General features: G+C 67.9%; 52 protein-coding genes and 1 riboswitch (2 of these 53 cut by a window edge). Of the genes, 17 read left to right on the forward strand and 35 right to left on the reverse strand.

The genetic code is table 11. The annotated features are described in order from the left end of the window. Positions 1–1,621 carry the 5' portion of a fatty-acid--CoA ligase FadD8 gene (gene fadD8 / locus GAA2_RS19230; protein WP_159405221.1) on the reverse strand. Its footprint begins 26 nt before the window's first position, so the window shows 1,621 of its 1,647 coding nt (coding positions 1–1,621); the start codon lies at positions 1,619–1,621; the stop codon falls past the left edge of the window. Between the two features lie 156 nt (positions 1,622–1,777). Here fadD8 and GAA2_RS19235 point away from each other — a divergent pair, with 156 nt between their 5' ends. Beyond that, positions 1,778–2,434: a GNAT family N-acetyltransferase gene (locus GAA2_RS19235; protein WP_006437015.1), complete on the forward strand. Its 657-nt coding sequence runs from the start codon at positions 1,778–1,780 to the stop codon at positions 2,432–2,434. A gap of 108 nt (positions 2,435–2,542) precedes the next feature. Here the strand turns inward: GAA2_RS19235 and GAA2_RS19240 are convergent, their stop codons facing one another. The 6 genes from GAA2_RS19240 to GAA2_RS19265 all read right to left on the reverse strand — a co-directional run bounded on the left by GAA2_RS19240 (position 2,543) and on the right by GAA2_RS19265 (position 7,218). Continuing rightward, positions 2,543–2,917 (reverse strand): hypothetical protein, encoded by a 375-nt coding sequence (locus GAA2_RS19240; protein WP_159405222.1) that lies wholly within the window; start codon positions 2,915–2,917, stop codon positions 2,543–2,545. A 216-nt stretch (positions 2,918–3,133) separates the two neighbouring features. Next, positions 3,134–4,483: a hypothetical protein gene (locus GAA2_RS19245; protein WP_159405223.1), complete on the reverse strand. Its 1,350-nt coding sequence runs from the start codon at positions 4,481–4,483 to the stop codon at positions 3,134–3,136. 1 nt (position 4,484) lies between these two features. After that, positions 4,485–4,895 (reverse strand): hypothetical protein, encoded by a 411-nt coding sequence (locus tag GAA2_RS19250; protein ID WP_159405224.1) that lies wholly within the window; start codon positions 4,893–4,895, stop codon positions 4,485–4,487. Between the two features lie 204 nt (positions 4,896–5,099). Beyond that, positions 5,100–5,492 (reverse strand): hypothetical protein, encoded by a 393-nt coding sequence (locus tag GAA2_RS19255; RefSeq protein WP_006437735.1) that lies wholly within the window; start codon positions 5,490–5,492, stop codon positions 5,100–5,102. Continuing rightward, positions 5,489–6,385, reverse strand: coding sequence for an SDR family oxidoreductase (locus tag GAA2_RS19260; protein ID WP_006437736.1), 897 nt, complete (start codon positions 6,383–6,385; stop codon positions 5,489–5,491). Before GAA2_RS19260 ends, GAA2_RS19255 begins: the two co-directional genes overlap by 4 nt. A 44-nt stretch (positions 6,386–6,429) precedes the next feature. Continuing rightward, on the reverse strand, positions 6,430–7,218 hold the full coding sequence (locus GAA2_RS19265; RefSeq protein WP_006437737.1) for an SDR family oxidoreductase: 789 nt from the start codon (positions 7,216–7,218) through the stop codon (positions 6,430–6,432). Positions 7,219–7,308: 90 nt separating this feature from the next. On the opposite strand from GAA2_RS19265, the gene echA20 reads away from it, so the two are divergent. From echA20 to GAA2_RS19285, 4 genes are read left to right on the forward strand one after another with little or no spacing between them, the layout of a single operon-like run. Further along, positions 7,309–8,094, forward strand: a complete 786-nt coding sequence (echA20, locus tag GAA2_RS19270; protein WP_159405225.1) for a (7aS)-7a-methyl-1,5-dioxo-2,3,5,6,7,7a-hexahydro-1H-indene-carboxyl-CoA hydrolase — start codon at positions 7,309–7,311, stop codon at positions 8,092–8,094. A gap of 1 nt (position 8,095) precedes the next feature. Next, positions 8,096–8,989 (forward strand): CoA transferase subunit A, encoded by an 894-nt coding sequence (locus GAA2_RS19275; protein WP_006437739.1) that lies wholly within the window; start codon positions 8,096–8,098, stop codon positions 8,987–8,989. Then, complete coding sequence (locus GAA2_RS19280) at positions 8,986–9,798, forward strand: CoA-transferase subunit beta (protein ID WP_006437740.1); 813 nt, start codon at positions 8,986–8,988, stop codon at positions 9,796–9,798. Before GAA2_RS19275 ends, GAA2_RS19280 begins: the two co-directional genes overlap by 4 nt. Continuing rightward, the gene (locus tag GAA2_RS19285; protein WP_006437741.1) at positions 9,795–10,883 is read left to right on the forward strand and encodes an NAD(P)H-dependent flavin oxidoreductase; all 1,089 of its coding nucleotides are present in this window, start codon (positions 9,795–9,797) and stop codon (positions 10,881–10,883) included. Before GAA2_RS19280 ends, GAA2_RS19285 begins: the two co-directional genes overlap by 4 nt. Before the next feature lie 245 nt (positions 10,884–11,128). Here the strand turns inward: GAA2_RS19285 and GAA2_RS19290 are convergent, their stop codons facing one another. From GAA2_RS19290 to GAA2_RS19320, 7 genes are all read right to left on the reverse strand, one after another. Beyond that, on the reverse strand, positions 11,129–12,865 hold the full coding sequence (locus tag GAA2_RS19290; protein WP_006437742.1) for an ABC transporter ATP-binding protein: 1,737 nt from the start codon (positions 12,863–12,865) through the stop codon (positions 11,129–11,131). Further along, a complete protein-coding gene (locus GAA2_RS19295) occupies positions 12,862–14,766 on the reverse strand; it encodes an ABC transporter ATP-binding protein (protein ID WP_006437743.1) in 1,905 nt (634 codons plus the stop codon). The genes GAA2_RS19290 and GAA2_RS19295 overlap by 4 nt, the downstream gene beginning before the upstream one ends. A 58-nt stretch (positions 14,767–14,824) precedes the next feature. Continuing rightward, entirely contained in the window at positions 14,825–15,475 is a 651-nt protein-coding gene (locus tag GAA2_RS19300) for a TetR/AcrR family transcriptional regulator (protein WP_006437744.1), read from the reverse strand. 103 nt (positions 15,476–15,578) lie between these two features. Beyond that, positions 15,579–17,108, reverse strand: coding sequence for an aldehyde dehydrogenase family protein (locus tag GAA2_RS19305; RefSeq protein WP_191834516.1), 1,530 nt, complete (start codon positions 17,106–17,108; stop codon positions 15,579–15,581). A gap of 272 nt (positions 17,109–17,380) precedes the next feature. Continuing rightward, positions 17,381–18,538 (reverse strand): acetyl-CoA C-acetyltransferase, encoded by a 1,158-nt coding sequence (locus GAA2_RS19310; protein WP_024499357.1) that lies wholly within the window; start codon positions 18,536–18,538, stop codon positions 17,381–17,383. Positions 18,539–18,582: 44 nt separating this feature from the next. Next, entirely contained in the window at positions 18,583–19,416 is an 834-nt protein-coding gene (locus GAA2_RS19315; RefSeq protein WP_024499358.1) for an SDR family oxidoreductase, read from the reverse strand. A 1-nt stretch (position 19,417) separates the two neighbouring features. Next, entirely contained in the window at positions 19,418–20,677 is a 1,260-nt protein-coding gene (locus GAA2_RS19320; protein ID WP_024499359.1) for an acyl-CoA dehydrogenase family protein, read from the reverse strand. A 42-nt stretch (positions 20,678–20,719) separates the two neighbouring features. Here GAA2_RS19320 and GAA2_RS19325 point away from each other — a divergent pair, with 42 nt between their 5' ends. The 7 genes from GAA2_RS19325 to GAA2_RS19355 all read left to right on the forward strand — a co-directional run bounded on the left by GAA2_RS19325 (position 20,720) and on the right by GAA2_RS19355 (position 30,644). Next, a complete protein-coding gene (locus GAA2_RS19325; RefSeq protein ID WP_191834517.1) occupies positions 20,720–22,303 on the forward strand; it encodes a FadD3 family acyl-CoA ligase in 1,584 nt (527 codons plus the stop codon). A gap of 212 nt (positions 22,304–22,515) precedes the next feature. After that, positions 22,516–22,734 carry a hypothetical protein gene (locus GAA2_RS19330; RefSeq protein WP_191834518.1) on the forward strand — a complete coding sequence of 73 codons (219 nt, stop codon included), beginning with the start codon at positions 22,516–22,518 and terminating at the stop codon, positions 22,732–22,734. A 131-nt stretch (positions 22,735–22,865) separates the two neighbouring features. Continuing rightward, positions 22,866–24,335 carry a class I adenylate-forming enzyme family protein gene (locus GAA2_RS19335; protein WP_191834519.1) on the forward strand — a complete coding sequence of 490 codons (1,470 nt, stop codon included), beginning with the start codon at positions 22,866–22,868 and terminating at the stop codon, positions 24,333–24,335. A gap of 131 nt (positions 24,336–24,466) precedes the next feature. After that, a complete protein-coding gene (locus tag GAA2_RS19340) occupies positions 24,467–26,272 on the forward strand; it encodes a DUF3556 domain-containing protein (RefSeq protein WP_024499363.1) in 1,806 nt (601 codons plus the stop codon). Then, complete coding sequence (locus tag GAA2_RS19345) at positions 26,269–27,738, forward strand: phytoene desaturase family protein (RefSeq protein ID WP_024499364.1); 1,470 nt, start codon at positions 26,269–26,271, stop codon at positions 27,736–27,738. Before GAA2_RS19340 ends, GAA2_RS19345 begins: the two co-directional genes overlap by 4 nt. Further along, entirely contained in the window at positions 27,738–29,015 is a 1,278-nt protein-coding gene (locus GAA2_RS19350; protein ID WP_024499365.1) for a PucR family transcriptional regulator, read from the forward strand. Before GAA2_RS19345 ends, GAA2_RS19350 begins: the two co-directional genes overlap by 1 nt. A 141-nt stretch (positions 29,016–29,156) precedes the next feature. Then, complete coding sequence (locus GAA2_RS19355; RefSeq protein ID WP_024499366.1) at positions 29,157–30,644, forward strand: AAA family ATPase; 1,488 nt, start codon at positions 29,157–29,159, stop codon at positions 30,642–30,644. A 7-nt stretch (positions 30,645–30,651) separates the two neighbouring features. Here GAA2_RS19355 and lysS read toward each other — a convergent pair whose 3' ends face one another. The 7 genes from lysS to GAA2_RS19390 form a co-directional block, all read right to left on the reverse strand. Further along, positions 30,652–32,214, reverse strand: a complete 1,563-nt coding sequence (gene lysS / locus GAA2_RS19360) for a lysine--tRNA ligase (RefSeq protein ID WP_191834520.1) — start codon at positions 32,212–32,214, stop codon at positions 30,652–30,654. An 80-nt stretch (positions 32,215–32,294) separates the two neighbouring features. Next, positions 32,295–32,750 (reverse strand): hypothetical protein, encoded by a 456-nt coding sequence (locus GAA2_RS19365; RefSeq protein WP_024499368.1) that lies wholly within the window; start codon positions 32,748–32,750, stop codon positions 32,295–32,297. A 153-nt stretch (positions 32,751–32,903) separates the two neighbouring features. After that, entirely contained in the window at positions 32,904–34,025 is a 1,122-nt protein-coding gene (locus tag GAA2_RS19370) for an FAD-dependent oxidoreductase (protein ID WP_024499369.1), read from the reverse strand. A 199-nt stretch (positions 34,026–34,224) separates the two neighbouring features. Beyond that, complete coding sequence (locus tag GAA2_RS19375) at positions 34,225–35,028, reverse strand: type III pantothenate kinase (protein WP_024499370.1); 804 nt, start codon at positions 35,026–35,028, stop codon at positions 34,225–34,227. Positions 35,029–35,054: 26 nt separating this feature from the next. Next, positions 35,055–35,495, reverse strand: coding sequence for an aspartate 1-decarboxylase (panD, locus tag GAA2_RS19380; RefSeq protein WP_024499371.1), 441 nt, complete (start codon positions 35,493–35,495; stop codon positions 35,055–35,057). A 3-nt stretch (positions 35,496–35,498) separates the two neighbouring features. Next, positions 35,499–36,404, reverse strand: a complete 906-nt coding sequence (panC, locus tag GAA2_RS19385; RefSeq protein ID WP_394854776.1) for a pantoate--beta-alanine ligase — start codon at positions 36,402–36,404, stop codon at positions 35,499–35,501. A 92-nt stretch (positions 36,405–36,496) separates the two neighbouring features. Beyond that, on the reverse strand, positions 36,497–37,573 hold the full coding sequence (locus GAA2_RS19390; protein ID WP_024499373.1) for a Rossmann-like and DUF2520 domain-containing protein: 1,077 nt from the start codon (positions 37,571–37,573) through the stop codon (positions 36,497–36,499). Between the two features lie 303 nt (positions 37,574–37,876). Here GAA2_RS19390 and GAA2_RS19395 point away from each other — a divergent pair, with 303 nt between their 5' ends. Beyond that, on the forward strand, positions 37,877–39,319 hold the full coding sequence (locus tag GAA2_RS19395; protein ID WP_024499374.1) for a serine/threonine-protein kinase: 1,443 nt from the start codon (positions 37,877–37,879) through the stop codon (positions 39,317–39,319). 24 nt (positions 39,320–39,343) lie between these two features. Here GAA2_RS19395 and GAA2_RS19400 read toward each other — a convergent pair whose 3' ends face one another. The 9 genes from GAA2_RS19400 to hpt form a co-directional block, all read right to left on the reverse strand. Further along, on the reverse strand, positions 39,344–40,120 hold the full coding sequence (locus GAA2_RS19400) for a hypothetical protein (RefSeq protein WP_024499375.1): 777 nt from the start codon (positions 40,118–40,120) through the stop codon (positions 39,344–39,346). A gap of 162 nt (positions 40,121–40,282) precedes the next feature. Continuing rightward, on the reverse strand, positions 40,283–41,449 hold the full coding sequence (locus GAA2_RS19405) for a DUF6779 domain-containing protein (protein WP_024499376.1): 1,167 nt from the start codon (positions 41,447–41,449) through the stop codon (positions 40,283–40,285). A 142-nt stretch (positions 41,450–41,591) separates the two neighbouring features. Then, the gene (locus tag GAA2_RS19410) at positions 41,592–42,107 is read right to left on the reverse strand and encodes a DUF3180 domain-containing protein (RefSeq protein WP_024499377.1); all 516 of its coding nucleotides are present in this window, start codon (positions 42,105–42,107) and stop codon (positions 41,592–41,594) included. Beyond that, positions 42,104–42,637 (reverse strand): 2-amino-4-hydroxy-6-hydroxymethyldihydropteridine diphosphokinase, encoded by a 534-nt coding sequence (gene folK, locus GAA2_RS19415; protein ID WP_024499378.1) that lies wholly within the window; start codon positions 42,635–42,637, stop codon positions 42,104–42,106. Before folK ends, GAA2_RS19410 begins: the two co-directional genes overlap by 4 nt. Beyond that, on the reverse strand, positions 42,634–43,005 hold the full coding sequence (folB, locus tag GAA2_RS19420; protein ID WP_024499379.1) for a dihydroneopterin aldolase: 372 nt from the start codon (positions 43,003–43,005) through the stop codon (positions 42,634–42,636). Before folB ends, folK begins: the two co-directional genes overlap by 4 nt. Continuing rightward, on the reverse strand, positions 42,998–43,906 hold the full coding sequence (gene folP, locus GAA2_RS19425) for a dihydropteroate synthase (RefSeq protein WP_006437769.1): 909 nt from the start codon (positions 43,904–43,906) through the stop codon (positions 42,998–43,000). The genes folB and folP overlap by 8 nt, the downstream gene beginning before the upstream one ends. Positions 43,907–43,944: 38 nt before the next feature. Continuing rightward, complete coding sequence (folE, locus tag GAA2_RS19430) at positions 43,945–44,556, reverse strand: GTP cyclohydrolase I FolE (protein WP_024499381.1); 612 nt, start codon at positions 44,554–44,556, stop codon at positions 43,945–43,947. Between the two features lie 10 nt (positions 44,557–44,566). After that, positions 44,567–46,978, reverse strand: a complete 2,412-nt coding sequence (gene ftsH, locus GAA2_RS19435) for an ATP-dependent zinc metalloprotease FtsH (RefSeq protein ID WP_024499382.1) — start codon at positions 46,976–46,978, stop codon at positions 44,567–44,569. A gap of 176 nt (positions 46,979–47,154) precedes the next feature. Beyond that, complete coding sequence (hpt, locus tag GAA2_RS19440) at positions 47,155–47,718, reverse strand: hypoxanthine phosphoribosyltransferase (RefSeq protein ID WP_024499383.1); 564 nt, start codon at positions 47,716–47,718, stop codon at positions 47,155–47,157. Positions 47,719–48,039: 321 nt separating this feature from the next. On the opposite strand from hpt, the gene GAA2_RS19445 reads away from it, so the two are divergent. Then, on the forward strand, positions 48,040–48,765 hold the full coding sequence (locus GAA2_RS19445; RefSeq protein ID WP_024499384.1) for a hypothetical protein: 726 nt from the start codon (positions 48,040–48,042) through the stop codon (positions 48,763–48,765). A gap of 30 nt (positions 48,766–48,795) precedes the next feature. Here the strand turns inward: GAA2_RS19445 and tilS are convergent, their stop codons facing one another. From tilS to dacB, 3 genes are read right to left on the reverse strand one after another with little or no spacing between them, the layout of a single operon-like run. Then, entirely contained in the window at positions 48,796–49,752 is a 957-nt protein-coding gene (gene tilS / locus GAA2_RS19450; protein ID WP_248664826.1) for a tRNA lysidine(34) synthetase TilS, read from the reverse strand. Continuing rightward, positions 49,731–50,828, reverse strand: coding sequence for a zinc-dependent metalloprotease (locus tag GAA2_RS19455; RefSeq protein ID WP_024499386.1), 1,098 nt, complete (start codon positions 50,826–50,828; stop codon positions 49,731–49,733). Before GAA2_RS19455 ends, tilS begins: the two co-directional genes overlap by 22 nt. Beyond that, positions 50,825–52,150: a D-alanyl-D-alanine carboxypeptidase/D-alanyl-D-alanine-endopeptidase gene (gene dacB, locus GAA2_RS19460; protein WP_035760646.1), complete on the reverse strand. Its 1,326-nt coding sequence runs from the start codon at positions 52,148–52,150 to the stop codon at positions 50,825–50,827. Before dacB ends, GAA2_RS19455 begins: the two co-directional genes overlap by 4 nt. A 307-nt stretch (positions 52,151–52,457) precedes the next feature. Between dacB and GAA2_RS19465 the strand changes: the two genes are divergently transcribed. Further along, on the forward strand, positions 52,458–52,970 hold the full coding sequence (locus tag GAA2_RS19465) for an inorganic diphosphatase (RefSeq protein ID WP_159405231.1): 513 nt from the start codon (positions 52,458–52,460) through the stop codon (positions 52,968–52,970). Positions 52,971–53,048: 78 nt separating this feature from the next. Here GAA2_RS19465 and GAA2_RS19470 read toward each other — a convergent pair whose 3' ends face one another. Together GAA2_RS19470 and GAA2_RS19475 are read right to left on the reverse strand one after the other, a co-directional pair. Further along, positions 53,049–53,501 (reverse strand): hypothetical protein, encoded by a 453-nt coding sequence (locus GAA2_RS19470; RefSeq protein ID WP_024499389.1) that lies wholly within the window; start codon positions 53,499–53,501, stop codon positions 53,049–53,051. After that, on the reverse strand, positions 53,498–54,844 hold the full coding sequence (locus GAA2_RS19475) for an aminotransferase class V-fold PLP-dependent enzyme (RefSeq protein ID WP_159405232.1): 1,347 nt from the start codon (positions 54,842–54,844) through the stop codon (positions 53,498–53,500). The genes GAA2_RS19470 and GAA2_RS19475 overlap by 4 nt, the downstream gene beginning before the upstream one ends. A gap of 17 nt (positions 54,845–54,861) precedes the next feature. Further along, positions 54,862–54,976, reverse strand: a riboswitch (SAM riboswitch). A gap of 112 nt (positions 54,977–55,088) precedes the next feature. Here GAA2_RS19475 and GAA2_RS19480 point away from each other — a divergent pair. Next, on the forward strand, positions 55,089–56,168 hold the full coding sequence (locus GAA2_RS19480) for an isochorismate synthase MenF (protein WP_159405292.1): 1,080 nt from the start codon (positions 55,089–55,091) through the stop codon (positions 56,166–56,168). A gap of 100 nt (positions 56,169–56,268) precedes the next feature. Then, positions 56,269–57,671, forward strand: partial view of an MFS transporter gene (locus tag GAA2_RS19485; RefSeq protein WP_159405233.1) — the 5' portion only. Its footprint extends 133 nt past the window's final position; only the first 1,403 of its 1,536 coding nucleotides appear in the window; the start codon lies at positions 56,269–56,271; the stop codon falls past the right edge of the window.

The raw sequence follows: 57,671 nt of genomic DNA on the forward strand, positions 1-57,671 counted from the left end.
CCCAGTACTGCGCCCGCAGTGCCTTCTTGTCCGGCTTGCCCAGCGCGGTCAACGGCAGTGCATCGGCGAAGATCACCCGCTTCGGTGACTGCACGGCACCCTTGCGATCCTTGACGGCCTGCTGGATCTCGGCGGTGATGCGCTCCTTGGCTGCGTCGTCGGCGTCCGCGTCGGGACGAAGCACGACGATCGCGGTGACCGCCTCGCCCCACTTCTCGTCGGGCACACCGATCACGCCGACCTGGCCCACCGCAGGATGCTCTGCCACCACGTCCTCGACCTCGCGCGGGAACACGTTGAAGCCACCGGTGACGATCATGTCCTTGGTGCGGTCGACGATGAACCAGAATCCGTCCTCGTCTTCACGTGCGACATCGCCGGTACGCAGCCATCCGTCGCGGAAGGTCTCGGCGGTCTGCTCCGGGAGTCCGAGGTATCCGCCGGCGAGAAGTGGTCCGGCAACGCAGATCTCGCCCGGCTCACCCTGCGGGACGGGCTTGTCGTCGGGGCCGAGGAGTGCGGTGCGCAGGAAGGCCGACGGCCGGCCGCAACTGCTCAGGCGACGCTGGTCCTCCCCCGGCCCCGGATGATCCCCCTTGGCGAGGTAGCTGATCACCATCGGCGCCTCGGACTGGCCGTAGTACTGGGCGAAGATCGGGCCGAACCGTTCGATCGCCTCCGCGAGCCGGACCGGATTGATCGGCGACGCACCGTAATACACCGTTTCCAGCGACGACAGGTCACGCGTCCGCGAATCCGGATGGTCCATCAGCGCGTACAGCATGGACGGCACGAGCATCGTCGCGGTGATCTTCTGCTCCTCGATGGTCTTGAGGACCTCGGCCGGATCGAACTTCGACAGCACCACCATCGACCCGCCCTTCATGAGGGTGGGGATGAAGAATGCCGCACCCGCATGCGACAGCGGCGTACAGAGCAGGAACCGGGGATGCTCCGGCCACTCCCATTCGGCGAGCTGGATCTGCGTCATCGTCGCCATCGCGCGCGCGGTTCCGATGACGCCCTTGGGTTTTCCGGTGGTGCCGCCGGTGTAGGTGATCGAGACGACGTGTTCGGGCGACAGATGTTCGGCCACAAGCGGTTTCGGTTCGAAATTGTCCGCCTCGGCGATGACGTCACGAGCCTGGGCCGACAACTGCTCGGGCACCGGGCCGAGGGTCAGCACCTGCTTCAGTCCGGGGATACGTTCCAGCAGCGCCGCCGCACGCTCGACGAACATCGGCACGGGGTCGATGATGAGGGTCGAGACACCGGCGTCGGACAGGACGTAGGCGTGGTCGTCGAGCGAGCCGAGCGGGTGCAGCGCGGTCCGTCGCCACCCCTGCGTCTGGCCGGCCCCGATGACGAAGAGCACCTCGGGCCGGTTCAGTGCCAGCAGGCCGACCGCGGTGCCCGTGCCCGCGCCCAGCCCCTCGAACGCCTGGATGTAGCGGCTGATCGCGGCGGCCATCTCGCCGCCGGTCATCTCGGTGTCCCCCAGGGACAACACCGTGCGATCGGCATGGCGCCGCAGCGCGGCGACCATCAGGTCGCCCATGTGCGTGCCCCCGCGAAGGTGATCGAAGTCGGTCGGTGCGGTCGTCGTACCCTCGTTCGTCATGCCACAAGACTAGGACGTGTTACAGCTTCAGGAAAGAAGGTCCACCAAAATCGCGGTTATCGCCTATAGAACACGTTCCAGGTTGCGGTCTCCGGGGAACGCTCACCCATCCGCGACTCCCGCCACGGATCGAGCGGGTTGCCCTACGATCGAAGTATGACTGATCTCGACCTGGCCACCACTCGCCGCGACATCGCCGACGCCTTGCTGACCGCGCTGGAACGCCGCCACGAGGTTCTCGACGCCATCGTCGACGCGGAGAATCACGATGAAGCCGTCACGGCGATCGTCGAGCTGCTCGGCAAGTCGCAGCTGGGCGCCAAGGCGATCCTGGACATGAAACTCGACCAGCTGACCAAGGACGAGCGCCGCAAGAACCAAGCCGAGCTCGACGACCTCAACAACGCCCTCACCTTCACACTCGCCGAGCGTCCGGCCAGCAGCGGGGACACCCTCGACCTGCGCCCGTTCGACGCCGAGGCCGATGCCGAACTGTTCGCGGCCCGCACCGACGAACTCGGCACCGCCGGCGACGGTTCCGGGGCACCGGCCGGTGACGTCGCCGCCGAGATCAGCGCCGCCGCCGACCGCGTCGACGCCGAAGAGGCCGTGTGGCTCGTCGCCGTCGAGGGAGAATCCAAGGTGGGCTTCGTCTTCGGCGAACTGAAGGACGGCGAGGTGGACCTGCGGATCTGGATCCACCCGCAGTACCGCAAGTCCGGCTACGGCACCGCTGCCCTGCGCAAGTCGCGCTCGGAGATGGCCGCGTATTTCCCCGGAGTGCCGATGGTCGTGCGGGCGCCCGGCGCATAATCCAGCATTTCTCGCTGGACCCACTGCCAGGCTGTTGGTGGGTCCATCATTCTCGGTGGATTACGCTGCGGGTCGAGCGCGAAGGCCTGTGGCGCTGCACATGAACGCTCACGCGCCGAGCGCGAGCCTGACGGCAAGTACGACCAACACGAGCACATACGCCATCGACCCGAAAACGATGCCGGCGCCTATCTGACGACGCTTACCACCGTTGAACATCAAGAACCCACCGACAACGGCCACCAGAAGGTACAGCACGAAGCTGGCCGCCAACACCACGATCCAGGTCAACGGGGCCAGCGCCAATGTGCCGATTGCAGCGAACGGTGTCATTGGCCCGAAGAACCGATTGTCCTGGACTTCGCTCGTAATCGGGTTCACGTCGCGCTTTCGAAAATCAGTCGGGCGAGCCCCGCGGAAACCGCGGCTGTAGCAACCACGGACGCCCAGCCGCGCGTGTTTCTGAATATCGCCAGAACGCATGCTCCCACGATGATTGCGACCGGAATCGCCTTGGCGCCCTGGTAAATGGGCAAGCGCTCAGCAAAATACGAGGCAAAGAAACACAAAATCATGAGCAGGAGAGCCACGCACGTCCTCGTCGCGTAACTCCGTTGACTGGTACTGTCGCCGGGCTCGACTGTCGCAGCCTGCTCGCTGGTCATCGTGCTGCGTTGCGTGAGTCGATATCGGGCGTGCTCATGCGGCTCCTTTGACGGTAGGCGGACTGTCTGCCGATCCGAAGTCCGTTATCCCCTCGATGCCGGGCGGATGAGGACCATACACTTGCTCGGGGTTGTTCTCTCTCGGAAATCCTTGCAAGTCCCATTGATAGTCCCCGTACTCATGGCGGAACGGGAGATGCACGAGCGGCCCTAACCCGATGTGGTCGCCGGAGTCGTCTTGATGCAAGATCCTGGTCTTGCCGTCAGGTAGGTACTGGTAGGTCTCCATCGACGGGAAGTCGGTCGCAACCCCCGAGACCCGGGCACCGTCAACGCCAGGGGTCACGATCGTCTGTCCGCGCACCCTCCACCCCGCGTCACCAGCCGGCCCAGGAGCAAGTGGATCCGCGGCGTCGTAGTTGATCAACACAGTGCCGTCTGGCAGCTGAGCAGCAGACATCTTGGGCGTGCCGGTCCTGACTTGCCCCACCGTATCGGCCGACGGATTCTGCCGCGCAATCACTATGCCGTTCTCGTAGTCGATGAAGTACGAGACCCGGGTGTTCTCGGGGGCGAAGTTCGGGTCAAATTCGCGGCCGTCTCCATAGTGCCGCGATGCTCCCCCGAGTACCTTGCCGTTGGGGATGAACAGACCAGTGGCGACAACACCCTGTCCGGGTACGGGGTCAATCTTGATGACGCTGATGACCGGCGGGACCCCTTGGTTCTTGGGGTTATAACTGTGGAGGTCCAACGCTGCTGCCATTCGCCAGTCATTGAGGGTGTCGGGCTCCCGTCCATAGACTTTGCGGAAAGCCTCGATCTGATTGGCAACCAAACCGCTGTTGACAACGAGAGATTCCGGGGCCATGGCGTAGAGCTCGCCGACCGCAGCGCTGATCGCGCTACCGGCAGAGGTGACAGCCTGGTCTGCGGCATCTCCCAAGCCCTTCAATCGTCCCTGGATCTCGGCAGCCGTGGTGGCGTCGAACTCCGCGCCGTCGGGCGCCTTCTCCGGAACAAAATTCAGCATGTAGTCACGGCTCGCCGTGTCGAGGACATACCCGAGGTCCGCGGCGGCATCGGTAGCGTTTCTCAGTCCGGTCCTGGCGCTGGCGATGTCGCCTGCGCCGGTATTCAAGGTCTGCGCCAGATCGCCGTACTCATCGGCCATGCTCTGAAGCCAGCACGTGATGGACACGGCACGGTCGTCGGCAGGTCCACGTGCGTCTCCGGTCCACTCGCCGCGCATCAGATTCCGGACCGGGTTCCCGGCTTTCGGGGCTTCAAGGTCGAGGTTCGCCTTGAGTGCAAACAACCCATTCGCGATCGGGGTCAGTGCCTCCGGCTTCCACGACGCGATCTCGTCGTAGCTAGGCGTCATCTCAGCGAGATGCCTTCGCTGTGACGTCCTCAAGGATGGGAGCCGGGACAAGATGATCGGTGAGCGCCCCGACGCGTGTCGGATATCCGATGGAGTCCTCGATCCGCTTGGCACTGTCATCGTCAGCCTCAACGGTGATGTTCCGGCAGTTCATCACCAACGCGGCGAATGAGGAGACGGCGTCTGAGGTGTTCGACAACGCGGTCGCGATCTGCTTGTCCGTTTTCGACGCGATACGCGACATATCGTGCGTCGCACCGCGGAACGCATTCACGAGAGAACTGAAGGACTCTGTGGCGTAGCCGTCTTCCCCGCCTGGACCGAGCGTCAGCTCGCCGATCCGAGATGCACTCTGCTCGATCGCCTGAGCGGCCGAAATCAACGATTCAGGCTTTACGACCAGATCCGACATGTTTCTCCCCCGAGATGGCTACGCAGAACACAGTACTGCGCCTGCCACAATCTGCGCGCAGTCGCCCGGCGAAGTACCTGCTCAACCGATGCTAGGAACATATCGGCGAGCCGTCTCGTCGGCATCCACAGGTCCTCGCACCCACTACCCAACAGGCAACGCATCGCACTCGACGACCCGTCCCGAAAGTAGTAGACGCGTCGATCACTGCTGGGCGTGCGGGGCCAAGTAAGGACGCGGCAGCCCGAACCGCGCGACAATCGCGCGAATCCGGTTCTCCTCGTCGACGACGAAGGTCTCCGACACCGGAGCACCGAGTCGCAGGGTCCGGGGTCGGACATGCACCACATACCGCGTGGTGACGCTGTGACCGTCGACCGTCGCGGTGAAGTCCGAGACGCGGTGGATCAACCGGAACTGCGGACCCCGCGCGAGGCTTCGTGCGATGTGGGGGCCGTTGCGGCCGGTCCGCAGACCGAATTCCACGCGGGTGCAGTCGGGATGCAGCGACACCGCCGACGGGTCGTGGCTGACCAGGGCGTCGACATATGCGCGGGCCGCCGCGACCCGCTGCTGGTCTCTGTCCGCCGAGGTCACCGCGCGCCGTAGACCGGCATGGGGACCGGCGCCTTCGCCAGGATCTCCTCCACCACCGGACCGAGTTCGGCAACCTCCCAGCGAGACCCCTTGTCCCGCTCGACGCTTCGCTGCCAGCCGTCGGTCACCGAGATCTTGCCGCCCTCGACCTCGAAGACCCGACCGCTCACCGACGCCGACTCGGGCGAGCCGAGCCACACCACGAGCGGTGAGATGTTCGCCGGATCCATCGCGTCGAACGATCCGTCCGCGGGGGCGGCCATCTGCGCGGCCATCTCGTCACCGGCACCCATCGTCATCTGGGTCCGGGCCGCGGGCGCGATCGCGTTGACCGTGACGCCGTAGCCGCCCAGTTCGGCGGCCGCCTGGACGGTGAGCGCCGCGATACCCGCCTTGGCCGCGACATAGTTGCCCTGGCCGATCGAACCGTACAGTCCGGCACCGGAACTCGTGTTGATGATCCGCGCCTGCGGCGTACGACCCGCCTTGGCCTCGGCCCGCCAGTGGGCCGCGGCATGACGCAAGCCGACGAAGTGACCCTTGAGGTGCACGCGAATGACGGCATCCCACTCGTCCTCCGACAGCGACACCAGCATGCGGTCGCGGACGAATCCCGCGTTGTTGACGAGCACGTCGAGCCGGTCGAAGGCGTCGAGGGCGGTGGCGACCATGGCCTCGCCACTCTTCCAGTCGGCCACGTCGCCCACCGAGACGACGGCTTCGCCGCCGGCCGCGACGATCTCGTCCACGACCCCGGCAGCGAGATCCTCCGCATAGTCGTTGACCACGACCTTCGCCCCGTCGGCGGCGAACGCGAGCGCGTGGGCTCGTCCGATGCCCTGTCCGGCACCGGTCACGATGACGACGCGGCCCTCATTCAACTTGCTACTCAAGGTGTTTCCTTTCTGAACTGCGAAGACTGTGCTTGTGCGGTGGGTCAGACGGCGTTGCCGGCGGTCGCGGCGTCGAGGAAGGCCGGCTTCTCGCCCCCGCCGTGCACGGTGAGCGTCGAGCCGCTGATGTATCCCGCCAGCGGTGACAGCAGGAAGGCAACGGCGTTGCCGACGTCGACGGGGGTTGCCATCCGGCCCAGCGGGATGGTGGCGCCCACGGCAGCGACTCCGGCGTCGTCCCCGTAGTGGAGATGCGACTGCTCGGTCTCCACGGGTCCGGCGACGACCGAGTTGACCCTCACCTTCGGGGCCCATTCGACGGCGAGCGAAGTCATCAGGTTGTCGAGGCCCGCCTTGGCGGCTCCATACGCCGACGTCCCGGGCGACGGCCGGTGTCCGCTCACGCTCGACACGTTGACGATCGCCCCACCGTCCGGCTGCGTCTGCATGACCGCGTTCGCCGCCTTCGCCACCGCCAGCGGGGCCAGGAGGTTGAGGTCGACGATCTTGCTCGCGAACCGGACCGATGCGTCGGCGGCCAGCGCGAAGGGCGACCCACCGGCGTTGTTGACCACCCCGTCGATGCGTCCGGCGCGGTCGACGATGTCGTCGATCATCGCCTCGACGGCCGCGGCGTCGCGGACGTCGCACGAGACGAAGTCGATCTCGCGAAGGTCGTCGGCGAGACTGTCCGCACTCCGGCCGCAGATGACCGGCCGGGCACCGAGGGTCGACAACACCCGCGTGATACCCGCACCGACTCCGCGTGCACCACCGGTGACCAGGACAACCTTCCCGACCAGGCCCAGCTCGGCCTGTGACTGCGTCTGCATGGGTGCTACCCTACCAAACAACCAAGCACTTGCTTGGTTCATGCTTGCGCAGCCCACGAGGTTGCCAACGCAGCCACGAGAGGAGCACGCGTGCCGATCACCACGAGACGTACCGAGTCCGGCATCGTGACCATCACGGTCGACTACCCGCCGGTCAACGCGCTGCCATCGGCAGCGTGGTTCGAACTCGCCGACGCCATCACGGCGGCCGGCAACGATCCGGCCACACACGTCGTGGTGTTACGCGCCGAAGGACGAGGCTTCAACGCCGGCGTCGACATCAAGGAGATGCAGGCCACCGAGGGCTTCGACGCCCTGATCGGCGCCAACCGGGGATGCGCGGCCGCCTTCGGCGCGGTCTACGACTGCGCGGTGCCGGTGGTCGTCGCGGTCAACGGCTTCTGCGTGGGCGGCGGAATCGGTCTGGTCGGCAACGCCGATGTCATCGTCGCCTCCGACGACGCGGTCTTCGGGCTTCCCGAGGTCGACCGCGGCGCCCTCGGTGCGGCAACACATCTCGCGCGCCTGGTGCCGCAGCACATGATGCGCACCCTCTACTTCACCGCGAAGAACGTCACCGCCCAGCAACTCGAGCACTTCGGTTCGGTGTACCGGGTCGTCCCCCGCGAGGACCTGCTCGACGCCGCACTCGAGGTCGCCGAGGCCATCGCGGCCAAGGACACCCGGGTGATCCGCGCGGCCAAAGAGGCCATCAACAACATCGATCCGGTGGACGTGAAGGCCAGTTACCGCCTGGAACAGGGCTACACCTTCGAGCTGAACCTGGCCGGCGTCGCCGACGAGCACCGCGACGCCTTCGTCTCGACCGGTAAACCGCTCGCCTCGAACGCTTCTCACAACGGAGGACACGCCTGAGATGCCGACCGACAAGACAAGCACTCTCGACGACGTCGTCGCGGAGCTCCGCGACGGGATGACCATCGGGATCGGCGGCTGGGGTTCGCGCCGCAAGCCGATGGCGCTCGTGCGCGCGATCGCCCGCTCGGACGTCAAGGACCTCACCGTCGTGACCTACGGCGGCCCCGACCTCGGGTTGCTCTGCGCCGCAGGCAAGGTGCGTCGCGCATACTACGGCTTCGTGTCGCTCGACTCCGCCCCGTTCTACGACCCGTGGTTCGCGAAGGCGCGCACCAACGGCGAGATCGAGGTGCGCGAGATGGACGAGGGCATGGTCAAGTGCGGCCTGGAGGCCGCGGCCGCACGGCTGCCGTTCCTCCCGATCCGCGCCGGACTCGGTTCCGACGTCCTGAACTTCTGGGAGGGCGAACTGAAAACCGTCGAATCCCCGTATCCGGACGCCGACGGACGGACCCAGACGCTGGTCGCGATGCCGGCGCTCAAGCTCGACGCCGCTTTCGTCCACCTGGATCTGGCCGACGCCCACGGCAACGCCGCCTACACCGGCGTGGACCCGTACTTCGACGACCTCTACTGCGCGGCCGCCGAGCGCCGCTACCTGGAGACCGATCAGCTCGTCTCGAACGAGGTACTGGTGAAAACCGTTCCGCATCAGCGACTCCTGCTGAACCGGATGAACGTCGACCGCGTGGTGCACGCCCCCAACGGCGCGCACTTCACCTTTGCCGGCGAGTACGGGCGGGACGAGAAGTTCCAGCAGTTCTACGTCGCCAGCGCCAAGGAACCCGACACCTGGGAAGCGTTCTCGCGCCGATTCCTTCAGGTCGACGAGGCGACCTACCAGCGAGAGGTGACCGCATGGCAGGCCGAGCAGGAGGAGAACGCACAGTGAGCACCGCAGAGACACAGGCAACGAATATCCCGCCGGCTGAGCCTTCCTCCCCGCTGGCTGAGCCTGTCGAAGTCACGCGCGCCGAGTACTGCGTCATCTCATGCGCCGGCATCTTCGCCGGTGCCGGCGAGATCATGGCGTCGCCGATGGCGCCCGTCCCCCTGCTGGGCGCTCGCCTGGCACGCCTCACCACCGAACCCGACCTGCTGATCACCGACGGCGAGGCGCTGATCCTCGCCGACACACCGCCGATCGGCAAGACCGGCCCCATCGAGGGCTGGATGCCGTTCCGCAAGGTGTTCGACGTCGTGGCGTCGGGCCGTCGTCATGTGGTCATGGGCGCCAACCAGATCGATCGTCACGGGAACCAGAACCTGTCGGCGTTCGGCCCGCTGCAGCACCCGACGCGGCAGATGTTCGGTGTCCGCGGCGCACCCGGCAACACCATCAACCACCCGACGAGCTACTGGGTGCCGCGTCACACGGCACGCGTCTTCGGGGAGACCGTCGACATCGTGTCCGGCATCGGATACGACAAGGTCGACCCGGACAACCCGGCATACGACGACCTGAACATCCATCGAGTCGTCACCAACCTCGGTGTCTTCGACTTCGGCGGGGCGGGTCACACGATGCGGGCACTGTCGTTGCATCCGGGGGTCACCGCCGACGAGGTCGCGGAGAACACCGGCTTCGAGATCGAGGGTCTCGCCGACGCTCCGGAGACCCGGCAGCCCACCGCCGAGGAACTCGGCCTGATCCGAGACGTCCTCGATCCCAAGGGTGTTCGCAACAAGGAAGTCCGATGAGTCCGGCGCGGGCGGCCGGCCTGTCCACGTCGTTCACCGAGCTGGTCGGGGTCGAGTACCCGATCGTGCAGACGGGAATGGGCTGGGTTTCCGGGCCGTCGCTGACCTCGGCGACGTCGAATGCCGGCGGTCTCGGCATCCTGGCGTCGGCGACGATGACCTTCGCCGAACTCGAGGCCGCGATCGCCAAGACGAAGTCGTTGACCACCAAGCCGTTCGGCGTGAACATGCGCGCCGACGCCACCGACGCCCCGGAACGGATCGATCTGCTGATCCGCGAGGGCGTCAAGGTCGCGTCGTTCGCGCTCGCGCCGAAGCCCGAGCTGATCGCGAAGCTCAAGGACCACGGCATCGTCGTGATCCCGTCGATCGGCGCAGCGAAACACGCGGTGAAGGTCGCCTCCTGGGGCGCCGATGCGGTCATCGTTCAGGGTGGCGAGGGCGGCGGTCACACCGGTCCGGTCGCCACCACCCTGCTGCTGCCGTCCGTCCTGGATGCGCTGTCCGCGAAGAACATCGACATGCCGGTGGTCGCTGCGGGTGGCTTCTTCGACGGTCGCGGACTCGCCGCGGCGCTCGCCTACGGCGCCCAGGGCGTCGCGATGGGAACCCGGTTCCTGCTGACCTCCGACAGCGCGGTCCCCGACTCGGTCAAGCAGGAGTACCTGCAGCGCGGCCTCAACGACACCGTCGTGTCGGTGAAGGTCGACGGCATGCCCCACCGCGTGCTGCGTACCCCGCTCGTCGAGGCACTGGAAAGCGGCAGTCCGGTGCGGGCGCTGTTCGCCGCGGCCCGAAATGCCAACGAGTTCAAACAGATGACCGGCATGCGCTGGACCACCATGCTCAAAGACGGTCGCACGATGAAGAAGTCGGGTGAACGGACCTGGCAGCAGGTCATCATGGCCGGCAACACCCCGATGCTGCTGAAGGCCGGGCTCGTCGAGGGTGACACCCGCGCCGGTGTTCTCGCGTCGGGGCAGGTCGTCGGTATGATCGATGACCTGCCGAGCTGCGACGAGCTGATCCAGTCGATCATGCACCAGGCGCACGAACGGTTGAAGACTCTCGGTTCGCTGGGGTAGCGGAGAGAATCGCTACCTCTGCCCACGCCCCTGCTCCCTGAGGTGCGAGCGAAGCGAACCTCGAAGGGCCGGTGACGTCATCTCACCAGGCCTTCGAGGCTCGTCGCTAGCGCTCCTCGCACCTCAGGCAGCAGTGGGTCGCTTACGCTCCTCGCACCTCAGGCAGCAGTGGGTCGCTTACGCTCCTCGCACCTCAGGCAGCAGTGGGTCGCTTACGCTCCTCACACCTCAGGCAGCTGTGGTTGTCACGACGACGGCGTGAGCGTCCAGCCCGCGGCTGCGGTGCGCTGGTTCCAGAACTCGGTGTAACGGCCACCGCGGCTGAGCAGTTCGTCATGCGTACCGATGTCGTCGACGCCGCCCCGGTCGTCGAGGACGACGATCTGGTCGGCGGCGATCACGGTCGACAACTTGTGCGCGATGACGAGCACGGTGCTGCGGTCGGCGAGGCGACGGATGGATTCGGCGACGTGCGATTCGTTCTCCGGGTCGAGAGCGGAGGTCGCCTCGTCGAAGAGCACGATCGGGGCGTCCTTGAGGAGCGCGCGAGCGATCGAAACACGTTGCCGCTCACCCCCGGAGAGCGCAGATCCGCCTTCGCCGACGACGGTGTCCCACCCGTCGGACAGACGCTCGACGATGGACGTGACACCGGCGGTCTCGGCGGCCGCGCGGATCTCGGCGTCGGAGGCATCGGGGCGGCCGAGTTTGATGTTCTCCCACAGTGTGTCGTCGAACAGATAGACGTCCTGGAAGACCTGCGACAGCTGGCCCATCAGCGCGCCGGTCTCCTGGTCGCGGACGTCGACACCGCCGACCTTCACCGAACCGCCGTCGACGTCGTAGAACCGGGCGATCAGACGGAAGATCGTCGACTTGCCCGAGCCCGACGGGCCGACGAGCGCGGTCATCGTGCCGGGCTGCGCGCGCAACGACACATCTCGGAGCACCGGGGTGCCGTTCTCGTAACCGAAAGCGACCTGCGACAGTTCGACCGAACCCGGCTCCGTGATCGGTTGCGGCTGGTCGGGGGCGGGCATCCGGTCGGTGTCGAGGACACCGGTGATGCGGTTGATCTCGTCGGTCGACATGCGCAGCGTCGAACCGAGTTCGGCGAGTTCGCCGATCGGGCCGAAGAAGCGGGCCGCGAGACCGAACACCGCGACGAGCAGGGCCGGTTCGATGTGACCGGACACCGCGAGCCAGGCGCCGAGCGCGAGGACCGCGCTGAACACGACCTGGACCGAGAGCCCGTTGAGCAGGATGCCGAGGATGGAGCGCCAGAGCATCGACTTGCCCACCCGCGCCTGCTGTCCGAGCGCATCGGCCAGCGGTGCGTGTGCGGAGTCGGCCGCGCCGAAGGCACGCAACACGGCCTGGCATCGCGCGTACTCCAGTACACGGTTGTTGACCTTCACGGCCTCGGCCCGCTTGCGGCGCTCGGCCTTCGCCAGGAACCGGCTGGACAGCTTGCCGACGTACATGAGGACCAGCGTCCCGGCGACCATCAGCAGGCCGATCCGCCAGTCGAAGACGCAGATTCCCAACACGACGACCACCGAGCTGACCGTGTTCACGACGACCGGCGTGATGTAGTGCGCGCCGGTGCTGCCCACGAACATCGTTCCCTTGACGGCGATCTGCGAGACGTCGCCGATGCGTTCGCGGGTGAACCAGCCGAGTGGCAGCGTGACCATGTGGTCGCCGAGCCGGTGATGCAGCATGCGCATCGCGTACAGGGCCATCGTCATGCCCTTGAGCGACTGGATGTAAGCGCTCACGGCACAGATCAGCACCAGGACGGCCAACGGCCACAACCACTTCGCCGCGCCGGAGAGGTCGCCGGTCAGCAGGTTCTCGGTGATCGGGACGAGTGTGAGCATCGCGAGGCCCTGGGCGACGCCGTACAGGACGACCCAGCTCAGGAAGACGACCATGCGGGCACGCTCGGAACCCAGAATCGTGTAGAAACCGCGGATCATCGTGCCACCTCGCCACTCTCGACCGCGCCGAGCGCGATCTTCTCGTCCTGCCGGGTGGTGCCGGCCTCGTAGCTCGCCCACATCGACGCGTACAGACCACCGTTGGCGACCAGCTCGTCCTGACGTCCCTGTTCGACGACCCGGCCGCGATCGAGCACGACGATGTTGTCGGCGTGGGTGATCGAGCCCAGCCGGTGCGCGATGACGAGGACCGTCCGGCCGACCATCAGTGCGCCGATGGCCTGCTGGATCTGGGCTTCCGATTCCGGGTCGGCGAAGGCGGTCGCCTCGTCGAGCACCAGGATCGGGGTGTCCGCGAGCAGGGCGCGGGCGATCGAGACCCGTTGCGCCTCACCACCGGAGAAGTGTGCGCCGTCGCCGACGACGGTGTCGTATCCGTCGGGCAGTTCCAGGATGCGCTCGTGGATCCGGGCCGCACGCGCGGCGTCGTGGACCTGCTCCTCGGAGGCGCCGGGCCGGCCGAGACGGATGTTGTCCCGCACCGACATCGTCAGCAGCTGCACGTCCTGCAGCACGAATCCGACGTGTCGATAGAGCTCGGTCGGGGCGATGTCGCGGACGTCGACCCCGCCGATGCGCACCGACCCGGAATCGGGATCGCCGAATCGCGGCAACAGTGTCGCCAGGGTCGACTTACCGCTTCCCGACGGTCCGACCAGCGCGGTCACGGTGCCCTCGGCGAGTTCGACGCTGACGCCGTCGAGTGCCTTGACCCCGGCGGGCACACCCAGTCGCGGCGGATAGGTGAAGTGCACGTTCTCGATTCGCACGTCGTGTCCGGCGGGGACCTGCGGGTTCTCGGGGACCGTCAGCTCGGGTTCGGCGAGCAGATCCGCGATGCGCAGCGCCGCGGCCGACGCCTGTTGGCGGGTGTGGACCGCGGTGGACACCGTCAGGAGCGCCGTCGGCAGCACCATCGCGATCAGCGTCGAACCGACGAGTTCGATCGGCGACACCCAGCCCTGGTCGACGAACCAGTAGCCGACGCCGAGGTTGACCAGCAGGATCAGCGGGGCGGAGATCAGGACCGTGGTGATGGCCTGGACGCGGAGCATCGGGCCCATGTACCCGGCGAAGTCGTCGTTGAACTCGTCGGCGGCATCGATGAAGCGGCGGTGGGCTTTTCCGGTCTGCCCGAACGTCTTGACCACGGCGACACCGGCGATGAACTCGACGATGGTCGCGCTGATGCGGGCGACACCTTTGTCCATCTTCTCCATCTCGGCGGTCAGGTCACGCGCCATGTAGGAGTAGGTCAGGGCGTACAGCGGCACGGTGGCGATGGCCAGCAGACCGAGGCGCCAGTCGAGGACGAAGCAGTAGATCAGCGCGAAGATCGGCGACAGCACCGCGGCAGTCGCCTCCACCTGCGCGTGGGCGACCAGATAGTGCAGGTCGGCGACGTCGTTCTGCACCGACTTGCGCACCGCACCCGAACTGGTACGACTGAACCAGCCGAGCGGGAGCCGACCGAGCTTGTCGGCGATGCGGATTCGGAGTTGTGCCTGGAGGTCGAGGTCGGCGAAGTGGGTGATCGCCAGCGCCAGGAAGGCGAACAGGGCGCGCGCCGCGAGACCGCCCACGACGAGCCACACCACCAGCCAGACCCGGCCGGTGTCGGTCGGGCCCGGTGCCAGAAGTGTGCGCCCGAGCTCGACGATGCCGATGAACGGCACCACGGTCGCGGCCGAGGCGAAGATCTGGACGAATTGCGCGAGAACGGTCCGCGTCTTCACCGGTGCCAGCACGTCGGCGAGAGCCGCCGACTTGGCCTTGGCCTCCGCCCGAGCCCTGTTCCGGGCAGCCTTCGGGTCGTCGGGCGTCTCCTCCGGGACCCGGGTCGGTGCAGGTGCGGCCACTTCGGTTCCGCCAGTTGTCATAGGCGCACCTTAGCGGCCGCCGACGAGTTAAGGAAAGGTACCCTAACTCTCGCCGCTCTCAGCGGGGCAGGATGCCGTCGAGGACGATCGACAGGTATTGATCGGCGATCGACTCCACCGTCATCGGGCCGCCCGGCCGGTACCAGCGCACGGCCACCCACACGGTGTCGCGCATGAAGCGGTACACCAGTTCGACATCGAGATCCGGACGGAATTCACCGTCGTCGACGCCCCGCTGCAGCACCGCATGCCACAGTTGGCGGAACTCGACGTTCAGCTCCGAGATGTAGCCGAACCGCTCCTGCCCCGACAGCCGCTTGGCCTCGTCCTGGTAGATCGCGACCGCATTGCGTTCGGCGTCGATCGACTCGAAGGAGGCCACGACGAGCCCGCGGAGCGTCTCGGTCGCCGAGAGTCCCGCCGAGGCGATCTGGCGGTACCGGGCGAACAGGTCGTCGAGGAACCGGCGCAGGATCTCGTCGACCATCGACTCCTTGGAGTCGAAATGATGGTAGAGACTGCCCGACAGGATTCCCGCGGCATCGGCGATGTCGCGCACCGTCGTCGAACGCAGGCCGTTCTCGGCGAACATCCGCCCGGCGGTGGCGAGCAACTCGTCACGGCGCGACGAACGGACGACGGTATCGGCGCCGGCTTTTGCGTCGGTCCCGCCTTTGTCATCGGTCTTGGTCTGACCACGTGGTGACACGCATCCTCCTGGAGTCTGCCCATCACCCTAGCAAGCGCTTGGCCGGGTACGTTATCCGACGAACCCGGCCAAGCGTCCTACGCGCAGATCATGCGCACCCGTGTCAGGCGCCGAGGCGCTTGCGCACCTTTTTCATGGCGCGAGTGTTGAAGAACTTGAACAGCTTGAGCTGCTGATCGGTCATCTTCGTGTCCTTGGCCACGAACGGCGGCGACATCATCTCGGCCACCGTCAGCGGCAGCGTCGAGAACGCGACCGCGCGGGCGTGGCTGAGGGTCTCGAAGCCGGTCCGGCCGTGGTAGCCGCCCATGCCGGAGCGACCGACGCCACCGAACGGCAGCTCGCCGCTGAACAGGTGGATGGCGAAATCGTTGCCGTTGATCGAGCCGCTGCGGGTGTTGTCGGCCAGCTTCTCGAAGCGGTCGTTGCGATCGCCGCACCAGTACATGGTCAGCGGGTGCGGATGCGACGAGATGTGGCTGATGACCTCGGACAGCTCGCGGTACGGGTACACGGTCAGTACCGGACCGAAGACCTCGTCCTCCTCGATCTTCATGCCGGCCTTGACGCCGGTCAGGAGCGTCGGCGGGATCTTGCGACGCTCGGCGTTCGGCAGCGGCTCACCGCCGGGGATGACCTGGCGCTTGGTGGCACCGAGCGCGACGGCGTCGTCGATGAGGCCCACGATGCGGTCGAAGTTCTTCTGGTTGATCGTCGCGGTGTACTGGTCGTTGTCGTAGATCGTCGGGAAGTGCTCGGTCCAGCGCGCGACCACCTTGTCGGTGAACTCGCCGAGCTTGGCCTCCGGGACGAAGACGTAGTCGGGGCACAGGCACACCTGGCCGCCGTTGACCAGGCGGGCATCGGCGAGCATGTTGGCGGCCTTGTCGATGTCGGCGTCGAGGTCGACGACGGCCGGGTTCTTGCCGCCCAGCTCCAGGGTGACCGGGATCAGGTTCTTGGCGGCCTCCTGGGCCACCGAGGCGCCGACCTCGGGCGAGCCGGTGAAGAACATGTGATCGACCTTGAGCTTCGCGAAGTCCGAGCCCGACCCGTGCTTCGAGGTGACGATGGCCAGCTCTTCGATGGAGAAGTAGTCGGGTGCGTACTTGGCGAGAACGTCCGTGGTCTTCGCGGTGATCGACGACGGGCGCATCAGCACGCGGTTACCCGCGGCGAACGCCGAGCCGGCCGGAACGATCGTCAGCTGCAGCGGGAAATTCCAGGGTCCCATGATGCCGACGACGCCGAGCGGGTCGTGGCGCACGCTCTGCTTGTAGCCCAGGAGCCCCTGGACCTTGGCGTACTTGGTCTCACCCATCCACTCCTTGACGCCACGACGCTGGTGCGTGAGGTCGATCATGCAGCCCGCGACGTCGGCGGCCAGCGACAGCTCGCGTGGACGTGAGCCGTAGTCCTCGGTCAGCGCGGCAGCGATCTCGTCAGAGTGGTCGAGCAGCAGCGCGGCCAGTCGGGTGATGCGGTCGATGCGGGTGTCGGCGTCGGGGATGCCGTCACGCATAAACGCGGCCCGCTGGATCTCGACCAGCTCGGTCAGTGTGTGCTCTTCCGAGGAGACGCCACGCTTCGCGGTCGTCGCCCCGGTGCTGGTGTGCTCAGCAGGCTTGGTCATCGAGATCCCCTCAGGTAGTTCGTGCTGCAGGTCGGACGTGCGGCGTTTGGAACAAAAGAGTCCGCTTGTCCCACACCATAGTATGCGCCAGATCACACCAGGATGTGGGTACGTCCGTTGTCAGAATGGTACGACCGGCACGCCGAAAGGTCGAGACCTCGCCCGGGGGATCTTCGGGGAGGTCTCGGCCTTGCGGGTGGTCAGCTCAGGCGCTCGATGATCGTGACGTTGGCGGTCCCGCCGCCCTCACACCCGCGGCTGACCGCCCCTCCTCAGCTGAGCCTTTCGATGATCGTGACGTTGGCGGTCCCGCCGCCCTCACACATCGTCTGGAGGCCGTAGCGGCCGCCGGTGCGTTCGAGTTCGTTGAGGAGGGTGGCGAACAGCTTGGCGCCGGTGGCACCGAGCGGGTGTCCGAGTGCGATGGCACCGCCGTTGGGGTTGACCTTCGCGGGGTCGGCGCCGGTCTCCTTCAGCCAGGCGAGCACGACCGGCGCGAAGGCCTCGTTGATCTCGACGACGTCGATGTCGTCGATGGACAGGCCGGCCTTGCCGAGTGCGTACTTGGTGGCGGGGATGGGCGCGGACAGCATCATCACCGGGTCGTCGCCGCGGACGGACATGTGGTGGATGCGGGCGCGCGGGGTGAGGTTGTGCGCTTTGAGCGCGCGTTCGGAGACGACGAGGGTGGCCGACGAGCCGTCGCAGATCTGGGAGGCGACGGCCGCGGTCAGGCGCGACCCTTCGGCGAGCGGCTGCAGTCCGGCCATCTTCTCCAGCGAGGTCTCACGCGGGCACTCGTCGACGACGCAGTCGCCGAGCGGGACGTTCTCGTTGTCGAATCGGCCGGCGGCGATGGCCGCGCGGGCGCGCTCGTGGGACTGCAGGGCCCAGTGCTCCATGTCCTCGCGGCTGATGTCCCACTTCTCGGCCATCATGCCCGCGCCGACGAACTGCGAGATCTCGGTGTCGCCGAAGCGCTCCCGCCATCCGGCGGATTCTGCGGTGGGCGTGGTGAATCCGAACTCCTGGCCGGCGATCATGGCCTGGGAGATCGGGATCGCGCTCATGTTCTGCACGCCGCCGGCGACGACGACGTCCTGGGTACCGCTCATGACGCCCTGCGCGGCGAAGTGGATGGCCTGCTGGCTCGATCCACATTGCCGGTCGACGGTCGTGCCGGGAATGTCGAGCGGCAGACCCGCGGCCAGCCATGCGGTGCGGGCGATGTTGCCGGCCTGGGGGCCGATGGCGTCGACGCAGCCGAACACGACGTCGTCGACGACGTTGGGGTCGATGCCGGTCCGCTCGACGAGTGCGGAGATGATGTGCGCGCCGAGGTCGGCGGGGTGGACCTTGGCGAGCGAGCCGTTGCGTTTGCCGACGGGGGTGCGGATGGCGTCGACGATGTAGGCCTGCGGCGTGGTCATGGGCGGTACTCCTTTGGGTGGGCGGTGCTGGAGGGCAACCGGGTTCAGGCTCGCTGGCTGGAGATCGAGATGACCTCGCCGGTGAGGTAGGTGGTGTAGTCGCTGGCGAGCATGGCGACGGTCGCGGCGACCTCCCATACCTCTGCGGCACGGCCGTAGGCCTCCTTCGAGGCCAGTTCGTCGAGAAGGTCGTCGCTGGTGACCTTCGCGAGGAACGGGTGCTTGGCGATCGACGGCGCGATCGCATTGATCCGCACTCCCACGTCGGCGGCTTCGAGTGCCGAGCAACGGGTCAACGCCATGACGCCGGCCTTCGCCGCGGCGTAGTGCGCCTGTCCGCGTTGGGCGCGCCAGCCGAGGACCGAGGCGTTGTTGACGATGACGCCGTTGTGCTCGACCGATCCGAAGTAGCGCAGTGCGGCTCGGGTGGCGCGGAAGGTGCCGTTGAGCGTGATGTCGAGGACACGGTCCCACTCTTCGTCGGTCATATCGGCGACCGGCGTCTCCCCGCCGAGTCCGGCGTTGTTGACCAGTACGTCGATGCGTCCGAGTTCGGTTGCGGCGTCGGCGATCAGGGCGTCGACATCGGCGGTGACCTGGACGTTGCAGGTGCGCTGGGCGACCGTCCGTTCGGGGAATTCGACCGCGAGCTTCTCGGCGGCCTCACCGAGGCGGCGTTCGTGCCAGTCGCTGACGAGGACGTCCGCACCTTCGAGGAGTGCCCGACGGGCCGATGCGAATCCGATTCCGGTGCCGGCGGCTGCGGTGATCACGACCTTCTTACCGAGCAGCAGATTGTGACCGGGGGTCTCGGCGGGCGGGACGGCCAGCGGCGAGATCGCCCGTGCGCCGTTCTCCGTCACATCAGTCTGGGTCATGTCAGCGTGCCTCTCGGGGAAGGCCGAGCACACGCTCGGCGATGATGTTGCGCTGCACCTCGTTCGAGCCGCCGTAGATGGTGTCGGCGCGGGTGAAGAGGTAGAGCCGTTGCCATTCGTCGAGTTCGACGTGTTCGGGATCGGTGATGTCGTTGGGCTGTCCCTCGGCGGTCGCGTCGGGACCGATCAGTGCCGGCGCCCCGACGACGTCCATGGCGAGTTCGCCGAGATCGCGATGCCAGTTGGCCCACAACAGCTTCGACACCGACGCGGCTCCGGCCTGACTGGTCACGTCGCCGTCGAGGGTCCGTTGGGCGTGTGCCCGCATGACTTTGAGCCCGATGTCGGCGCGCGCGAGCCTCGATGCCAGTTCGGGGTCGTCGACCGCGCCGTTCGTGCGCGCGACCTCGGTCAGCTTCTCGAGCTCACGTGCGAACCCGACCTGCTGGCCCAGCGTGGACACCCCGCGCTCGAACTGCAACAGACCCATGGCGACCTTCCAGCCGTCACCCGGTTCGCCGACGATCAGGTCCGCGTCGGTCACCGCGTCGTCGAAGAAGACCTCGTTGAATTCCGATGTGCCGGTGAGTTGTTGGATCGGCCGCACGGTGACGCCGGGCTGGTCGAGCGGGACCAGGAGGAAGCTCAGACCTGCATGTCGTGTCGACCCCTTCTCCGTCCGCGCTATCACGAACACCCATTGCGCGACATGCGCCAGCGAGGTCCAGATCTTCTGGCCGTTGATGATCCACTTGCCGTCCTCGACACGGGCATTCGTCGAGACCCCGGCGAGGTCGGAGCCCGCGCCGGGTTCGGAGTAACCCTGCGACCACAGCTCGGTGACGTCGACGATGCCCGGCAGGAAGCGCTTCTTCTGCTCCTCCGTGCCGTACGCGATGAGCGTCGGACCGAGCAGCTCCTCGCCCAGATGGTTCACCCGGGCGGGCGCGTTGGCGCGGGCGTACTCGCGGTGGAAGATGATCCGCTGCTCCAGCGTCGCCCCGCGACCGCCATGTTCGGGAGGCCAACCGATGCAGGTCCATCCGCTGGCAGCCAGGTGACGGTCCCATTCGAGGCGTTCGGCGAAGAACTCGTGCTCGCTGCCGGGTCCGCCGCGCCCCTTGAGGCCGTCGAACGTCCCGGTGAGGTTGTCCTCCAGCCAGGTGCGCACCGCCTTGGCGAACACCTCGGCGGAGTTCGGCGTGGCCTTGGCCCATTCGCCCAGGTCGACGGCACGATCGGCCAGATTGATCGAGGTCATGCGAGCTAGCATAACGCACCAAGCAAGTGCTAGGTTGGGGCCATGGCGCAGACGTCCCAGCTCGGGAAACTCTCCGCGATCACGACTCCGGCCGCGCTGGCACACGCCGCACACAGCTGGCCCGACCGTATCGCCCTCATCGACGACCAGTGGCACCTTTCGCCACAACCGCACGTCGAACTGACCTGGTCACAGCTGCGCGATGCGGCGCGCGACTTCGCGGCGGCGCTCGTGGCCTCGGGCATCGAGGCCGGCGATCGCGTCGCCCTCTGGTCACCGAACAGCTTCCACTGGCCGATCGCCGCACTCGGCATCCACTGCGCCGGAGCGACACTCGTGCCGTTGAACACGCGCTACACCGCGAATGAGGCGATCGAGATCATCGAACGTTCCGGCGCGAAGGGCGTCGTCGTGTCGGGACCGTTCCTCGCCGCCGACCACTGCACGGAACTGCTCGACAAGCACCGTGACGCGATGCCGGATCTGGTGGTGCAGGTGCCGTTCTCGGCGGGCGAAGCCGTACCCGACGGCGCCGTGGACTGGGACGACTTCCTGTCCCGGGCAACCCCGGATGCACGCGACGAGGCGGACCGTCGCGCGGCGGCCGTCTCCGAAGACGACATCTGCGACATCCTGTTCACCTCCGGCACCACCGGGAAGTCCAAGGGAGTGTCGGCAACTCACCGTCAGACGATGACCGGGTCGCACGGGTGGGGTGCCAACGCGGCCCTCTCCCCCGACGACCGTTATCTCATGGCCAACCCGTACTTCCACACGTTCGGATACAAGGCCGGCATCCTGCCGTGCGTGCTGTTCGGCGTGACGATGGTGCCCCTGGCCGTGTACTCGCCGGAGAAGTCGATGCAGATGGTGGCCGAACACCGCATCACCGTCTTCCCCGGTGCACCGACCATCTTCCAGACGATCCTCGACGACCCGAGACGTTCCGACCACGACCTGTCGTCCCTGCGCATCGTCATCACCGGCGCGGCGATCGTGCCGGTGGTGCTCGTCGAACGTCTGCAGCACGACATCGGCGTCGAGACGGTCATCACCGCGTACGGCCTGACCGAGGCCAGCGGCTTCGTCTCGACCTGCACCCCCGAGGACGACGACGAGACCGTCGCCAACACCTGCGGCCGCGCCTTTCCCGGCATGGAGATCAAGCTCTCCGAATTCGGTGAGGTCCTCGCCCGCGGCGAGATGGTCATGGTGGGCTACCTCGACGATCCCGACGCCACCGCCGAGACCATCGACGCCGACGGCTGGCTGCACACCGGCGACATCGGCACCATCGACGAGCGCGGCAACCTCACGATCACCGACCGGCTCAAGGACATGTACATCTCCGGCGGCTTCAACGTCTACCCCGCCGAGATCGAGCAGACACTCGCGCGCCTCGACGGGGTCACCGAATCGGCCGTCATCGGCGTCCCCGACGACCGGCTCGGCGAGGTGGGCCGTGCATACCTCACCGTTCGCGAGGACGCCGACCTCGACGAGGCGAAAGTCATCGACTACGCCAAAGAGCACCTGGCGAATTTCAAGGTCCCGCGGTCGGTGGTCTTCGTCGACCAGTTCCCGCGCAACGCTTCGGGCAAGATCCTCAAGCGCAACCTCACCTAGCCGACTCATAGCCCGAACCCGCGCCGCCCGACCTCACCGAGATCGACGGACTCCAGACCACGACGAGGGCACTGACCGTCCTCGACGCGGCCGTCGACGGCGGTTCGCGGTTTCTCGACTCGGCGTTGCTTCGCGAGCACACGACGGTGGCCGAGGTCGTCGACGCTCAGATCCGCAACAGCGGCCGTCGCGGATCACGCAGGTCTCGCGAGATGATCGCTGCAATCACCGACGGCTCCCGGTCGGAGGCCGAGCGCAAGGCGATCGCCCTGCTGCGGTCCGGCGGCATCACCGGATGGACGGCCAATGCGCCGGTCTGCGGCTACGTGGTCGACCTCGCGTTCGTCGAGCAGAAGGTGGCCATCGACATCGACGGTTTCGTGCGCCGATCCATAGCTCGAAACCGCGCTGAGCGCGGCTTCGAGCTATAAAACGGCCGGGGCGTGTTTGTGCATTTTGGCCAACACCCCGTCGGAACTTCGTTGCGGGAGGACGTGGGATAGATCACAGCGGGCGGCTTAGTGTCGGTCATCACACACCGACCGACCGTGAAAGGGCATCGATGCCTGACCTCGCGTACCTCCCCTGGCACCTCGCCGAGCAGCACGGATCTGCGCCCGCACTCGCCGACGAGCGCACCGAGCTCTCCTTCACCGAGTTCGACGCCCGATCCGCCGCGCTGGCCGCCCAACTCCGTGAACTCGGACTCGGCCGCGGTGACGTGCTGGCGATCAAGCTCCCCAACCGGGTCGAGCTGGTCGTGGCGATCGCCGCCGCGTGGCGCCTGGGCGCCGCCGCCACGCCGATCAACCCGGCATTCACCGACACCGAAGCCGACCATCAGGTCAGCGACTCCGGTGCTCGGCTGATCATCAGTGTCGACGGTTCGTCCCCCACCTCGGGCGTCGCCGGCCTGGCGGTCGACGAACTGGCCACCGAACTCCCCGACGAACAGGGTCCACTCGCGCCCGCACCGGTCGCCGGCGCCGACACCGCACTGCTGATCTACACCAGCGGCTCCACCGGACGTCCCAAGGGCGTGCAGGTCACCCATGCCAACGTCGACGCGATGAGTGCGACGATGGCCGAGCACTTCGGCCTGACCGCCGACGACCACTGCATGCTGATCCTGCCGCTGTTCCACGCGAACGCACTCATGGTGTCCACCTTCGCCCCGTTGCGCGCCGGTGCCCGTCTCACCATCCGCACGGGGTTCTCGGCGTCGCGTTTCTTCGACGACGTGGAAACCCTTCGGCCCACCTATTTCTCGGCCGTGCCGACGATCTTCGCGGTGCTGACCGCGATGCCCCCCGAGGTGCGGCCCGACACCTCGTCCCTCCGCTTCGCCATCTGCGGCGCCGCACCGGTGAGCCGAGAACTGCTCGACGCATGCCAAACCCGTTACGGTCTGCGCCTCGTCGAGGGCTACGGCCTGACCGAGGGCACCTGCGCGTCGGCGTGCAACCCGGTGGACGGAGTGCGCAAACTCGGCACCGTCGGGCCGGCCCTTCCGGGACAACGGATCCGGATCGTCGACGCCGACGGACACGACGTCCCCACCGGCGAGACCGGCGAGGTCATCATCTCGGGACCGACCGTGATGGCGGGCTACCTGAACAATCCCGAGGCCACCGCCGAAACCATCCGTGACGGCTGGCTGCACACCGGCGACATCGGACGCCTCGACGCCGACGGCTACCTACAGATCGTCGACCGCATCAAGGACATGATCATTCGCGGCGGAGAAAACCTGTACCCCAAGGAGATCGAGTCCAGCATCGCGCAACTGCCGGGTGTGCTCGAGTGCGCGGTGGTCGGTCGCCCGCACGAGGTGCTGGGAGAGGAACCCGTCGCCTACGTGGTGCGGTACCCGGACTCGCAACTCACCGCCGACGACGTCATCGCGCACTGCGCCGGTCACCTCACCCGGGTGAAGGTGCCTGCCGAGGTCACCATCCTCGACGAGCTGCCGAAGAATCCGGTCGGCAAGATCGACAAGCCCTCGCTGCGCCGCGGCCTCGCGGTGACCTGACCGACCGAGCCCCCAACGCACCCCGGCACCGCACCACGCCGGCGTGCCGGTAGGTCCTACCCACCGCAAGGCCCCCCCGTACCTCCGGGCAGAGCCCCGTCAACCCGATCCCTTCAAGAAAGAGAGCGACAATGGGTTTCAACACCGCCGACATGCCGCCGGTCGATCCGGCGAAGTTCGGATCGTTACCCTTCATGGAACGCATGCGCCTGCTCGCAACCCACTGGTGCGAGTACGGCTTCGGCAGCCCCAAGAAGCTGCACATGCTCTACGTCTACAAACTGATCTTCTTCACGGTTGTCGGCCTGCTGCTGGTCGGCCTGACCACCCCGGCGCTCGGCGGCTTCGGCGAGATCGGCTCGTGGTGGACCGAGCCGATCGTCTACGTGAAGCTGATGGCGTGGACCACGCTGTTCGAGGTCCTGGGCCTCGCCTCGTCGTCGGGACCGCTGGCGTTCAAGTTCTCGCCGTTCATCGGCGGCTGCCTGTACTGGTTGCGCCCCAAGACGATTCGTGTTCCACCATGGCCGGGCAAGGTGCCCTTCACCGCCGGTGACACCCGTCAACTGTGGGACGTGGCGGTCTACGGCCTCATCCTGCTGAATCTGGCGTTCCTGGTCTGCTTCCCGGGACAGGTCACCGACCGCGTTCCCGGCAGTGAGGCCGGCCTGCCCCCGCAGTGGGCGATGTTCAGCTACATCGGGCTGATCGTGCTCATGGGCCTGCGCGACAAGACGGTCTTCCTGGCCGCCCGCTCGGAGCAGTACCTCGCCGCACTCCTGATCTTCGCCTCGGCCGGCTCCGTGGTCGACATGATCATCGCGGCCAAGATCTTCATCTTCGCGAGCTGGTTCGGTGCCGGCATCTCCAAGCTCGGCCGCCACTTCACCCTGGTCGTCGCGCCGATGGTGTCGAACACCCCGTGGATCACCTCACGGCGTCTGAAGCGATCGCTGTACCGCAACTTCCCGGAGGACATCCGTGCCTCCAAGGTCACCAGCTCGATCGCCCACATCCTGGGCACCATCGTCGAGCTCGCGTTGCCGCTGATCCTGCTGTTCTCGACCAACACCACGCTCACGCTGCTCGCCCTGATCGGCATGACCGGGTTCCACATCTTCATCATCTCCACCTTCCCGCTGGCGGTGCCGCTGGAGTGGAACATCTTCTTCATCTTCTCGGCGTGGTTCCTCTTCTGGGGTCACCCGGCCGGTGAGGGCTGGGCGGTCACCGACATGAGCACCGGCTGGCTGATCGCCGCCATCGTGATGGCCGCGTTCTTCCCGATCCTGGGCAACCTGCGTCCGGACCTCGTCTCCTTCCTCCCGTCGATGCGGCAGTACGCCGGCAACTGGGCGTCGGCGACCTGGGCGTTCCGTGGACGTGAGGTGGAGGACAAGCTCAACCAGCATCTCGTCAAGTCCAACCTGAACCAGATCGACCAGCTCACTGCGGCATTCGGCAACGAGGTTGCGGAGATCTTCATGCAGAAAGCGGTGGCCTGGCGCACCATGCACAGCCAGGGGCGGGCGCTGATCTCGCTGATGATGCGCCACACCGACGATCTCGACAACTACGTGGTCCGTGAGGCCGAGTTCGTGTGCACCACCCTGATCGGCTGGCAGTTCGGCGACGCACACCTGCACAACGAGCACACCATCGCCGCGGTGCAGCGACGCTGCAACTTCGCACCTGGCGAGGTGATCGTGACCTGGACCGAGTCCCAGCCGATCCACCGCAACTACATCGAGTACAAGGTGATCGACGCGGCGATCGGCGTGGTGGAACGCGGCACCTATGTGGTCGCCGACGCCACCGAGGAACTGCCGTGGCTGCCCAACGGGCCGATCAAGCACACCGTCACCTGGACGCGCCCCGGATATGTTGCGCCATCGGACGGTTCGCAGTACGTGCAGCAGTCTAGGGTGAATGCATGAGTCGTGGAGTAGTGGTCGGCAGCGGGCCCAACGGACTCGCTGCCGCCATCACCCTCGCCGCCGCCGGTCTCGAGGTCACCGTCCTCGAGGCCGCGGCGGTGCCCGGCGGTGGAACCAGGTCGGCCGAGGTCACCGTCCCCGGCCTGGTGCACGACGAATGTTCAGGCTTCCACCCACTCGCGCTGGACAACGCGTTCAGCAGGCGCTTCGACCTCGCTGCACACGGATTGCGCTGGGCCGCTCCGCCTGTGCAGTACGCCCACCCGCTCGACGGTGGTGACGGTGCAGCGGCCTATCGCTCGGTGGACGAGACCGCCGACCAGTTCGGTGACTCCGCCCGTCGGTACCGGCAGCTCTTCGGCTCGATCACCGGCAAGTTCGATCGTATCGCCGGGGAGTTCCTCCAGCCCATGCTCCACGTACCGCGGGACCCGTTCCCGCTGGCGCAGTTCGGGATTCCGGCGGCTCTGCCGGCCACCTGGGTTGCCCGGTGGCTGCGCGACGAGCGGGCGGCGGCACTGTGGACGGGAGTGGCGGCGCACGCCTTCCATCCACTCACCACACCGCTGTCGTCGGCGATCGGCGTCGCCCTGGGCACCGCCGCACATCGCTACGGATGGCCCGTCGCGGTCGGCGGGTCGGCGACGATCAGCCGTGCGATGATCGCACTCCTGGAATCGCTGGGCGGAACGGTGGTCACCGACACCACCGTCACCTCACTCGACCAGCTCGACTCCCCCGACGTCGTCCTCCTCGACACCTCGCCACAGGCGGCGGCCGGCATCCTCTCCGGCAAGCAGCCAGAGCGCGTGGCGCGTGCCTACCGCCGATACCGGCATGGGCCGGCGGCATTCCAGGTGGCATTCGCCGTCGAGGACGGCATCCCGTGGAGCTATGAACCGGCACGTCGGGCCGGGACCATCCATGTCGCCGGGAGTTCCTCCGAAGTCGTGGCCGCCGAACGCGACACCTGGTCGGGGCGGATGCCGTCGAAACCCTTCCTCTTGGTCGGGCAGCAGTATCTGGCCGATCCGGACCGCGCAGCGGGCAACCTCGTCCCGGTGGATGCCTACGCCCATGTACCTGCCGGATTCGCCGGTGACGCAAGGCAACTCGTCGTCGATCAGATAGAACGATTCGCCCCCGGCTTCACCCGGCGCATTCGCGCATCGCATGTGCGCGCAACCGCCACGATCGCCACCGCCAACCCCAATTACGTGGGTGGCGACATCACCACCGGCGCCAACTCCGCGCGCCAGTTGATCTTTCGTCCGCGAGTGGCATTCGACCCCTACTCGACCGGCGTCGAGGGCGTCTACCTGTGTTCGGCGGCGACGCCACCGGGGGCGGGTGCACACGGCCTGTGCGGGTTCCATGCCGCTACCTCGGCCCTGAAGAAGCTCGAACGCGGTAGCGGCCCACAGGCCTCGACGCAACAGGCTTCGACCCAACAGGGTTCGTCCTGATGAGCAACGGCGCTCTCGGACGCCGGCTGGTCTCCCCCGATTCACCCGACGCGGCGGAGATCATCCGGTTGTCCACCATCGTCGGCGAGCGACTCGCCGCGCGCAGCGATGAACTGAGCGAGTCGATGACCACGGCGATCGAGAACGGCCTCGAGGAGCTCAACGACCCCGACCTGCTCGAGTTGTTGCGAGCGAGCGTCGCCGCCAACATCGCGACGATCCTGCACATGATCCGCAACAACATCCCGCTCGATCAGGCGCCACCGGTCACCGCAGCGACCGAGTATGCCGATCGGTTGGGACAGCGGGGCATCCCCGCCTCGTCGCTGCGGCGGGCCTACCACTTCGGTTCCGATGACCTGCTGGCCAATGTGTTCGAGGAGGTGAGAGAGCTCGACACCTCTCCCGAGCTGCGGCTGCGGGTGCTGCACCATTTCGCCGGCTGGCTACACAAGTACGTCGACTGGATCACCCGTGTGGTTCTCGATGTACACGAGGAGGGCCGCCGGTACTCGGTCGAACAGAACGCGACCGTGGTGTCGACGATGGTGCGGCGGGCGCTGCAGGGCGACCTCACGAGTACGGACGAGTTCACCGTCAGGACCGGCTATCCGTTGACGCGCACCCATCTCGCGGCCACCCTGTGGATCGACCGGGCCAACCCGGGCACCGACAACACCGCACTGCTGGAGTCCCTGGCGCACGACGTCGCAACCACTCTCGGCTCCAGAGCACCCCTTTTCACCTCGGTGGACCGCAGCACCGCGTGGGTCTGGTATCCCGTGGCCGACGCCGATCCCGAGGTGGTCCGACCGGTGCTGTCCGTGGTGCCGGGCGCACGGATGGCCTTCGGCTCCCCGGCCCCCGGACTCGAGGGATTCCGGGAGAGTCACCAGCAGGCCGAGAGTGTCAAGCATGTGGCGGCGGTGTCGACGAATCCGGCGATGACAGTGGTGGGGCACGGATCGGGCGGCATGTCGATCATCGCGATGCTCGCTCGCGATCTGCCCGGCACACGACGCTGGGTGCGCGATGTCCTCGGACCGCTCGCCGCCGACACCGAGGCCGCCGAGCGACTGCGCGACACCGCCCGGGTGTTCCTCGACTGCGGCAACAGCTACGTCGCGACGGCCGAGGCCCTCAACATGCACCGCAACACCGTGAAGTACCGGCTCGGACGAGTCGTCGAGGAGTTGGGTCACCCGATCGGCGAGCGTCGCCTCGACACCGAACTGGCCCTGCACACCGCACACGTCCTCGGTGCGGCGGTGCTGTGAGCGCGCGACCGGTCCCATGACTGCCTGACCACCCCGTGCGATCGGCAAGCCGCTGTGGTCGGATGGACGGGTGGCGACGACTCACGACAGAGCACCGATGACGATCACGGTCGGGTCCGCACGTCCGGCGGCGGTCCGGCCATGACCCTGATCGGCACCGATCCGACCACCGAATTCCTCACCCGGGCAGGCATTCTGGATCCCGATCTGCCGACCACCCGAATCGTCACGCACGGCGCGGTGGTGTTCCTCAACGGTGATCGTGCATGGAAGATGAAGCGGCCGGTGCGTTATCGCTACCTCGATTTCTCCACCCCGGAATTCCGGCACGACGCACTCGACGCCGAGCTGCGCCTCAACCGGCGCATCGCCCCCGGCGTCTACCTCGGACTGCACAAGGTGGACGACGCAGAAGGCAACAGCGATTGGGTGCTGGAGATGCGTCGCTTCGACGACGACGCGCTGCTGTCCACCCGGGCCGAGCGCGGCGATCTCGACGACGCCCTACTGCGACGACTGGCGGAGCTCACCGTAGAACTGCACGCGGCGTCGGAGATCTGCCCCGACCCGCACGGTGCCGCGCGCATCCAGGAGGTCGTCGACGGGAACCTGGGGAGCATGTCGGCGTTTCCGGAGATCCTCGATCCCTCGCGAGCGAGGTTGCTGACCGATCGCCTGACCGCGATGATCAGCGCTCACTCCGATCTGCTCGACACCAGGGCCCGCGCCGGTCGGGTCCGGCACGGTCACGGTGACCTGCATCTGGGCAACATCGCGGTGATCGACGGCGAACCGTTGCCTTTCGACTGTCTCGAGTTCGACGCCGACATGGCCACCACCGACGTGCTCTACGACGTCGCGTTCCTCGTCATGGACCTGTGGGCACGAGACCTGCGGCACGAGGCCAACGTGGTGGTCAACAACTACCTCGACCTCTCTCCTGCGGACGAGGACGGCTATTCGCTGATGCCGATCTTCCTGTCGGTGCGTGCGACGGTGCGCGCTCATGTCGCCGCCGCCGAAGGGTCCGTCAGCAGGGCCCACGACTACCTCGACCTCGCCCTGGCAGTCGTCGATCCGGCGTCGGCACGGCTGGTCGCGATCGGCGGTGGATCAGGCACCGGGAAGTCGACCGTGGCCCGCGTCATCGGAGCGGAGTTCGTCCCGGCACCGGGCACTCGCATTCTTCGCAGCGATGTGCTGCGCAAGCGCCTGGCCGGGGTGCCGGAGCACACCCGGCTCCCGGCAGCCGGCTACACCGTCGAGATGGGTTCCCGGGTGTATGGAGAGCTGTGCCGGCTGGCTGATCAAACGCTGGGTGGCGGGATGAGTGTGATCGCCGACGCGGTGTTCGGCCGTGCCGTACAGCGCGACGCGATCGCCGGCGTCGCCGAGACACTTGCTGTCCCGTTCACCGGCATCTGGCTCGAACTCGACGAGGCCGAACGCATCGCGCGCATCGAGGCGCGCGGCGCCGACGCGTCGGATGCCGATGCGTCGGTGGCACGACGACAGACCCAGTCGCTGGAGCCCCCAGGGGCCGAATGGGTGCACGTCGACGCCGGCGCCGGGGTTCTCGATCGAGTGCGGCACGCACTCGGCCTGCCCGGGTCCGCCGGCACCCGATAGCGTCCGGTCAGCCGCGAGGGAGCGGCTTGACCAGGGGGAACAGGACGGTCTCGCGGATTCCGAGACCGGTCAGCGCCATCAGCAGACGGTCGACGCCCATGCCGGTTCCGGTGGTCGGGGGCATGCCGTACTCCATCGCCGTGAGGAATTCCTCGTCCAGGACCATGGCCTCGTCGTCACCGGCGGCGGCGAGTCGTGCCTGGTCGACGAAGCGCTCGCGCTGGATCACCGGGTCGACGAGCTCGGAGTAGCCGGTGGCCAGCTCGAACCCGCGGACGTAGAGATCCCACTTCTCCACCACGCCGGTCACCGACCGATGCGCGCGGACGAGCGGCGAGGTCTCGACCGGGAAGTCGCGGACGAAGACCGGCCGGCTCTGCTTCTCGCCGACCATGTGCTCCCACAGTTCCTCGACGAGCTTGCCGTGGCCGTAGCCCTTGCCCTTGGGGACCTCCAGGCCGACACGATCAGCGATCGCCAGCAGTTGGTCGACGGTGGTCTCCCCGGGCGCACCGGCGGGCACGATCTCCTCGCCGAGCGCTTCCGACAGCGACGGGTACATCTCGAGGGAGGTCCACTCGCCGGACAGGTCGTACGTCGAACCGTCGGGCATGATCGGGGTCTGGGTACCCAGGGCGGCCTGCGCAACCTCCTGCACCAGCTCACGGGTCATGACCGCGGAGTCGTCGTAGGTGCCGTAGGCCTGATAGGTCTCGAGCATCGCGAACTCGGGCGAGTGGGTGGAGTCGGCGCCTTCGTTGCGGAAGTTGCGGTTGATCTCGAAGACGCGCTCGATGCCGCCGACGACGCAGCGCTTGAGGAACAGCTCCGGCGCGATGCGCAGGAAGAGATCCATGTCGAAGGCATTGGAGTGCGTCACGAACGGACGCGCCGCGGCACCGCCGTGCAGGGTCTGCAGCATCGGGGTCTCGACCTCGAGGAACCCTCGGCGCCCCAGCGCCGCACGGAGTTCGGCGATCACCTGGATGCGGGTCCGGGCGTTGTCACGGGCCTCCGGACGCATGATGAGGTCGACGTAGCGCTGCCGCCTACGGGTTTCCTCGTTCATCTCCTTGTGGGCAACCGGCAACGGCCGCAACGACTTCGACGCCATCTGCCAACCATCGGCCATCACCGACAGCTCGCCGGTGCGAGAGCTGATGACCTCACCGGAGATGAAGACGATGTCGCCGAGGTCGACGTCGGACTTCCAGCGGGCCAGCGATTCCTCGCCGACGCCGTTGAAGCTGACCATCGCCTGGAGTTGGGTGCCGTCCCCCTCCTGGAGAGTCGCGAAGCACAGCTTGCCCTTGTTCCGCAGGAAGATGACGCGCCCGGAGACACCGACGTGCTGGCCGGTCTCGCTGCCGGCCTCGAGGTCGGGGTAGGCGGCGCGGATCTCGCCGAGAGAGTGGGTGCGCGGAATCGAGACCGGGTATGCCTCGCGGCCCTCGGACAGGATGCGCTCGCGCTTCTCGCGGCGGATTCGCAACTGCTCGGGAGTCTGGTCGTCGGTGTCCGGGGTCTTCTCGGCTGCGGCGGAAGCGGCGGTGGTCGGGCTGTCACTCACCCCACGCACCCTATCGGTGCCGGTCACCGACTCCCAACTCGCCGCAGCCGCTGTGACAGCGGTGACAGACCGCCGGCGGTTCAGCTCTCGTGCGCGGAGATGACGGCGAGTTCGTCTGCGCGGATGCGACCGTTGACCTTGGCCTGGCGCATCCGGCGGTGCCCGCCGACGACGAACACCGCACCGTGGATGCCCCGCGCCTGCAGGTGCCAGGCCAGCCACTCGGCCTCGTGGCCGTCCTCGCTGACGAGGATCCAGCGGGAATCGGTGCGCGCCGCGGTCAGCGACTCGGGGGTGCCGGGGGTGAGCCGGTCGAGGACCTCGACGGCGTCGATGGCGAGTGCGCCGAACAGTGCACCGTCGACCTGGCGTCGGCGATGCGAGCGGACGTCCACGGGTGTCGCACCCTCGGCGACGGCCTCCGCGTAGTCGCCGACCTGCAGCGACAGGGGTGCGGCCGGTGCCGGAGCGACGATGGGCGCGGTCGCGGCGAAGGTGGTGCGGGACAGAACAGGGGTGACAACCGATGCGGTCATGAGAGGGAGTCCTCGGGTGATCGGAAACGAGCGGGGAGCGCGAAGGAGGGCAGCCGCAGATGCGGTACTAGCCCTGACAACACTCCTGACAGCTCTTGATCACGGCGACGAGTATGCCACAGCTGTGCGCACGGGACCAGACCCGAGTGACGACTACCGCACCGGTGGTTGCCAATCCTGAATGCGCCGCAGCCGACGGTCGAATGCCGCATCGGGGGCCGCCCGCAGGGCCAGCTCGCGCAGGCGGACCGCGGGTCCCGACCGCCACTGACCGACCCGTCCGATCGCCGACGCCTGGCGAGCGATGCGGCGGGTGCGACGCCGCCGTAGACGGTCGTAGGTTCGCAGGGCCTCGTCGACGCCTGCTCCGCCCTGCCCGAGCAGCGCGGCCAGGGTCGCCGCGTCCTCCATGGCCTGGTTCGCCCCCTGGCCGAGGTTCGGGGTCATGGCATGCGCGGCGTCGCCCACGAGCACGCGCCGGCCCCGGACGAAGGTGGACAACGGACGCGCCAGTTCTTCGATGGGCAGCACTCCGACGTCCGCCGGATCGGTCGCGTCGAGGATCTCCCCGATCGGTGCATGCCACCCCGAGAACCGTTGCCGCACTTCGTCGATACCACCCGGCTCGCCACTCCGCCCGTAGGTGACGGACGCGAACCAGTAGACGTGTCCGTCCGGCAGCGGGGCGATGCCGAACCGCTGACCGCGTCCCATCGTCTCGCCCGCGGCGTCGAGGTGGACGGGCCGTGCGGTGACGGCTCGCCACGCGACATATCCGCGGTAGGCCACACCCGGGTCGTCGGCGACCGCGGGCCGCACCCGACTCCGCAGACCGTCGGCTCCGACGACCAGGTCACAGCTGTCGATCGACGTGCCGTCCTCGAGCCGGACCGACCCGTCACGAACCTCGCGTACAGCGGTTCCGGTCCGGATCTCCACGCCCGACCCGAGCCGGCCGAGGAGCGCCTCGTGGAGATCGCCGCGGCGCACCACCCGGAGTTGCTCGATCGCCGACGGGTCGAAGCGGGTGAGCCAACGCCCGTCGGCGCGACGTGTTCCGTTCACGGTGAGTGAAACGCCGACCGCGTCGGGAACCGCCGCCCGGAGGCCGAGCGATTCGAGCGCGCGGAGCCCGTTGCCGAACAGGCTGAGTCCCGAACCTCCCCCACGAACCTCCGCCGACCGCTCGAGCAGCGTGACCTCCGCGCCCAGCGACGACAACCCCGCCGCAGTGCACAGCCCCGCGATGCCTGCGCCGACGATGACGACCTTCATCCCAGACCTCTCCACACGGAGAAGAATGACGGGTCGACCATCCCTCCGCCGCGATTTCCCGGTGGACGGCGAATCGACCCCGCGACGTCACGGCGCGCCGGCTGGGCGCCGATCACGATCCGTCGCAGCTACTGCGCGCGCTCCGCTGAACCCGATTCGTTCCGGATGTCGTCGGCGAGGGCGCGCAGATGTCCGGGTCCTACTTGCCCCGGCGAGGGTTGGCCTTGGACCGCTCATGCACCAGCCGCAACCCCTCGAGGGTGAGGTGCGGGTGGTGGTCGGTGAGCGACCGGCATTCGTCGAACATCAGCGGGGCCAGGTAGCCGGTGGCGACCACGGTGACGTCGTCGCCGTCGAAGCCCGGCACGGTGTCGCAGACGCGATCGACGAGCGCGTCGACCTGGCCGGCGAATCCGTAGAGGATGCCCGACTGCAGGGCCTCGACCGTGTTCTTGCCCAGCACGCTGCGCGGCGGCATCAACTCGACCTTGCGCACGGTCACGGTGTGCTCGGAGAGCGCCTCGACCGCCAGGTTCACGCCGGGCGCGATGGCGCCGCCGAGGAATTCACCCTTCGCCGACACCGCGTCGACGACGGTCGCGGTGCCGAAGGCCACGACGATGCAGGGGCCGCCGTATTCATGATGCGCGGCAAGGCAGTTGGAGACACGGTCGGTACCGACCTCCTTCGGGTTGTCGACGAGCAGCGGCACACCTGTCCGCACGCCGGGTTCGAGCAGGACGTGCGGGCCGTCGCCGAAGTAGCGGGGCAGCATGACCCGCAGCTCGCGCAGCAGCGACGGCACCGTCGATAGAGCGCTGACCCCGGTGACCTGCTCGATGTCCGACCCGAGCATGCCGCGGAAGACCCAGGCGAGTTCGTCGGCCGTGTAGTTCGGATCGGTGTGAATCCGCCAATCACGCACCAGCCGTGCGTGATCCCCCACCCCGGCATGGACGCCGAGGTGGATGTTGGTGTTGCCGACGTCGACGGTGAGCAGCATCGAAGGACTTCGTGTCGTCGGTGGTGTCAGACCGCGGAGTCGGCGAAGACCGGGCCGTCGAACTGCCGCGGGTCGAGCAGACCCGAACCCTGCGGCGCATGCGCCGGGTCGTCACCGGATTCGAGGATGCGGTTGTGGTCGTCGACGAAGACGACCTGCGGCGCATAGGCTTCCAGTTCGGCCTCGTTCAGCATGCCGTAGGCGATGATGATGACGAGATCCCCGGGGTGAACGAGATGCGCTGCGGCGCCGTTGATCCCGATGACACCACTGCCGCGCTCCCCGGCGATCGCGTAGGTCACCAGCCGGGAACCGTTGTCGATGTCGACGATGGTGACCTGTTCACCCTCGAGCAGACCCGCGGCGTCGAGCAGATCCTGGTCGATCGTCACCGACCCCACGTAGTGCAGATCCGCCTGGGTCACGGTGGCGCGGTGGATCTTCGAGGTCATCATGGTGCGCAGCATGGGTCAGTGTCCCCCTGTGTCGGTCGTGGATGTGGTTGCAGGTCCGGAGAGTTCTTCTTCGAGTGCGGCGAGGCCTCCGACGTTCACGCCGACATTGTCGATGAGGCGGGCGGGTCCGAGGCGCGCGGCGACGAGCAGCCGGGCGGCGCCCTTCTCCGGAGCGTCCTCCAGTGCGCGGCCGCGGAGGGCCAGGTATTCGACGTCGATCTCGGGCACGGTGTCGAGCACCGCCTGCGCCGCCGCGACGATCGCGTCCCGGCCGCCCTCGGCGGAATGCGCCCCGGCCACCAGCGCGGCCGACAACGTCGTGGCCAGCTCCCGCTGCTCCGGGCTGAGGTAGCGGTTGCGCGAGGACATCGCCAGCCCGTCGGATTCACGGACCGTCGGGACCCCGACGATCTCGACGTCGAGATCGAGGTCGGTGACCATCTGCTTGATCAGCACGAGCTGCTGATAATCCTTCTCGCCGAAGTAGGCGGCATTGGGTCCGACGATGTTGAGCAGCTTGAGGACAACTGTCAGCATCCCGGCGAAGTGCGTCGGGCGGGAGATGCCGTCGAGGATCGCACCGGCTTCGCCGGGGTTCACCATGGTCCGCTGCCCGTTGGGGTACATCGACGCAGCGTTCGGCGCGAAGACCAGTTCGACGCCGAGCGGCTCGAGCAGCGCGAGGTCGGCGTCGAGGGTGCGTGGGTACGCGTCGAGGTCCTCGTTCGCACCGAACTGAAGCGGGTTGACGAAGATCGAGACCACGACGATCGTGTTGCCCTTGGCCTTCGCCGCGCGCACGAGCTGGAGATGGCCGGCGTGCAGCGCTCCCATGGTCGGGACCAGCACCACCCGCTTGCCCGCGGCGCGCAGCGTTCTGGTCACCCGGGTCAGGGTCGCCGGTTCACGGTGCACGGTCATCTGACCGGCCTTGTAGGTCGGCGTCGCATCGGGCGGGACACTCACAGCATCTCCTTTGATAGGCGGTGTCGGGTCGGTGACCTCGGTGCAGGTCATCGCCCCTCCAGGAGGTCGAGAAGTGCGGTCGGCGCGTCGGTGCGCGCCGCGGCGCGACGAGCCATCGTGCGGTAGGCCTCGGCGATCCCGCGTTCGCCGGAGCCGCCGGGGACGGCGCGGAGCGCGGCGAGGTGTCGTCGAACGGCGGCGGCGTCGCCGCGTGCCACCGGACCGGTGAGCGCCGACGGTCCGAGTTCGAGCACGTTGCTCAACGACGCGGTGACGAGCGGGGCGAGGATGCGTTCGGCGAGCCGCGCGCCGCTCCCGTCGACGGTCGCGACGTCGCGTCCGGAATGGTCGATCGCGGCGTTCAGCGCGGCCACGGCGTCGGAGATCAGCGCGATCAGGTGGTTCGCACCGTGCGCGAGCGCTGCGTGGTAGAGCATGCGGTCGGCTTCGGCGATCCGCACCGGTTCCCCGCCCATCTCCAGGACGAGCGACGACGCGATGGCCTCCCCGACCGGGTCGGCGGCGGTCACCGCGAAGCAGGCGTTGGTCAGGCGCGCGGTGTCCTCCGCGGTGCCGACGAAGGTCATCGCCGGGTGCAGGGCCAGCCCGAGCGCCCCACGCGAGGTCACCGGCGCGAGGATGTCCACCCCCTGGGCACCGGCGGTGTGCGCGACGATCGTGCCGGGGCGCAGCGAACCCGACGCCGCGATCTCGTCGATCACCGCGCTCAACTGGGCATCTGGCACGCTGACCAGCAGCAGTTCCGATCGGGCGACGACCGCGCCGAGGTCGAGGATCTCGGAGTCCGGAAGGCGCTGCGCTGCTCGAGCGCGCGACTCCGCGGACCGGGCGACGACCGCGCCGACGACGTGGCCGGCCTTCTCCAGGGCCTCGCCCAGTGCGGTCCCGACGCGTCCGGCGGAGACGATGCCGACGGTGAGGCGGGCGGGCGCGGGCAGATTGCACGTGCCGGGAAAAGGATCGGGGTGAACCGGATACGGGCGATCGCCGAAAGCGTCCTCGGCAGAGCTGCCGAGCGAGTGCCCGGCATGAGTGCCGGAAGCGTCGTCGCCGCCGGCCTGCCGTGCGAACGGCACGCCGGGATCACCGGTCGGTGAGGTCACCGCTGTCCTCCGTGGTTCGTTCCAGTCCCGTCGTCGCCGGATTCCGCGGGGAGAGGCTTTCTCCTCAGCGGCGTCGGCACGGGTACCAGACGTTGCAGAGCCAGGGTAGGACTCTCACCGCGGTCCGAGCCAGCTGTGTGACAGGTGTCACCCGGCATGACGGTCCCTCCACCGGTATCGCGCGGCGGCCTCGCCGGCGTCCGACGCTCGACGTACCCGGCTGTGACCTGGCCCGAACCGGCGTACTCTGAGGCCGTCCGAGGCGTGTCATCGCTCCAACGCCCGACCTCAGGGAGTCCGCAGATGAGCCTGGAAGCGGGTACTCGGTTCGCCGGTTACACGATCATGCGCAAGATCGGTGCCGGCGGCATGGGCGCGGTCTACCTCGCGCAGCACCCCCGGCTCCCGCGCCTCGACGTCATCAAGGTCCTCGCCGAACACGTGTCCAACGACCCGACGTTCCGTGCACGCTTCACCCGCGAAGCCGACCTGGCCGCGCAGCTCGACCACCCGTGCATCGTGAGCGTCTACGACCGCGGTGAGGTCGACGGCCGGCTGTGGATCTCCATGCAGTACGTGGCCGGGACCGATGCGGCGGCTCTCGTCAAGGCGTCCCCCGGAGGTCTCCCCCTCGACGACGTCGCGGCGGTGAGCGATTCGATCGGCGCCGCACTCGACCATGCGCACCGACACGGCCTTCTGCACCGCGACGTGAAACCCGCCAACATCCTCATCAGCGCAACCGAATCCGACTCCGGAGACTCTCAGGAGCGTCGTATTCGACTGGCCGACTTCGGGATCGCCCGCCAGACCGACGGGGGGACCTCGCTGACCTCGGCCAATCTGGTGCTCGGTTCGTTCCCCTATTCATCACCCGAACAACTGTCGGCGGAGACGCTCGACGCCCGCAGCGATGTCTATTCGCTCGCGTGCAGCATCTTCGAATTGCTCACCGGCACTGTGCCGTTCACCGGACGGACGCCGATGATGATGATCCACCATCACCTCACGACCCCGCCACCGGACGTCTCGTCCCTGCGTTCCGGCCTCCCGCCGGCAGTGTCCGAGGCGGTGCGCCACGGGCTCGCCAAGAACCCCGCGGACCGGCCACCCTCGGCGGGCGCCTTCGCCGCCGAGTTCCGGTATGCGGTCGACACCACCGGCTTCTTCCCCGCCCCCGCCGGGCACGTCGGTGCAGGAATCCCGTCCCGCGCCCGGAGGGGAGGGAGCGCTCCGATCCCGCCGCAGACCCAGACGATGCGGAACCGAGGCACCTCGCCTCCGACCGAGGCCGCGATGGTGCGCACCACCGCGGTACCGATCACTCGACCATCGGATCCCGCCCCCGCCGAGACCGGACAGGTGCCCTCGTCCTCCTCACACGGTCACGGGTTCCCTGCGGCGACGGCCTATTCGGAGCTTCCGGGACAGACGGTCCCCGGCCCCGCCCTCGAGTCGACGATGATCCGGGCCTCCGGCGACCTCGTGGTGATCGACCCTCGTCCGACCGGGGCGGAGGCGGCGCGACTCACGACGGCGTCGCTGGCCTGCGGAATCGCGGCGGTGCCGCTCAGCCTCGTCGGCGGTTTCGGCCTTCCGGTGGGCGTCGCGGGCTGGTATCTCGCCGGACGTGGTCGTGCCTCGTCGGCGGCGCGACTGGCACAGACATTGTCCGTTCTGGGGATGCTGCTGAGTCTCGGGTTCCTCGGCTTCGTCATCGGTCGGGCGATCGCCCTGCAATTCTGACGAGCCCGCTCGACGTCCGCGAGGTCACCGCTCGTCGTACGTCGTCGGCTCCGGCCGTCCCTGACGCGACAGCGCACCGAACACAGCGTCGACGATCCACAGCGTCACCACACCGGCGATGATGTCGACGGAATCGTCGAACGGCGACCGGAAACGCGGCGAGAAGGGGTCGAGGACCCTGGTTGCGGGCACACCCAGCAGGTGACCGGTGCCGTCCACTATCGCGTCCACCGGATTCGTGGCCCACCCCGCGTAGGCGTTGACGGCGAGCAATGCGATGACCGGAATCGCGAGCACCCACCAGAACTGTCGGCGACGTGCGACCGACCACGCGACGATCAGCAACACGACCCACGCCGGCATGTGATCGGAACAGAAATTGAGAATCCCGTACTCTCCCGACCTGACCAGGACCGGGATCTGACCGCCCCAGAAACCCAGTGCTCCGATCGCACCGATGGGGACCGCGAACGCCGCGCGGACGACACTCCGTGACCACAACGCGAGCACCAGGACCATGTAGACGGGCATCAACGCGGTGAGCACCCAGATCAGGATCAGGCTCGTCGCGGGCCCGTTGGCGACGTAGTCCGCGTAGTACTCGGGGAAGGGGGTCTCGTTGAGCGGGTCGAAGGTGAACAGCCACAACACCATCGGCCACCAGGCAAGGACCGGCAGGAACAGCGAGGCACTCACCAGCGATCGTTTGACCGACGTGCCGCGATCGGTGTGGCGGACGGGCGCAAGAGCGGCGGCCCGGTCGACCAGACCGGACGTACCGCCTGCCAGAGCACCCCTCATTTCCGCATTCTAGGTCGACCGTCCAACTTCGAGGAACCGAATTCGCACCCATGTCACAGAAGTGATCCGACCGGATGACGAAACTGATACGAATCCCGGAAATCGTCTGCCCACGATCGGGTTCTGACGAGCAGAAATCCGTCGTATCGGCGTCGTCTGGCGTCAGCTGTCGCGGCGCCGGCGGCCCCCGCTCGAACCGGTCTGCTGCCGCAGCTGACTGAGCAGCTCCGAGACCGGGAGGCCGGCCGAATGAGCCGACTCGGAGTCGTCGTCGGCACCGCGTCGGCGTCGACCACCGCCGTACGCCGCGGCCGGGCGTCCGGCACTCCCCTCGTGCCGACCGCCGGCAGCGAGGAACGCGGGAGGTTCGACATCGGAAGCCGCCGACACTTCCTCCGCCGGAGCCGGAGTCGGCTCGCGGGACCCGGCCTCGGGCCCGCTGCTCGCACCGGTCGCCCACTCGTCGGTCGGCGTCTCGTCGGTGTAGGCGCCCGACTCGGCGGCACCGTGCGCGTCGTCGACGACCTCCGCATCGGACACCTCCTCGGCGACGGCGGTCTCGGCTGCCGGGGCCTCGTCGGTGTACGCGGTGTACGGCGCCGAACCGGCGGGATGCTGGTCGACCTCCTCGACGGGGACCTCGGTGGCGATGCGACCGGAGATCGGCTCGTCGGTGACGACCGGTATGACCTCCGTCATCTCGTTCGGATCGACCGACTCGGTGTGCCGGCCGTCGTCGGCAGTCGGCGCGGTGGCCGCGAAGTCGCGGGCGGCGAGCAGACCGTCGTCGTCGTAGGCCGAGCTGTAGGGCGGGACGCCGCCGAAGGAACCCGCGTGGGTCCCGGACAATCCGGAGGCGAGCTCACGCATCTTCTCACTCGACAGCGCGGCACGCTGATCCGGAAGCGGTTCTCCGAGAAGCATTTCGAGACTCGAACGCAGGGCAAGCACCTGAGCCTTCAGCTCGGAGAGTTCCTCGTTGGACTCGGCGGTGACCTCCTTGCGGATGGTCGTCTCGACGTCGAGCTCGTACTGACGTCGCGCCGCGATCTCACGCTCGAGCTGCAGTTCGTAGACCAGCCGTAGGTCTCGGCTCTTCGCCTCCGCGCTCTCGGCCTGACGCCGGAACTTGGTCACCAGGATGGCGCCGATGACCGCCGCCCACAGCGCCGCGATGACCGCCAGCGAACCGAGAATCGACAGGCGGTCGGTGAAGACCATCAGCACGCTGGCCGCCAGAGCCAGCACGATCAGCAGACCGAGCAGCCACTGCGCCGCCGACCGACTGGAGCGTCGCGAGTCGGCAGAACGGCCGTTCGAGGTCGTCATGATCGTGAACTTACCCGCTGTGAGTACATTCAGAGGCCAAGCGGGTACGGAGTTTCTCATATCGGCGACGTGTTATGTCGCCCATGATCGGTCCACTCGGCGACATCCGCTCCCGACCCACGCCATTCGCACGGAGCCGATGTCACGAATCGCCGACGGCGGGCGGATCGTCGGGAGCCCGGCAGCAGTACTCGAGCCACATCGCCGCGCACACCAACAGCACGCCGCCGATCAAGCCCACGATCGCGCCGGGACGATCGTGGTCGGCGGCCGCCACATCCTGTTGGCCGAGGAGGAAGGCCAGCAGACCGGTCCACACCCCGACGGCGATCGCCCCGAGAATGGCAGATGCCTTGGCCAGGGCCAGCACTCGTGCCGCGGTCAGCGGATGAAGCTGTCCACGGGCACGACCCACGTCGCGGGACTCCACCCGGGACCGCACGACGAACGCGATGACGACCTCGAGCGCGGCGAGCACATACAGCACGATCCCGGCCAGCAGGGGCAGCGGCGGGAAGTCGTTGTAGTTGTACCGCACCAGAATCCACGCGGCGACGGCGGTGACCACGGCGATGACGACGAGGTCGCGGATGCGGGTGGGACCGAGGCCGGTCTCCTCGTCGTCCTTCCCGGGGCGGTGCGGGTCGGGCCGGGTCATGACGTGCCACCCCCGACCGGCCCATCGGTGAGCCGGCGAACGGCACGGACCGCGTCCCGCTCGTCGGGATCGAGCGCATCGATCAGGTCACGCACCGGCCGCTCGCCGTCAGGTGTCCACAACGTGGCCTCCGGTTCGATCTCCAGCCACGGGATGAGCACGAACGCGCGCTCTGCGGCCCGCGGATGCGGAAGTGTCAGGACCGGGTCGTCGTCGACGACGACGCGTCCGGCGTCCGACACCGAGATGACGTCGACATCGAGGGTTCGCGGTCCCCAGCGGACCTCACGGGTTCGGTCCGCGGCCTGCTCCAGACCGGCACCCCGGTCGAGCCATTGCCGCGCGCTCAGCGGGCCGTCGACGATGAGCGTGATGTTGAGGAAGTCGTCCTGTTCGACCCCACCCCAGGGCGGCGTCGCGTACACCGCGGACACCGCGACGAGTTCGTCGGCGAAGCTCTCGACCACCGACCGCAGATGGCCCAGCGAATCACCGACATTGGAGCCGGCCGAGAGCACCGCGCGACTCATCGCATGCCCTTCCGGGAACGGCGGGTCACCACCGCGACGTCGTCGAAGGTCAGCGGGATCGGCGCCGACGGCTTGTGCACGGTGACCTCGCACGCGGAGATGCGCTCGTCGGCCATGATCGTCTCGGCGACCTCCGCACCGACCGTCTCGATGAGATCGCGCGGCTCGCCCCCGACGATCGCGGCGACCTGCTGGGCCAGTGCACCGTAGTCGACGGTCTCGACGAGATCGTCGGTGTCCGCGGCGGCACGCAGATCGAGCCAGAGGGTGACATCGATGAAGAAGTCCTGGCCATCGGCGCGTTCGTGATCGAAGACCCCGTGGTTGCCCCGGACCTTCAGTCCGCGTAGTTCGATCCGGTCAGCCATGCGATCCTCCTGCCGGGAACGTGGTCCGTGAGCCACCCGCACGCCAGGCCTCGGCGACGGTGACGGCGTCGTAGCTGCTCGCCACATCGTGGACGCGGACACCCCAGGCCCCCGCCGCCGCGGTCAGCGCCGAGATCGACGCGGTCGCGACGTCGCGTCCCGCGGGCGGTCGGTCGACGCCGTCGCGACCGAGCAGGGTGCCGAGGAACCGCTTACGGGAGGCGCCGACGAGGACCGGGAAGCCCAGTCCGACGAAAGTCGGCAGCGCATGCAGCAGCGCCCAGTTGTGCTCGGCGGTCTTGGCGAACCCGAGTCCGGGATCGAGGATGAGGCGGTCCGGGTCGACACCCGCCGAGACCGCGGCGTCGACCTGCGCCAGCAGCTCGCCGCTCACCTCGGCGACCACGTCGCGGTATCCGCCGACGTCACCGCTGCGATGGGTGAACCGGCGATCCGAACTCTCGCCCGCGGGCCGCCAGTGCATCAGGACCCATGGCAGCCCGGCGTCGGCGACCACCCGCGCCATGTCGGCGTCGGCGCGTCCGCCCGAGACGTCGTTGATGATCGCGGCGCCGGCCTCGATGGCGGCGGACGCGACGTCGGCCCGCATGGTGTCGACCGAGACCGTGGCGCCGTGCGACGCGAGGGCGGCGATGACCGGGGCGACACGTTGCGCCTCGAGAGCGGGTTCGACGCGCACGGCGCCCGGACGCGTGGATTCGCCGCCGACGTCGATGAGGTCGGCACCCTGCTCGATCAGTTGGAGCCCGTGCGCGACCGCCGCATCGGTGTCGAGATAGCGGCCGCCGTCGGAGAAGGAATCGGCCGTGACGTTCAGGACGCCCATCACCAGCGTGCGGTGGTTCCCACCGCCGACCGGGACCGCGCTTGACGAAGTCATCCGATTTTCCGACGGGGTCATCGGGAGATCAGCCGGACTCACCGGGTGATCAGGTCGAGGGCTTCGCCGCGGGATACCGCACTGGTCTTGAAGATTCCGCGGACGGCCGAGGTCGTGGTGGTCGCTCCGGGCTTGCGAATGCCGCGCATCGCCATGCACAGGTGCTCTGCCTCGATCACCACGATGACGCCGCGGGGCCCGAGCTTGCGCATGACGGCGTCGGCGATCTGACTCGTCAGCCGCTCCTGGACCTGCGGCCTCTTGGCGTACAGGTCGACGAGCCGCGCGAGCTTCGACAGGCCGGTGACCCGGCCGGACTCACCCGGGATGTAGCCGACGTGCGCGACGCCGTGAAAGGACACCAGGTGGTGCTCACAGGTGGAGTACATCGGGATGTCCTTCACCAGCACGAGTTCGTCGTGGTCCTCGTCGAACGTGGTGGCGAGAACGTCGTCGGGATCGGTGTACAGACCCGCGAACATCTCGCGGTACGCGTTGGCCACGCGCGTCGGCGTGCGGATCAGACCTTCACGGTCGGGATCCTCGCCGACGGCCAGCAGCAGCTCTCGGACCGCGGCCTCGGCACGTGCCTGATCGAACTCCGATCGGTGCCCATCCACCACGGCGTCGTGCCCCTTGCTGATCGTCATGCGTCAAACCTTACGAGCTTCGCCCGTTTTCACCCTCACCGGCACTGTCCGGTCGGGTGGTCCCGTTCTCGCCGCGCCGGTCCCAGCCGTTGGTCCCGTTGGAGCCGGGACGCTCGGTCGAGGACTGTTCCGGTGGCCACCCCGGCGCCGACCAGTCCCGCGGGGCACCGTAGTCCGGCCGCGTGCCACCGGTGTACGGGCCACCCGGAGGGGGCGTGGACTGACCCGGGGTCGGGTACTGCGGGTTCGGGTACTGCGGATTCGGATATTGGGGACCCGGGTTCTGCGGACCCGGATACTGGGGATTCGGGTACTGGGGATTCGGGTAGTGGGGGTTCGGGTTCCCCGGCGCCGGCGGAACCGGCCCGCCCTGGGCACCCGGCTCCGGATAGAGCGGCGGGTAGTTCGGCACCTGACCGGGCGCCTGCGCACCACCGGGATAACCTGCACCCACGGGCTCGGGGACCTTCGCCTCCTCCGGCGGAGGCCACGGCTCGCCGCGCTCGATGGCGAGCTCGCCCGGCGTCTTCACCGGCGGCTTGTCGCTCGGGGTCCGCTCACCGAAGTCGTTGAAGGCGGTGATCCGCGGACGCTTGACGACATCGGAGAAGATCTTCTCCAGATCCTTGCGGGTCAGCGTTTCCTTCTCGAGCAGCTCGGTGGCGAGCACGTCGAGGGTGTCGCGGTACTCGGTGAGGATGGCCCACGCCTCGGTGTGCGCCGCCTCGATGAGACGGCGGACCTCGTCGTCGATCTCGCTGGCGATCTCGGCCGAGTAGGCCGACTGCGCTCCCATCGAACGACCCAAGAACGGATCGCCCTGGTCCTGGCCGTACCGCACGGCGCCCAGCTTCGCGCTCATGCCGTACTCGGTGACCATCGCCCGTGCGATCTTGGTGGCCTGGTCGATGTCCGACGACGCGCCGGTGGTCGGCTCGTGGAAGACGAGTTCCTCGGCGGCACGACCACCCATCGCCATCACCAGGCGGGCGATCATCTCCGACCGCGTCATCAGGTCCTTGTCCTGCTCGGGGACAGCCAGGGCGTGGCCGCCGGTGCGGCCTCGCGCGAGGATCGTGACCTTGTAGATCGGGTCGAGGTCGGGCATCGCCCATGCCGCCAGGGTGTGGCCGCCCTCGTGGTACGCCACCACCTTGCGCTCGTGTTCGCTGATGATCCGGCCCTTACGACGCGGCCCGCCGATCACGCGGTCAACGGCTTCCTCGAGCGCCTCGGCGGTGATCGTCTGCTTGTTCTCACGTGCGGTGAGCAGCGCGGCCTCGTTGACGACGTTCGCCAGGTCGGCGCCGGACATGCCCGGCGTTCGCTTGGCGAGACCGTCGAGGTCGGCGTCGGAATCGATCGGCTTGCCCTTGGCGTGGACCCTGAGGATCGCGCGACGCCCGGCCATGTCGGGGTTGCCGACCGGGATCTGACGGTCGAAGCGCCCGGGGCGCAGCAGCGCGGGGTCGAGGATGTCGGGCCGGTTGGTCGCCGCGATCAGGATGACGCCGGACCGGTCACCGAAGCCGTCCATCTCCACGAGGAGCTGGTTGAGTGTCTGCTCGCGTTCGTCGTGGCCACCACCGAGGCCTGCACCGCGCTGGCGTCCGACGGCGTCGATCTCGTCGACGAAGATGATGCAGGGACTGTTGTTCTTGGCCTGCTCGAACAGGTCCCGCACACGTGAGGCACCGACACCGACGAACATCTCGACGAAGTCCGAACCGGAGATCGTGAAGAACGGGACACCGGCCTCACCGGCAACCGCGCGCGCCAGCAGGGTCTTGCCGGTTCCGGGCGGGCCGAACAGCAGCACGCCCCTCGGGATCTTCGCGCCCAGCGCCTGATAGCGCGCCGGATTCTGCAGGAAGTCCTTGATCTCGTAGAGCTCCTCGACGGCCTCGTCGGCGCCGGCGACATCGGCGAAGGTCGTCTTCGGCATGTCCTTGCTCAGCTGCTTGGCCTTCGATTTGCCGAAGCCCATGACGCCACCGCGGCCACCGCCCTGCATGCGGCTCATCACGAAGAAGAACAGACCGAACAGCAGGATCATCGGCAGCACGAAGATGAGGATCTGCCAGAGCACCGACTGCTCGTTCACATTGGTGGTGTACTTCGTGCCGGTCTTCTGGACCGCGTCGAAGATCTGGTCACCGGCCTGCGCGGGGTACTTGGTGCTGATCTTGTCCGCGTCGGCGTCGTTGACCTTGATCGGGGAGTTGAGCTCGATGCGCAGCTGCTGCTCGCGGTCGTCGATGCTGATGAACTTGGTGTTCTTCTTGTTCAGCTGCTCCAGCGCGACGGAGGTGTCGACGCCCCGGTACTCGCGGTCGGAGTTGCTCATCACGCTCCAGCCCCACAGGGCGAGCAGGACGAGCGCCAGGATGGCGAGGTTGCGGAAGACTGTCTTACGGTTCATGCCAGTTGGTGGGGGTCCGACCGGCGCGCGGGATCGAGTCCCGGCGCCCACTCCGTTCCCATGTCCTTCCCATCGACGTACACATTGAGGCTACCGGTCAACGATCACGCTGGTGAAACCGTTCCCGCGGCAGATCCACCGCCACGACGCGCGGACGCCGCGTGGGCGCCGACGGGTTAGCTGCTGTAGACCGCGGGCTTGAGGCGCCCGATGTACGGCAGGTCCCGGTACCGCTCGGCGTAGTCCAGTCCGTATCCGACGACGAACTCGTTCGGGATGTCGAAGCCCACGTCGGCGACGCGCACCGGCGACCGCACGGCCTCGGGCTTGCGGAGCAGCGTGCACACCTCGATGCTGCGAGGCGAACGCGTGGCGAGGTTCTTCATCAGCCACGACAGCGTGAGGCCGGAGTCGATGATGTCCTCGACGATCAGCACGTCGCGTCCCTCGATGTCGCGGTCGAGGTCCTTGAGAATTCGCACGACGCCCGACGAGGAGGTCGACGACCCGTAACTCGACACCGCCATGAACTCGAGCTGGGACGGGATCGGCAGGGCACGGGCGAAATCGGTCATGAACATGACCGCACCCTTGAGCACACCGATCAGGACCAGGTCGTCCTCGATCTCGGCGTAACGGGAGGCGACGGACCGGGCGAGTTCGACGGTGCGCTGCCGGATCTGTTCCTCGGTGATCAGAACAGCATCGATGTCAGCGGCATAGGGGTCTGCGGACTGCACCTTCACAGCTTGTCATGTTTCCCGGGTCACATGGACGACGGGTGCGAACTGCGGGCCGACATCGGGCTGACGCGAGTGTCAGTTGTTCACACTAATCGCGGGCCAGGTCACCGGGTTATCCGATTACAGTGGGATAACGAACAGTAACAGTGGCCACTCCGGAAACATTTCCGAACTATTACGGTGCTCGGTTTGTGAACGTGAAAACAGCCCGTGTGTCACCGCCGGGTAATGCAGGGTAATCCAGCCCCTGCGAATAGGATCGATCCCGGTTGCCCGACATCCACTCGGGGACCTCCCCTCCACGGAAAGATTTCCTTCATGTCAACTGATCGACAGGACGGGGCCTTGTCGCGCACACGCACGCGCACATTGGTCGCCGTTGTCATTTCCCTTGCCACGGTTGCGATCACAGCCCTCGCCGGGACCGCCCAAGCCGCACCGAAGCCGGGCGGCGCACCCACATACGATGCATCGTGGAATGCGTCTTCACTGACTCTCGCACTGCACAATGCATCGGCGAGCACCGAAAACGGGGTTCTGTCGATTCGAAACCTGTCGGGTGCGGAACTGTTCCGTATGCCTCTTACATATCGCAAGGAGTACCTCCAGTTCCCGATCGACGCACATAAGGCCGGAAACCGGGTCACGCTGATTCCGTCGCGCGATGCGGCTCGTTCGGTTCCGGTCAATCCCGTCGAGGTGGAGCAGGTCCGCGGCATCGCCCGGCACCAGGTCGCCGCACCTCAGACCCGTCAGGAGCGGGATGATCAGGCGTTGGTCCGCTTCCAGCAGCAGCTCAATGCAGGGATGACCGTCTCCTCGTTGGTCGGAACTGTCATCGGCGGGATCATCGGAGGGGCTCTCGGGTGCGCGCTCACATCGGTCACCCTCACGCCAATCGCATGCGTCGTCCTTGGGATCCCCATTGGTGCCGCAGCCGGCGGCATCGTTGGCCTCTCCCTGGGCGGCAGCGGCACCCTGATCGGAGCGGCAATCCAGTACTTCCAGACGATCAACTCGCCGTTCAAGGCTCCCAGAAAGTAGGTCGTCGACCTCTCGCCCTGACGGTTCGTCTCACCTCTCGGTGAGGCGGACCGTCAGCGTTTGACCGGTGCGTTCCACGACGGTCCGCACGGCCAGGTCGCCACCGATCGCGACCTGGCCGCCGCCGACACCGGTACCGACGACGAGCCGGTCCACCGCAGCGATCACCCGATGCGTCGGTTCGGTGGCCCCGACCTCGAGCAGCCAGCGTCGGAGCACCCGGGTCCGCACAGCCCTCGGCAGGTCGTGCAGCGGCGCGATCTCCAGACCAGCGGGAGTGCCGGCCCTCTCCCATACCGTCTCCGCCCAGCCGTCGAGGGCGTCGTTGTCGTCCTGCAGACCGTCCGCGGTTCGGACCAGCGCGTCGACGACGCCGCCCCGTAGCACGTCGTCGAGCAACGGGATCACCTCGGACCGCAACCGCACCCGGGTGAACCGCGGGTCGCGGTTGTGTGGGTCGTGGTGCATCGCCAGCCCGAGTTCGGTGCACACGGCCAGCGTCTGCATCCGGCGCACCTGCAGTAGCGGCCGCCCCCATGGCGCCTTCCACGCCCGCATGCCGGCGATCGATCGTGCCCCGGAACCGCGTGCGAGTCCGAGCAGTACGGTCTCGGCCTGGTCGTCGGCGGTGTGCGCGAGAAGTACCGGACGACCTTCCCGGGCGGCGTCGAGCGCCGCGTACCGTGCGTCCCGGGCAGCGGCTTCGAGTCCCCCGCGGGTCCCGACCCTGACCTCGAGCACGCGCGCGTCCGCACCGAGTCCGCGTGCGGTCTCGGCGGCGCGGGCGGCAACGCCGGCGGAACCCTTCTGGAGACCGTGGTCGACGACCAGCGCGGTGACGTCGAGTCCCGCGCCGACGGCCGTCGCCGTCAGGGCGAGCGAGTCCGCGCCGCCGGACAGCCCGACACAGACCGATGGGCGCGGCCCGTCGAGCCAGGTGGTCGCGAATTCCGCGACCACCCGCGTCACAGCACGCGTCGAATCCATGCCTGCGGGGTGTCGATCTCGTCCGGGAGCGGCATCGTGTCGGGTGAGGTCCACACCGTGTTGAACCGGTCCATGCCGACGGTTTCCACCACCTCGTCGACGAAGGCCTTGCCGCGGATGTACTGCGCGATCTTGGCATCCATGCCGATGAGAGCGCGGATGATGCGCTGAACCGGGTTCTGCGGGGCCTTGCGGCGCTTGTCGAATGCGGTGCGAATACGGGCTACGGACGGGACGTGCGCCGGGCCGACGGCGTCCATCACGTGATCGGCGTGACCCTCGAGCAGCGTGCCCAGGACCATCATCCGCTGGAAGGCTTCGAACTGCTCGGGGCTCTGCAGCAGCTGCATCGCGCCGATGATGCCCTTCTCACGGGGTTCGGACCCCCTCAGTGCCTTGGTCATCCGCGTGACGATCTCGGTGGTCGACTCACCGGTCTCGGAGGTGAGCACGGCGACGTTGTCCTGCATGTAGTCACGCAGCCACGGATTGGCGGAGAACTGCACGCGGTGGGTCACCTCGTGGAGGCAGACCCACAGCCGGAAGTCGGACGGCACGACCTTGAGCTGTCGTTCGACGTTGATGATGTTGGGTGTCACGACCATCAGCACGCCGGGTTCACCGGTCTCCGGATCGGGCGTGAACGGGTCGTACTGGCCGAGGATGGCCGTGGAGAGAAAGGCCAGCAGACCCCCGGCCTGGACACCGCCGAACTTGGCGGCGAAGCCGTGCGAACCCACGTCGGTGCCGGCGGCGTCGGCCCCCAGCATCGATCGCATCGAGTCGGAGGCCGCGTCGATCCAGCCCGGCCGGTCGAGGATGCGGGTCGTCGGGATGCGGAGTCCGTCGGCGAGACCGGTGACCTCGCGAACCGGCGCCTCCGCCCGAGTCGCCGCGTCGCCGAGTTCGGCCTGGGCGGCCTCGTAGGTGTAGGCCGTGGTCTTGGGGCCGGGCCGCACGAGCCGCTTCGCGGTCGAGGCGGCGAGCGGCCAGTCGATCTGCGACCCGATGCTCAGGCGAGTGTCCTCACTCACCGGCTCGACCTCGGTCTTGCTGTCGGTTCCAGGCATGCTCATCGGCACCCGCACTCTCTGAGTTGGCCCACCACGGCGTCGAGGGCGGGTCTCGCGTCCGCCGGCGAGGTGCCGCCGGACATCAGGGCGAACGACAGCACGCGGCCGTCGATCGTTTGCACTATGCCCGTCAACGAACTGACCCCGGTGAGTGTTCCGGTCTTCGCGCGCACCCATCCGGCACCCGGAGTGGTGGCGATCGGGAAACGGTCGGTGAGGGTGCCGGTGCCGGCGGCGATCGGCAGTCCGTCGAGCATCGGTCGCAGCGCCGGCCGCGAGGGTCCGCTGGCCGCTGTCATCACCGCGTCGAGCAGCGCGGGGGTGGTGCGGTTGGCGTAGGAGATGCCCGACGCGTCGGCCAGCGTGGTGCCCTTCCACTGGTCGGGGAACGTGGTGGAGAGAACCTGCTCGACGGCGTCGACTCCGGCGGCCAGGGTCGCCGGTCCACCGCGATGCACCGAGAGTTCGATCGACAGCGTCTCGGCCAGCACGTTGTCGCTGTGGCGGAGCATGTCGTTGACCCGCGTCACCAGGGGCGCGGACTCGACCTTCGCGATGACGCGGTCGCCGGCGGGTGCGGGTGCGGTTGCCTCGGTCACCGGTGCGTCCACACCCAGCGCCGCGGCCAACGCCTCCCCGGCCATGATTCCGGGCGTCGCCGAGCGAGGTGAGTACTCGTCGAGCGGCTCAAGCCGGGCGCCGTCGACCATCAGCGACTCGATCGGGGCGATGTCGCCGCCCTGGATGTCTCGACGGTCCCACGTACGGTCCATCGTCGGACCCGAAAAAGCGCTGAGATCAACCGCGACCGAGGTGACCGGTATCTCGGCCTGTTTGATCTGGTCGGCGAGGTCGGCGATGCGCCCGGGCTCGGTGTAGAAGGTGTCCGCACCGGCCGGCTGCGCCGACAGCGTGGGGTCGCCGGCACCCCTGAGGATCAGCTGTCCGTTGGATCCGGCGACGACGGTGGTGGTCACCCGCGCGTCGTGCGGCATGGCCTCCAGGAAGGCGGCGGCCGAGAGCACCTTGTCGTTCGACGCGGGGATACGCGGACGGTCGGGATTGCGCGACCACAGGATCTCGCCGGTCAGCGAGTCGGAGATCATGCCGCTCAGGACGCCGAGCGCCGGATTCCGCAGCGCAGGGGCGATGGCTCGGGACACCCCGGCCGGCGTCGGTGACGGAGCGGAGGCGACGACCGGGTCGATCCGCGGGTCGACGGAGATCGCGGCGGGCTGCGGCGGGATTCCCGGCGGCAGCTCGGCCTCCTTGTCGAGCCGGAGTGCAACGACCACTGCCGCGGTCGACGCCAGCGCGAGGATCACGACTGCGGCGATCGTCCACCAGAGGAGTTTGCGACTGCGGGGTCTGCCATCGCGACCTGCGGGTCTGGTGGATGCGCCCACGAAGCCTCCGGATCTCTCGAACTGCACACCGACGGTGAGGACGCCACTGGCCGGCGCACCACCCGGCCGAAATGTCGGATGTGAGCAACCCGGACATCCGCCGCCCCCGCGATCTGCGGGGGTACGAAGTCCGAGGTCGTCGGACTAACAGTATCGTTGTTGCGACGCGCGGCCATCTGGGCCGCCCGGCGATCACACCCCCGATCCGCAACTGCCAGGAGGAACAGTGGAATTCGATGTGACCATCGAGATCCCCAAAGGTGGCCGTAACAAGTACGAGGTCGACCACGAGACGGGCAAGGTCTACCTCGACCGCTACCTGTACACCTCGATGGGCTACCCGGCCGACTACGGATACATCGACGGCACCCTCGGCGAGGACGGCGACCCGCTCGACGCGATGGTCCTGCTGCCCGAGTCGGTGTTCCCCGGCATCATCGTGCGCGCCCGCATCGTCGGCATGTACACGATGACCGACGAGGCCGGCGGCGACGACAAGCTGCTGTGCGTGCCCGCGGGTGACGTGCGCTGGGACCACATCAAGGACATCTCCGACGTGTCGGAGTACGAGCTGGGCCCGATCTCGCACTTCTTCGAGCATTACAAGGACCTCGAGCCCGGCAAGGAGGTCCAGCCGGGCGGTTGGGTCGGCCGGGAGGCCGCCGAGAAGGTCGCCAAGGAGGCCATCGCCCGTCTCGCGGAACAGCCCCACGAGGCCAACGAGCCCTCGCGAGGCTGACGCCACCTCACGAGTCGTACACCGACCGCCGACGACACATGCTGTCGTCGGCGGTCGTTGCGTTTCGCTTCGGCGTCGTCAGGCGACGCGGTGACGCACGTCGGCGAAGACCGGCAGCACCTGCTCGCGGATTCGACGGTCGGTGGCCGAACCGTCGATCGGGACCAGGATCACGGCGTCGGCGACCTCGGCGACGTAGATGTCGCGCAGCAGCGTGATCAGACCGTGGGTGGTGCCGACGTAGCGGATGGTCTCCGAGTCGTCGGTGGAGGTGTCGGCGTGCTCGACGGCGGCGCGAGCCGACGCCGCGTGCGGCGCGATGGCCACCTCGACCTCGAGGGCGACCGCGAAATTCGCCTGGTCGTGGGTGCCCGCCCGCAGCAGCGCGCGTGCACGCTGGGCGTCCCGCAGCGTCTGACGACGCACGACGATCGGGAAGGTCAGTGCCACAGAATCACCCGCGACCGCGACCTGGAAGCCCGGACGACCGATGGTGACGGCGGTGGGCGGTGTGGAGAGTTCGATGGTCATGCCGGGTACCCCTCGTCGAGTTCGGGTCGGGTGGTGGTCGTGGTGACGCAGCGCGAAGCGAGTGCGTCGAGCAGGCGGTCGATGTCGTCGGAGGTGGTGCCCGCTCCGAAGCTCGCACGGACGGCACCCTCGGGATGACCGAGCCGCTTGAGCAGCGGGTGGGCACAGAACTTGCCGTCGCGCACGCCGATTCCGTGCTCGTCGCTCAGGTACTCCGCCACGGCCCGCGGCGCGACGCCGTCGACGGTGAACCCGGCGATGCCGACGCGGTCGGTGGAGTCGGTGAAGATCTGCAGCGGCCGCACACCGTCGATGCGCGCCAGCCCGGCGTCGAGCCGTTCGCAGAGCCGGAGTTCGTGGAAACCGATGGCCTCGGGTCCCAGCTCGGCCAGCGCGGTGCACGCCTCGGCGATCGACACCGCACCGAGCACGTTCGGCGAACCGGCTTCGTGACGAGCAGCGCCGGTGTGCCAGGTGGCGCCGGCGGTGTTGCCGCCGCGAGGGAGGTCGACGTCGGCGGTCGCGCCCCCGCCGGCGAGGTAGGGGTCGGCGGCGTCGAACCAGTCGGAACGGCCGATGAGGACCCCGGCGCCGAACGGCGCATACGCCTTGTGGCCGGAGAAGGCCAGGTAATCGATGCCGTGGCTGACGATCGAGATGGGCCGGTGCGCGACGAGCTGCGCCGCGTCGACCAGGATGCGCGCGCCGTGGCGGTGGGCAATGGAGGCCAGCCGGCCGATCGGGAGGACCTCACCGGTGACGTTCGACGCGGCGGTCACCGCGAGCAGCGAGGCCGGCTGCGAGGCGAGTTCGGCGTCGATCGCCACGAGGGTGTCCTCGATCGTGTCGCAGGCGGTGACCACGCGGGCGCGGTTGCGGCCGTTCTTCGGTGCGCACCACGGCAGCAGGTTGGCGTGGTGTTCGATGTCGAGGACCACGACGTCGCCGGGAGTGATGTGGGCGGCGAGATTGATCGCGTCGGTGGTGTTGCGGGTGAAGACGACCGTGTCGTCGACGCGGCCGCGGACGAACTCGCGGACGGTCTCACGCGCGGTCTCGTATCGGCGGGTGGTGATCTGCGACAGGTGGCCCGCACCGCGGTGCACGCTCGCGTACTCGCCGAGGGCTCCGGCGACCTGCGCGGCGACCGACGCCAGCGCCGGCGCGCTCGCTGCGTAGTCGAGATTGGCGTAACCGACGCTGCGCCCGGCGGCGACGGGGACCTGTGCATCCGAGCCGACGACCGGTGCGAGCGCGGGGATGAACGGCCCGCGGTCGGCGAACACCGGTGCATCGCGGACAGGACGGGCGGGTGTGACGGGTGCCGACAGCACAGCAGTCATGACGAGAACTCCTCGAGAATCCACACTTGCCGCGTTCGGGTTCGAACGCAGCCAGGTCGTCACCCGGAGCACCCCACCGTGGAGGAGGGTTGCCGACCAGCGAGCCGGGGCTTGTCACTGGCACTCATGACCTGCGACAAGGTTCGCGGATCCCGCCTGAGGGTGTCAATTTGGAATCACCGTGATTCCGAGTTAGGGCAGGCTTACCTGTACCCTGGCGGTTGTGTCATCGAGTGAGGTCTTCGTGCTGTCGCGTCCCCACGGCACCGTGCGGGGCGAAGGGGTGGTCCGGTCGTTCACCGACGTCGACGAGGCGTCCGCCGCGCTGCGGGCGGGTGAGCTCGGGTCGTTGACCGGGGCGATCCCGTTCGATGTCCGCGACCCCGCGGCGCTGGTGGCTCCCGCGCGGCTCCGCACCGGCGAGGCACCCCTGACCGGGAGTGCGCCGCTGTCGCGCCGAGCGGTGTCGACCGTGAGCCACCCGGACAGGGATGAGCACCGCGAACGCATCGCGCATGCGGTCAAGCGCATCGTCGCCGGCGACGTCGGGAAGGTCGTGCTCGCGCGCAGCGTCGACCTGGTGCTCGACGAGCGGATCCGGCCGGCGGAGTTGCTCGACGCACTCGCCGGCGGCAACGCGGGGCACAACGCCTTCGGCGTCGACCTCGGCGCCGCGACGGGTTCGGGTTCGTGGTTGCTCGGCGCCAGTCCCGAAGCGCTGCTGCGCAAGTCGGGTTCGACCGTGACCTGCCATCCCTACGCGGGTTCGGCACCACGGTCCGCCGACCCGGCCGTCGACCGGGCAACCGCCGACGAGTTGGCCGCGTCGACAAAGGATCTCGCCGAGCACGCGTTCGTCGTCGACCATCTGCGCGAACGCCTGGGGCACCTCTGCGACGAGGTCGACGCACCGTCGACACCACAGCTCGAGTCGACCGGCGAGATGTGGCATCTGGCCACCCCGATCCGCGCGACGCTGCGCGATCCGGCGGTCACCGCACTCGACCTCGCACTACTCCTCGGACCCACACCCGCAGTGTGCGGAACCCCGAGTGACGTTGCCGCGCAGATCATCCGCGAGGTCGAGGGCGATCGTGGCTTCTACGCGGGCACGGTCGGCTGGTGCGACGCCGCCGGCGACGGCGAATGGATGGTCGCCATCCGGTGCGCCGAGCTCGCGGCCGACGGTCGGAGTCTGCGTACATGGGCGGGCGGCGGCATCGTCGAACACTCCGACCCGCAGGCGGAACTCGACGAGACGCAGTTCAAACTACGAACCGTGTTCAACGCGCTCGGTATCCCCCTCGCGGACATCGTGAACTGACCCTCCGGTGAGCACGTCCTCCCGCAAACTCGCCTCTGACCACGAAGGTCGGCGCTAAAGTCGATGAACGTCGGGGCGAAGGGGCAGGGAGGCGTAGCGGGTGACTGCGGAGCGGTCGACAACCCAGACGAGCATTCTGCCGATCATCTTCGCGCTGTCCCTGGCCTTCACGATCACGGCCGTCGATCCCCTGGTGCTGAGCCTGAATCTGCCGCAGGTGAGCCGGGAACTCGACGTCCCGCCTACCGGTGTCGGATTGCTGGGTGGAATGTCGACGCTGGTCATGGCCGCGTCCGTCCTCGGCGCGGGAAATCTCGGTGACTCGATCGGACTCCGACGACTCCTGATGTCGGGACTGGCCGTGGTCGCCGTCGCCGATGTGCTCGCCATGCTCTCGCCCGGGTATGGCTTTCTCCTGGCGATGCGCGTCGTGGCGGGCCTGGGCATGGCGGCGCTGCTCGGGGTATCGCTGGCCCTCCTCAAGACGTCGGTGACCGAAGAGCAGCGACCGAAGGCCATCGGCATCTTCGTCGCCATCGAGATGGTTCTCTGCGGGGTGCTCCCGGCTCTGACGGGCTGGGCCGTGACGGGTCTCGGCTGGCGGCTCGTGTTCCTGGTCGCACCACTGCTTGCCGGGGTCTCGATGCTGCTCACGGCAAGGTTCGTCCCGGAGTCGCCTCGTCAGGAACGCGCGAAGCTGGACGTGATCGGCATCGTCCTGATCGGGGTGGCACTCCTGACCCTCGTCATCGGACTCGCGGCCGCGCAGAACGGTATGCTCCGGCCCCAGACCTGGCTGCCGCTGCTCGTCAGCGTGGTCGGGGCGGTGCTCTTCGTCCGCCACGAACGCCGCACCCCCGAACCGGCGCTGGACCTGTCACTGTTCGGCAACCGGACGTTCACGGTCGCGCTCGCAGCGGCCTTCACACTCAACTTCCTGATCGCGGGACTCAGCATCGTCCTGGGGCAGTACGGCAGCAAGGTGCTCGCGCTGTCACCGCGGACGGTCGGCCTGTTGTTCCTTCCCGGCTCGCTGCTGATCGCCGGCGCGCTGATCATGTCCGGGAGTCTGATGGAGAAGTTCTCGCCGAGACCGGTGATGGTCGCCGGTCTCGCGACCATGGCGGCCGCCGGGCTGCTCATGGCCGGCACGGTCAACCCGACGATGGCGTTGTGGCTGCTCGTGATGGCCGTATGGCTGTACAACCTCGGGTCGATGGTGAGTTCCACACCCGTGTCGGAGACGGTGCTCTCGCATGCGCCGAGTGGGCAGTCCGGAACAGTGGCCTCGGTGCAGACGGCCTTCGGGATGACGGGCTACGCGTTCGGGCCCACCGTGTACCTGCTCCTCCTGAATGCGTTCTTCAATCGGGAATGGCTTGCCGACACCGAACAACGGGGTCTGACGGTGACACAGGGACAAGAGGCCGTGGACGCCGCGCGTAGCGCGGTGGCGCAGAGCCCGGGTGGCGTCGGATACGACCCGAACCTGCTGCAGCAGGT

It is taken from the genome of Gordonia ajococcus, assembly GCF_012974285.1.
Lineage (GTDB): Bacteria > Actinomycetota > Actinomycetes > Mycobacteriales > Mycobacteriaceae > Gordonia > Gordonia amicalis.

What these genes read in the sequence shown, in the direction of transcription:
- GAA2_RS19345 (WP_024499364.1), top strand. Translation starts at nt 26,269, where the DNA reads ATGAGTCGTGGAGTAGTGGTCGGCAGCGGGCCCAACGGACTCGCTGCC.
- GAA2_RS19275 (WP_006437739.1), top strand. Translation starts at nt 8,096, where the DNA reads ATGCCGACCGACAAGACAAGCACTCTCGACGACGTCGTCGCGGAGCTC.
- GAA2_RS19290 (WP_006437742.1), bottom strand. Translation starts at nt 12,865, where the DNA reads ATGATCCGCGGTTTCTACACGATTCTGGGTTCCGAGCGTGCCCGCATG.
- folP (WP_006437769.1), bottom strand. Translation starts at nt 43,906, where the DNA reads ATGACTTCGTCAAGCGCGGTCCCGGTCGGCGGTGGGAACCACCGCACG.
- GAA2_RS19235 (WP_006437015.1), top strand. Translation starts at nt 1,778, where the DNA reads ATGACTGATCTCGACCTGGCCACCACTCGCCGCGACATCGCCGACGCC.
- GAA2_RS19475 (WP_159405232.1), bottom strand. Translation starts at nt 54,844, where the DNA reads ATGACTGCTGTGCTGTCGGCACCCGTCACACCCGCCCGTCCTGTCCGC.
- folK (WP_024499378.1), bottom strand. Translation starts at nt 42,637, where the DNA reads ATGAGTCGCGCGGTGCTCTCGGCCGGCTCCAATGTCGGTGATTCGCTG.
- ftsH (WP_024499382.1), bottom strand. Translation starts at nt 46,978, where the DNA reads ATGAACCGTAAGACAGTCTTCCGCAACCTCGCCATCCTGGCGCTCGTC.
- GAA2_RS19295 (WP_006437743.1), bottom strand. Translation starts at nt 14,766, where the DNA reads ATGACAACTGGCGGAACCGAAGTGGCCGCACCTGCACCGACCCGGGTC.
- panC (WP_394854776.1), bottom strand. Translation starts at nt 36,404, where the DNA reads ATGACCGTGCACCGTGAACCGGCGACCCTGACCCGGGTGACCAGAACG.
- GAA2_RS19325 (WP_191834517.1), top strand. Translation starts at nt 20,720, where the DNA reads ATGGCGCAGACGTCCCAGCTCGGGAAACTCTCCGCGATCACGACTCCG.
- GAA2_RS19405 (WP_024499376.1), bottom strand. Translation starts at nt 41,449, where the DNA reads ATGACGACCTCGAACGGCCGTTCTGCCGACTCGCGACGCTCCAGTCGG.
- GAA2_RS19250 (WP_159405224.1), bottom strand. Translation starts at nt 4,895, where the DNA reads ATGTCGGATCTGGTCGTAAAGCCTGAATCGTTGATTTCGGCCGCTCAG.
- GAA2_RS19410 (WP_024499377.1), bottom strand. Translation starts at nt 42,107, where the DNA reads ATGACCCGGCCCGACCCGCACCGCCCCGGGAAGGACGACGAGGAGACC.
- GAA2_RS19320 (WP_024499359.1), bottom strand. Translation starts at nt 20,677, where the DNA reads ATGACCTCGATCAATCTGGCCGATCGTGCCGTCGACCTGGGCGAATGG.
- GAA2_RS19455 (WP_024499386.1), bottom strand. Translation starts at nt 50,828, where the DNA reads ATGAGCATGCCTGGAACCGACAGCAAGACCGAGGTCGAGCCGGTGAGT.
- GAA2_RS19365 (WP_024499368.1), bottom strand. Translation starts at nt 32,750, where the DNA reads ATGACCGCATCGGTTGTCACCCCTGTTCTGTCCCGCACCACCTTCGCC.
- GAA2_RS19395 (WP_024499374.1), top strand. Translation starts at nt 37,877, where the DNA reads ATGAGCCTGGAAGCGGGTACTCGGTTCGCCGGTTACACGATCATGCGC.
- GAA2_RS19285 (WP_006437741.1), top strand. Translation starts at nt 9,795, where the DNA reads ATGAGTCCGGCGCGGGCGGCCGGCCTGTCCACGTCGTTCACCGAGCTG.
- GAA2_RS19240 (WP_159405222.1), bottom strand. Translation starts at nt 2,917, where the DNA reads ATGCGTTCTGGCGATATTCAGAAACACGCGCGGCTGGGCGTCCGTGGT.
- GAA2_RS19315 (WP_024499358.1), bottom strand. Translation starts at nt 19,416, where the DNA reads ATGACCCAGACTGATGTGACGGAGAACGGCGCACGGGCGATCTCGCCG.
- GAA2_RS19350 (WP_024499365.1), top strand. Translation starts at nt 27,738, where the DNA reads ATGAGCAACGGCGCTCTCGGACGCCGGCTGGTCTCCCCCGATTCACCC.
- folE (WP_024499381.1), bottom strand. Translation starts at nt 44,556, where the DNA reads ATGACGATCAGCAAGGGGCACGACGCCGTGGTGGATGGGCACCGATCG.
- GAA2_RS19305 (WP_191834516.1), bottom strand. Translation starts at nt 17,108, where the DNA reads ATGACCAAGCCTGCTGAGCACACCAGCACCGGGGCGACGACCGCGAAG.
- tilS (WP_248664826.1), bottom strand. Translation starts at nt 49,752, where the DNA reads ATGGATTCGACGCGTGCTGTGACGCGGGTGGTCGCGGAATTCGCGACC.
- GAA2_RS19445 (WP_024499384.1), top strand. Translation starts at nt 48,040, where the DNA reads ATGTCAACTGATCGACAGGACGGGGCCTTGTCGCGCACACGCACGCGC.
- GAA2_RS19400 (WP_024499375.1), bottom strand. Translation starts at nt 40,120, where the DNA reads ATGAGGGGTGCTCTGGCAGGCGGTACGTCCGGTCTGGTCGACCGGGCC.
- panD (WP_024499371.1), bottom strand. Translation starts at nt 35,495, where the DNA reads ATGCTGCGCACCATGATGACCTCGAAGATCCACCGCGCCACCGTGACC.
- GAA2_RS19375 (WP_024499370.1), bottom strand. Translation starts at nt 35,028, where the DNA reads ATGCTGCTCACCGTCGACGTCGGCAACACCAACATCCACCTCGGCGTC.
- GAA2_RS19340 (WP_024499363.1), top strand. Translation starts at nt 24,467, where the DNA reads ATGGGTTTCAACACCGCCGACATGCCGCCGGTCGATCCGGCGAAGTTC.
- GAA2_RS19335 (WP_191834519.1), top strand. Translation starts at nt 22,866, where the DNA reads ATGCCTGACCTCGCGTACCTCCCCTGGCACCTCGCCGAGCAGCACGGA.
- GAA2_RS19310 (WP_024499357.1), bottom strand. Translation starts at nt 18,538, where the DNA reads ATGACCACGCCGCAGGCCTACATCGTCGACGCCATCCGCACCCCCGTC.
- GAA2_RS19470 (WP_024499389.1), bottom strand. Translation starts at nt 53,501, where the DNA reads ATGACCATCGAACTCTCCACACCGCCCACCGCCGTCACCATCGGTCGT.
- GAA2_RS19355 (WP_024499366.1), top strand. Translation starts at nt 29,157, where the DNA reads ATGACCCTGATCGGCACCGATCCGACCACCGAATTCCTCACCCGGGCA.
- GAA2_RS19370 (WP_024499369.1), bottom strand. Translation starts at nt 34,025, where the DNA reads ATGAAGGTCGTCATCGTCGGCGCAGGCATCGCGGGGCTGTGCACTGCG.
- folB (WP_024499379.1), bottom strand. Translation starts at nt 43,005, where the DNA reads ATGGCTGACCGGATCGAACTACGCGGACTGAAGGTCCGGGGCAACCAC.
- GAA2_RS19245 (WP_159405223.1), bottom strand. Translation starts at nt 4,483, where the DNA reads ATGACGCCTAGCTACGACGAGATCGCGTCGTGGAAGCCGGAGGCACTG.
- GAA2_RS19330 (WP_191834518.1), top strand. Translation starts at nt 22,516, where the DNA reads ATGATCGCTGCAATCACCGACGGCTCCCGGTCGGAGGCCGAGCGCAAG.
- GAA2_RS19265 (WP_006437737.1), bottom strand. Translation starts at nt 7,218, where the DNA reads ATGCAGACGCAGTCACAGGCCGAGCTGGGCCTGGTCGGGAAGGTTGTC.